Origin of the sequence: endosymbiont of Bathymodiolus septemdierum str. Myojin knoll (assembly GCF_001547755.1) — a bacterium.
Classification (GTDB): Bacteria; Pseudomonadota; Gammaproteobacteria; order PS1; family Pseudothioglobaceae; genus Thiodubiliella.
Map to the genome: position 1 here is coordinate 625,253 of NZ_AP013042.1, position 57,671 is coordinate 682,923.

Annotated in this window: 61 protein-coding genes and 2 tRNA genes (2 of these 63 running past the window's edge); 49 read left to right on the top strand and 14 right to left on the bottom strand. The window is 36.3% G+C overall.

Going from position 1 to position 57,671, the window contains the following annotated elements:
- The 4 genes in view from BSEPE_RS03360 to BSEPE_RS03375 are tightly spaced (at most 28 nt apart) and all read left to right on the top strand, a layout consistent with a single transcriptional unit that may run on beyond the window.
- A protein-coding gene (locus BSEPE_RS03360) for a restriction endonuclease subunit S (RefSeq protein ID WP_066044128.1) crosses the window boundary here: on the top strand, positions 1-1,334 show its 3' portion. The gene continues 88 nt to the left of window position 1, outside the view; only the last 1,334 of its 1,422 coding nucleotides appear in the window; its start codon lies beyond the left edge, outside the window; its stop codon occupies positions 1,332-1,334.
- Positions 1,335-1,360: 26 nt separating this feature from the next.
- On the top strand, positions 1,361-2,899 hold the full coding sequence (locus tag BSEPE_RS03365; RefSeq protein WP_157059381.1) for a hypothetical protein: 1,539 nt from the start codon (positions 1,361-1,363) through the stop codon (positions 2,897-2,899).
- A 28-nt stretch (positions 2,900-2,927) separates the two neighbouring features.
- Positions 2,928-4,358, top strand: a complete 1,431-nt coding sequence (gene gatB, locus BSEPE_RS03370; protein ID WP_066044135.1) for an Asp-tRNA(Asn)/Glu-tRNA(Gln) amidotransferase subunit GatB — start codon at positions 2,928-2,930, stop codon at positions 4,356-4,358.
- The gene (locus BSEPE_RS03375) at positions 4,351-5,736 is read left to right on the top strand and encodes a protein adenylyltransferase SelO (protein WP_066044137.1); all 1,386 of its coding nucleotides are present in this window, start codon (positions 4,351-4,353) and stop codon (positions 5,734-5,736) included. The genes gatB and BSEPE_RS03375 overlap by 8 nt, the downstream gene beginning before the upstream one ends.
- Here BSEPE_RS03375 and BSEPE_RS03380 read toward each other — a convergent pair.
- On the bottom strand, positions 5,733-6,365 hold the full coding sequence (locus BSEPE_RS03380; RefSeq protein ID WP_066046082.1) for a site-2 protease family protein: 633 nt from the start codon (positions 6,363-6,365) through the stop codon (positions 5,733-5,735). The genes BSEPE_RS03375 and BSEPE_RS03380 overlap by 4 nt on opposite strands.
- Before the next feature lie 53 nt (positions 6,366-6,418).
- Between BSEPE_RS03380 and BSEPE_RS03385 the strand changes: the two genes are divergently transcribed.
- Both BSEPE_RS03385 and asd read left to right on the top strand, forming a co-directional pair.
- On the top strand, positions 6,419-8,104 hold the full coding sequence (locus BSEPE_RS03385; RefSeq protein WP_066044139.1) for a proline--tRNA ligase: 1,686 nt from the start codon (positions 6,419-6,421) through the stop codon (positions 8,102-8,104).
- Positions 8,101-8,877: an archaetidylserine decarboxylase gene (asd, locus tag BSEPE_RS03390; RefSeq protein ID WP_231893523.1), complete on the top strand. Its 777-nt coding sequence runs from the start codon at positions 8,101-8,103 to the stop codon at positions 8,875-8,877. Before BSEPE_RS03385 ends, asd begins: the two co-directional genes overlap by 4 nt.
- On the opposite strand, the gene BSEPE_RS03395 is transcribed toward asd, so the two are convergent.
- The 4 genes from BSEPE_RS03395 to dnaK all read right to left on the bottom strand — a co-directional run bounded on the left by BSEPE_RS03395 (position 8,874) and on the right by dnaK (position 14,550).
- A complete protein-coding gene (locus BSEPE_RS03395; RefSeq protein WP_066044141.1) occupies positions 8,874-10,118 on the bottom strand; it encodes an HlyC/CorC family transporter in 1,245 nt (414 codons plus the stop codon). The genes asd and BSEPE_RS03395 overlap by 4 nt on opposite strands.
- A 17-nt stretch (positions 10,119-10,135) precedes the next feature.
- Complete coding sequence (gene eno, locus BSEPE_RS03400; protein ID WP_066044145.1) at positions 10,136-11,416, bottom strand: phosphopyruvate hydratase; 1,281 nt, start codon at positions 11,414-11,416, stop codon at positions 10,136-10,138.
- A gap of 19 nt (positions 11,417-11,435) precedes the next feature.
- Positions 11,436-12,548 carry a molecular chaperone DnaJ gene (gene dnaJ / locus BSEPE_RS03405; protein ID WP_066044147.1) on the bottom strand — a complete coding sequence of 371 codons (1,113 nt, stop codon included), beginning with the start codon at positions 12,546-12,548 and terminating at the stop codon, positions 11,436-11,438.
- A gap of 73 nt (positions 12,549-12,621) precedes the next feature.
- Positions 12,622-14,550, bottom strand: a complete 1,929-nt coding sequence (dnaK, locus tag BSEPE_RS03410) for a molecular chaperone DnaK (protein ID WP_066044149.1) — start codon at positions 14,548-14,550, stop codon at positions 12,622-12,624.
- A 165-nt stretch (positions 14,551-14,715) separates the two neighbouring features.
- On the opposite strand from dnaK, the gene BSEPE_RS03415 reads away from it, so the two are divergent.
- The 7 genes from BSEPE_RS03415 to BSEPE_RS03445 all read left to right on the top strand — a co-directional run bounded on the left by BSEPE_RS03415 (position 14,716) and on the right by BSEPE_RS03445 (position 18,694).
- The gene (locus tag BSEPE_RS03415) at positions 14,716-15,051 is read left to right on the top strand and encodes a MazG nucleotide pyrophosphohydrolase domain-containing protein (protein WP_066046087.1); all 336 of its coding nucleotides are present in this window, start codon (positions 14,716-14,718) and stop codon (positions 15,049-15,051) included.
- Entirely contained in the window at positions 15,051-15,716 is a 666-nt protein-coding gene (cmk, locus tag BSEPE_RS03420; RefSeq protein WP_066044152.1) for a (d)CMP kinase, read from the top strand. The genes BSEPE_RS03415 and cmk overlap by 1 nt, the downstream gene beginning before the upstream one ends.
- Before the next feature lie 46 nt (positions 15,717-15,762).
- Positions 15,763-17,490 carry a 30S ribosomal protein S1 gene (gene rpsA / locus BSEPE_RS03425; RefSeq protein ID WP_269450670.1) on the top strand — a complete coding sequence of 576 codons (1,728 nt, stop codon included), beginning with the start codon at positions 15,763-15,765 and terminating at the stop codon, positions 17,488-17,490.
- Between the two features lie 2 nt (positions 17,491-17,492).
- A complete protein-coding gene (locus tag BSEPE_RS03430; protein ID WP_066044155.1) occupies positions 17,493-17,768 on the top strand; it encodes an HU family DNA-binding protein in 276 nt (91 codons plus the stop codon).
- Positions 17,769-17,810: 42 nt separating this feature from the next.
- Positions 17,811-17,886: transfer RNA gene (locus BSEPE_RS03435), tRNA-Lys, on the top strand.
- Positions 17,887-18,125: 239 nt separating this feature from the next.
- Positions 18,126-18,311 (top strand): type II toxin-antitoxin system HicA family toxin, encoded by a 186-nt coding sequence (locus BSEPE_RS03440; protein WP_066044158.1) that lies wholly within the window; start codon positions 18,126-18,128, stop codon positions 18,309-18,311.
- On the top strand, positions 18,311-18,694 hold the full coding sequence (locus BSEPE_RS03445; protein ID WP_066044160.1) for a type II toxin-antitoxin system HicB family antitoxin: 384 nt from the start codon (positions 18,311-18,313) through the stop codon (positions 18,692-18,694). The genes BSEPE_RS03440 and BSEPE_RS03445 overlap by 1 nt, the downstream gene beginning before the upstream one ends.
- Positions 18,695-18,705: 11 nt before the next feature.
- On the opposite strand, the gene BSEPE_RS03450 is transcribed toward BSEPE_RS03445, so the two are convergent.
- On the bottom strand, positions 18,706-19,470 hold the full coding sequence (locus BSEPE_RS03450; RefSeq protein ID WP_066044162.1) for a glycosyltransferase family 2 protein: 765 nt from the start codon (positions 19,468-19,470) through the stop codon (positions 18,706-18,708).
- Between the two features lie 154 nt (positions 19,471-19,624).
- On the opposite strand from BSEPE_RS03450, the gene BSEPE_RS03455 reads away from it, so the two are divergent.
- From BSEPE_RS03455 to BSEPE_RS03480, 7 genes are all read left to right on the top strand, one after another.
- Positions 19,625-19,927, top strand: a complete 303-nt coding sequence (locus BSEPE_RS03455) for a transposase (protein ID WP_070104556.1) — start codon at positions 19,625-19,627, stop codon at positions 19,925-19,927.
- A 108-nt stretch (positions 19,928-20,035) separates the two neighbouring features.
- The gene (locus tag BSEPE_RS07865) at positions 20,036-20,410 is read left to right on the top strand and encodes an IS3 family transposase (protein ID WP_162262083.1); all 375 of its coding nucleotides are present in this window, start codon (positions 20,036-20,038) and stop codon (positions 20,408-20,410) included.
- A 12-nt stretch (positions 20,411-20,422) separates the two neighbouring features.
- Positions 20,423-20,833 carry an integrase core domain-containing protein gene (locus tag BSEPE_RS07870; RefSeq protein WP_269450663.1) on the top strand — a complete coding sequence of 137 codons (411 nt, stop codon included), beginning with the start codon at positions 20,423-20,425 and terminating at the stop codon, positions 20,831-20,833.
- Between the two features lie 233 nt (positions 20,834-21,066).
- Positions 21,067-21,804 carry a hypothetical protein gene (locus tag BSEPE_RS03465; protein ID WP_066044168.1) on the top strand — a complete coding sequence of 246 codons (738 nt, stop codon included), beginning with the start codon at positions 21,067-21,069 and terminating at the stop codon, positions 21,802-21,804.
- Entirely contained in the window at positions 21,805-22,584 is a 780-nt protein-coding gene (locus BSEPE_RS03470) for a glycosyltransferase family 25 protein (RefSeq protein ID WP_066044170.1), read from the top strand.
- A gap of 7 nt (positions 22,585-22,591) precedes the next feature.
- Positions 22,592-23,362, top strand: coding sequence for a glycosyltransferase family 25 protein (locus BSEPE_RS03475; RefSeq protein WP_269450664.1), 771 nt, complete (start codon positions 22,592-22,594; stop codon positions 23,360-23,362).
- 90 nt (positions 23,363-23,452) lie between these two features.
- Positions 23,453-24,415, top strand: coding sequence for a class I SAM-dependent methyltransferase (locus BSEPE_RS03480; RefSeq protein ID WP_066044175.1), 963 nt, complete (start codon positions 23,453-23,455; stop codon positions 24,413-24,415).
- Here BSEPE_RS03480 and BSEPE_RS03485 read toward each other — a convergent pair.
- Positions 24,410-25,633: an O-antigen ligase family protein gene (locus tag BSEPE_RS03485; RefSeq protein ID WP_066044178.1), complete on the bottom strand. Its 1,224-nt coding sequence runs from the start codon at positions 25,631-25,633 to the stop codon at positions 24,410-24,412. The genes BSEPE_RS03480 and BSEPE_RS03485 overlap by 6 nt on opposite strands.
- A 158-nt stretch (positions 25,634-25,791) precedes the next feature.
- Here BSEPE_RS03485 and BSEPE_RS03490 point away from each other — a divergent pair, with 158 nt between their 5' ends.
- The 24 genes from BSEPE_RS03490 (at position 25,792) to BSEPE_RS03605 (ending at position 48,231) form a co-directional block, all read left to right on the top strand.
- On the top strand, positions 25,792-26,022 hold the full coding sequence (locus tag BSEPE_RS03490; RefSeq protein ID WP_066044180.1) for a hypothetical protein: 231 nt from the start codon (positions 25,792-25,794) through the stop codon (positions 26,020-26,022).
- Between the two features lie 4 nt (positions 26,023-26,026).
- Positions 26,027-27,427, top strand: a complete 1,401-nt coding sequence (locus tag BSEPE_RS03495) for a mannose-1-phosphate guanylyltransferase/mannose-6-phosphate isomerase (protein WP_066044181.1) — start codon at positions 26,027-26,029, stop codon at positions 27,425-27,427.
- A 49-nt stretch (positions 27,428-27,476) separates the two neighbouring features.
- On the top strand, positions 27,477-27,737 hold the full coding sequence (locus BSEPE_RS03500) for a prevent-host-death protein (RefSeq protein ID WP_066044184.1): 261 nt from the start codon (positions 27,477-27,479) through the stop codon (positions 27,735-27,737).
- Positions 27,738-28,050: 313 nt separating this feature from the next.
- A complete protein-coding gene (gene gmd, locus BSEPE_RS03510; RefSeq protein WP_066044189.1) occupies positions 28,051-29,082 on the top strand; it encodes a GDP-mannose 4,6-dehydratase in 1,032 nt (343 codons plus the stop codon).
- Between the two features lie 2 nt (positions 29,083-29,084).
- The gene (fcl, locus tag BSEPE_RS03515) at positions 29,085-30,035 is read left to right on the top strand and encodes a GDP-L-fucose synthase (protein WP_066044191.1); all 951 of its coding nucleotides are present in this window, start codon (positions 29,085-29,087) and stop codon (positions 30,033-30,035) included.
- Between the two features lie 72 nt (positions 30,036-30,107).
- Positions 30,108-30,938: an ABC transporter permease gene (locus BSEPE_RS03520; protein WP_066044193.1), complete on the top strand. Its 831-nt coding sequence runs from the start codon at positions 30,108-30,110 to the stop codon at positions 30,936-30,938.
- A 13-nt stretch (positions 30,939-30,951) separates the two neighbouring features.
- Positions 30,952-32,256: an ABC transporter ATP-binding protein gene (locus tag BSEPE_RS03525; protein ID WP_066044195.1), complete on the top strand. Its 1,305-nt coding sequence runs from the start codon at positions 30,952-30,954 to the stop codon at positions 32,254-32,256.
- A 16-nt stretch (positions 32,257-32,272) separates the two neighbouring features.
- A complete protein-coding gene (locus BSEPE_RS08005) occupies positions 32,273-32,359 on the top strand; it encodes an NAD-dependent epimerase/dehydratase family protein (RefSeq protein WP_157059406.1) in 87 nt (28 codons plus the stop codon).
- A 10-nt stretch (positions 32,360-32,369) separates the two neighbouring features.
- On the top strand, positions 32,370-33,149 hold the full coding sequence (locus BSEPE_RS03530; protein ID WP_162262085.1) for an FkbM family methyltransferase: 780 nt from the start codon (positions 32,370-32,372) through the stop codon (positions 33,147-33,149).
- Positions 33,150-33,162: 13 nt separating this feature from the next.
- Positions 33,163-34,209, top strand: a complete 1,047-nt coding sequence (locus tag BSEPE_RS03535) for a glycosyltransferase family 10 domain-containing protein (RefSeq protein WP_066044199.1) — start codon at positions 33,163-33,165, stop codon at positions 34,207-34,209.
- On the top strand, positions 34,190-35,671 hold the full coding sequence (locus BSEPE_RS03540) for a hypothetical protein (RefSeq protein WP_066044201.1): 1,482 nt from the start codon (positions 34,190-34,192) through the stop codon (positions 35,669-35,671). The genes BSEPE_RS03535 and BSEPE_RS03540 overlap by 20 nt, the downstream gene beginning before the upstream one ends.
- Positions 35,668-36,510 carry a glycosyltransferase family 25 protein gene (locus BSEPE_RS03545; RefSeq protein WP_066044203.1) on the top strand — a complete coding sequence of 281 codons (843 nt, stop codon included), beginning with the start codon at positions 35,668-35,670 and terminating at the stop codon, positions 36,508-36,510. Before BSEPE_RS03540 ends, BSEPE_RS03545 begins: the two co-directional genes overlap by 4 nt.
- 16 nt (positions 36,511-36,526) lie before the next feature.
- Complete coding sequence (locus BSEPE_RS03550; protein WP_066044205.1) at positions 36,527-37,210, top strand: FkbM family methyltransferase; 684 nt, start codon at positions 36,527-36,529, stop codon at positions 37,208-37,210.
- A gap of 38 nt (positions 37,211-37,248) precedes the next feature.
- Positions 37,249-37,986, top strand: coding sequence for a hypothetical protein (locus BSEPE_RS03555; protein ID WP_157059382.1), 738 nt, complete (start codon positions 37,249-37,251; stop codon positions 37,984-37,986).
- Positions 37,987-37,990: 4 nt separating this feature from the next.
- A complete protein-coding gene (locus tag BSEPE_RS03560; protein WP_066044208.1) occupies positions 37,991-39,220 on the top strand; it encodes a glycosyltransferase in 1,230 nt (409 codons plus the stop codon).
- Positions 39,213-40,037 carry a glycosyltransferase family 2 protein gene (locus BSEPE_RS03565; RefSeq protein WP_066044210.1) on the top strand — a complete coding sequence of 275 codons (825 nt, stop codon included), beginning with the start codon at positions 39,213-39,215 and terminating at the stop codon, positions 40,035-40,037. The genes BSEPE_RS03560 and BSEPE_RS03565 overlap by 8 nt, the downstream gene beginning before the upstream one ends.
- Positions 40,034-41,077 (top strand): EpsG family protein, encoded by a 1,044-nt coding sequence (locus BSEPE_RS03570; protein ID WP_066044211.1) that lies wholly within the window; start codon positions 40,034-40,036, stop codon positions 41,075-41,077. Before BSEPE_RS03565 ends, BSEPE_RS03570 begins: the two co-directional genes overlap by 4 nt.
- A gap of 42 nt (positions 41,078-41,119) precedes the next feature.
- Positions 41,120-41,920: a glycosyltransferase family A protein gene (locus tag BSEPE_RS03575; RefSeq protein ID WP_066044212.1), complete on the top strand. Its 801-nt coding sequence runs from the start codon at positions 41,120-41,122 to the stop codon at positions 41,918-41,920.
- A gap of 29 nt (positions 41,921-41,949) precedes the next feature.
- Positions 41,950-42,684: a glycosyltransferase family 2 protein gene (locus BSEPE_RS03580; RefSeq protein ID WP_408065660.1), complete on the top strand. Its 735-nt coding sequence runs from the start codon at positions 41,950-41,952 to the stop codon at positions 42,682-42,684.
- A gap of 39 nt (positions 42,685-42,723) precedes the next feature.
- The gene (locus tag BSEPE_RS03585; RefSeq protein WP_066044215.1) at positions 42,724-43,761 is read left to right on the top strand and encodes an MraY family glycosyltransferase; all 1,038 of its coding nucleotides are present in this window, start codon (positions 42,724-42,726) and stop codon (positions 43,759-43,761) included.
- Positions 43,758-44,780 carry a UDP-glucose 4-epimerase GalE gene (galE, locus tag BSEPE_RS03590; protein WP_066044217.1) on the top strand — a complete coding sequence of 341 codons (1,023 nt, stop codon included), beginning with the start codon at positions 43,758-43,760 and terminating at the stop codon, positions 44,778-44,780. The genes BSEPE_RS03585 and galE overlap by 4 nt, the downstream gene beginning before the upstream one ends.
- Complete coding sequence (locus BSEPE_RS03595; RefSeq protein ID WP_066044219.1) at positions 44,780-45,214, top strand: low molecular weight protein-tyrosine-phosphatase; 435 nt, start codon at positions 44,780-44,782, stop codon at positions 45,212-45,214. The genes galE and BSEPE_RS03595 overlap by 1 nt, the downstream gene beginning before the upstream one ends.
- A gap of 58 nt (positions 45,215-45,272) precedes the next feature.
- Positions 45,273-46,034, top strand: a complete 762-nt coding sequence (locus tag BSEPE_RS03600) for a polysaccharide biosynthesis/export family protein (protein ID WP_066044222.1) — start codon at positions 45,273-45,275, stop codon at positions 46,032-46,034.
- Positions 46,035-46,038: 4 nt separating this feature from the next.
- Positions 46,039-48,231, top strand: a complete 2,193-nt coding sequence (locus BSEPE_RS03605) for a polysaccharide biosynthesis tyrosine autokinase (RefSeq protein WP_066044223.1) — start codon at positions 46,039-46,041, stop codon at positions 48,229-48,231.
- Positions 48,232-48,559: 328 nt separating this feature from the next.
- Here BSEPE_RS03605 and BSEPE_RS08265 read toward each other — a convergent pair whose 3' ends face one another.
- The gene (locus tag BSEPE_RS08265; protein ID WP_408065661.1) at positions 48,560-48,700 is read right to left on the bottom strand and encodes an IS3 family transposase; all 141 of its coding nucleotides are present in this window, start codon (positions 48,698-48,700) and stop codon (positions 48,560-48,562) included.
- A gap of 186 nt (positions 48,701-48,886) precedes the next feature.
- Between BSEPE_RS08265 and BSEPE_RS03610 the strand changes: the two genes are divergently transcribed.
- Entirely contained in the window at positions 48,887-49,210 is a 324-nt protein-coding gene (locus tag BSEPE_RS03610) for a hypothetical protein (protein ID WP_157059383.1), read from the top strand.
- Here BSEPE_RS03610 and BSEPE_RS03615 read toward each other — a convergent pair.
- Complete coding sequence (locus tag BSEPE_RS03615; RefSeq protein ID WP_066044227.1) at positions 49,207-50,382, bottom strand: pyridoxal phosphate-dependent aminotransferase; 1,176 nt, start codon at positions 50,380-50,382, stop codon at positions 49,207-49,209. The two genes, BSEPE_RS03610 and BSEPE_RS03615, sit on opposite strands and share 4 nt — an antisense overlap.
- A gap of 52 nt (positions 50,383-50,434) precedes the next feature.
- Here BSEPE_RS03615 and uvrB point away from each other — a divergent pair, with 52 nt between their 5' ends.
- Both uvrB and queE read left to right on the top strand, forming a co-directional pair.
- On the top strand, positions 50,435-52,432 hold the full coding sequence (uvrB, locus tag BSEPE_RS03620; protein WP_066044229.1) for an excinuclease ABC subunit UvrB: 1,998 nt from the start codon (positions 50,435-50,437) through the stop codon (positions 52,430-52,432).
- Positions 52,429-53,067, top strand: a complete 639-nt coding sequence (gene queE, locus BSEPE_RS03625) for a 7-carboxy-7-deazaguanine synthase QueE (protein ID WP_066044231.1) — start codon at positions 52,429-52,431, stop codon at positions 53,065-53,067. Before uvrB ends, queE begins: the two co-directional genes overlap by 4 nt.
- 17 nt (positions 53,068-53,084) lie before the next feature.
- On the opposite strand, the gene BSEPE_RS03630 is transcribed toward queE, so the two are convergent.
- From BSEPE_RS03630 to BSEPE_RS03650, 5 genes are all read right to left on the bottom strand, one after another.
- Complete coding sequence (locus tag BSEPE_RS03630) at positions 53,085-53,591, bottom strand: Hsp20/alpha crystallin family protein (protein ID WP_066044233.1); 507 nt, start codon at positions 53,589-53,591, stop codon at positions 53,085-53,087.
- Positions 53,592-53,785: 194 nt separating this feature from the next.
- Entirely contained in the window at positions 53,786-55,309 is a 1,524-nt protein-coding gene (locus BSEPE_RS03635) for a SulP family inorganic anion transporter (protein WP_066044235.1), read from the bottom strand.
- Between the two features lie 32 nt (positions 55,310-55,341).
- The gene (gene aroC, locus BSEPE_RS03640; protein ID WP_066044236.1) at positions 55,342-56,439 is read right to left on the bottom strand and encodes a chorismate synthase; all 1,098 of its coding nucleotides are present in this window, start codon (positions 56,437-56,439) and stop codon (positions 55,342-55,344) included.
- Positions 56,440-56,832, bottom strand: coding sequence for a GFA family protein (locus tag BSEPE_RS03645; RefSeq protein ID WP_066044240.1), 393 nt, complete (start codon positions 56,830-56,832; stop codon positions 56,440-56,442).
- Positions 56,833-56,848: 16 nt separating this feature from the next.
- A tRNA-Arg gene (locus BSEPE_RS03650) sits at positions 56,849-56,925 on the bottom strand.
- A gap of 42 nt (positions 56,926-56,967) precedes the next feature.
- Here BSEPE_RS03650 and BSEPE_RS03655 point away from each other — a divergent pair.
- Both BSEPE_RS03655 and pyrF read left to right on the top strand, forming a co-directional pair.
- On the top strand, positions 56,968-57,249 hold the full coding sequence (locus BSEPE_RS03655; RefSeq protein ID WP_066044242.1) for a tetratricopeptide repeat protein: 282 nt from the start codon (positions 56,968-56,970) through the stop codon (positions 57,247-57,249).
- A gap of 17 nt (positions 57,250-57,266) precedes the next feature.
- Positions 57,267-57,671 carry the 5' portion of an orotidine-5'-phosphate decarboxylase gene (gene pyrF / locus BSEPE_RS03660; RefSeq protein ID WP_066044244.1) on the top strand. 303 nt of this gene lie beyond the right edge of the window, so the window shows 405 of its 708 coding nt (coding positions 1-405); the start codon lies at positions 57,267-57,269; its stop codon lies off the right edge, out of view.

Sequence of the window (57,671 nt, forward strand, 5' to 3'; positions counted from 1 at the left end):
AATTTTATACAAATATTTATACAAATAATGAAAAAAAACTTAATAATTCAAAATATGAAATAAGCAGTATTTATGAATCAACAAAATTAGTTAGTGATGGGACACATTTCACTCCAATATATAAGAATAGCGGGGTTAAATTTATTAGCGTTAAAAATGTTAGAACGTCTAAGATAAATTTTTCAAATGTTAAATATATTTCGAAGAAAGAGGCTGATAAATTAGATAGAAGATGTAAACCTATATATGGGGATATTCTTTTAACAAAAGTAGGGAGCATTGGAAGAGCGTCAATGGTTTGTACCAATGAAAGGTTCCAAATTTTTGTGAGTGTTGCATTGTTAAGACCAAACAATAAAGTTTCTTCAAAATACCTAGAAACTGCTTTAAATTTAAATTGTTCTTATTTGCAATATGACAGAGTTGTTAAAGGCTCTGGCGTTCCAGATTTGCATTTAGAAGATATTAGAAAAATAAAAATACCAATCCCACCAAAAAAAATCCAAGCCGAGATTGTGGCAAAAATGGATACTGCTTATAAAAACAAACAAGACAAAGAACAACAAGCACAAGATTTACTAAATAGTATTGACACTTATCTTTTGGGTGAGTTGGGCATTGATTTACCCAAACAAATTGATAACAGTTTAAAAGCAAGAATATTTACCAAAAAAATAAGTGATATTACGGGTGGGCGGTTTGATGCAATAAGCTCACATATGCAAATATATGAAAAATTTTTATTAGAAGGGAAAACAAAAGTCATTAAATTAAAAGCCGTTGTATCAAGTATTAAAACAGGTTCAACACCACATAATAAACTTGAGCCATATGTAGATAAAGGTATTCCATTTTTAAGAAATACAAATATTAGTAATGGTTGTATAAACTTATCTAAAGTTAAATTTATAAAAAATGAATTAAAAAATGAATTAACTTATTCAAGTAAAAATGATGTAATAATTTGTATTGCTGGAACGGTTGGAAATTCTGCCGTAAATACTTATGATAATTTATCAATAAATCAAAATATAACATCTTTGACATTGAATAAAAATAAGATAAATCCATATTTTTTAAATTATTATTTTAATAGTGACTTAAGTATAAAACTTGTAAAAAGACAGTGTTCGATAGCAACAATTTTATATATAAATAATGATAATTTATTAAATTTATACATCCCACTACCACCATTAGTAAAACAAAATCAAATCGCAGAGCGTATTAACAAAATACGAGACCAAGCAAAACAATTACAAATTGAAGCAAAAGACGAATTAGAACAAGCAAAAAAAGAAATTGAAACGATGATTTTAGGCGGTGAACAATGATTTTACGCGGCTTGCTTGATCGTTCATTGGGTAATATGGTTTGTATTCGTGGTTTTGCTAAGTTAGGAGATTTGGCAAATATTTCAATAGCAGATGAAAGTTATCAGCGTGATTTAATTACAGAGCATAAACAAGAAGTTTTAGACTTTTTGCGTGAACAAGAAACGCTATTTTTTCCTGAAATAATTTTAAGTTATAGTGTTGATGAGTTGGTGCTAGATTTGCATCAATTTAAGTATAATGATAAACACTTAAAAATAACAACCAAAACAAATAAGTATAAAAATAAACAAGATGCAAGGGGCAAAGATAGTATGCAAATTGCTACTATCAACATTACAGAGAATATTTATTTTGGGTTTAAAGGTCAAAACAACGTCAAAGGTTTTGGTCAAGCGCCTTTTCGCAGAAAAGATGACAAATCAGTTAATGAAATATTTAAACGCATTGATGGCAATCATCGATTAAGTGCTGCTGATGAGGAGATAAAGGATAACAATATTCAAGATTTAATTACGCCGTTTTGTTTGTTATTATTGCCTAAACAGTTTGAAACAAACGCTAATACATTTGAAGAACTTACCACAGATAAATTGGAAAAGACTATTTTTCACAATATTAACTATAAACACATTCCACTGAAAAAAGAGCATCATTACAAAATGATGATTGGCGATGAAACGGTTTTTACCGATACTAATTTAACGAAAAATTTTGGCGAAGAATATTCTTCTGCAAGATGTTATTTAAACGAATTTAATTATGGTGAATTTGGCAATTTAAAATCAGCATTAGTTGATAATAAATATACTTTTACGCATGATTTACAAAAGTTATTATTAGATAAAGATGGGCAGCAAAGAAAGGGCAGTAAGGATATTAACCAAACATTGAAGTTAATAAACACAATTTATGGCAATCATCCAATATTATCAAAACATAAGCATTATGGTTTGTTAATTGCCTTTGTATATTTTGCAGTGCGCGCCAATAAATCATTATCAGAAAAAGAACTCAATGCTTTTGCCACTTGGGTGGTTGATAATTTTGTGTATAAAATTTCCCAAAAAGATGCAAATAGCATTATTGCAATGTATGAAAATATTATTGAAAAACGCTATAAAGAAATTTTTATTTCAATGGATTTTTCTACAAAATATCAAGCCACTTATCAAGCAATAAAGGGTGTTATCAACGAAATAAACACTGATTTACAAGAAAATATTAAATTATATCCAATGCGTATTGATCAATTTCAAACAGGATATTCTTATAAATTAGATAATGAAATTTTCAAACAAATTGAACAATGCGGTTTGATGATTGCAGATTTATCAAATAATAATGTTAATGTATATCAAGAAGTTGGTTTTGCAATGGGGCTTAATTGTAATTCTGATAATGAAAACATACTATTATTAAAACAAGACAGCAAACAAGATGAATCAGTTGATAGCGAGGTAGGCTTTAATTTACGCTCAACTAAACAATTAAGATTTAAAGATACAGAAGATTTAAGACAATCTTTAGAATCAGAGCTTTTAAAATATTATGAATTGAAATAATACATAGATCATTAATTAGGAATTAAATATGGAATGGGAAACAGTTATTGGGCTTGAAATTCACGCGCAATTAAATACAAAATCTAAGATATTTTCATCAGCTTCTACGCAATTTGGTGCGCAGCCGAATTCACAGGCTTGTGCGGTTGACCTTGGCTTGCCGGGTGTGTTGCCAGTATTGAATAAAGAAGCGGTGAATAAAGGTATTAAATTTGGTTTATCGGTGGGTGCGCATATTAATCAACGCAATGTTTTTGATAGAAAAAATTACTTTTATCCTGACCTGCCAAAAGGCTATCAAACCTCGCAACTAGATTGGCCGATTGTGGGTGAAGGGCAGATTGATATTACCATCGGCAATACCGTTAAAACGGTTGGTATCACTCGTGCACACTTGGAAGAGGATGCGGGCAAATCAGTCCATGATATGTTTGATGATTACACTGCGGTGGACCTAAATCGTGCGGGCACACCGCTGCTGGAAATCGTTTCTGAGCCGGATATGCGTAGCGCTAAAGAAGCCGTCGCTTATGCGAAGAAAATTCACGCTTTGGTACAATATATTGATATTTGTGATGGCAATATGCAAGAGGGGTCTTTTCGCTGTGATGCCAATGTTTCTATCCGTCCGATGGGGCAGGAAAAACTCGGCACCCGTGCAGAACTTAAAAATATTAATTCGTTTAAATTCTTAGAAAAAGCCATCAATCTTGAAGTGCAAAGACAGCAAGATATTTTAGAGGACGGTGGTGAAGTAGCGCAAGAAACACGCCTGTATGACTCGATAAAGAACGAAACCCGTTCAATGCGTTCAAAAGAAGAGGCGAATGATTATCGCTATTTCCCCGACCCAGATTTATTACCGATTGAGATTCCAGATGAATTATTGGTTGAAATTAAGTCCCAACTGCCAGAGTTGCCGCCTGAAAAGAAAGCTCGTTTCGTTAAAGATTTTGGTTTGAGCGATTATGATGCCGATGTATTAACGACGCAAAAACCCTTGGCAGATTATTTCGAGGCAATGTTAAAAGGCAACGAGCCTAACGCCAAACTTTGTGCAAATTGGGTAATGGGAGAACTTAGTGCTGCGCTCAACAAAGAGCAAATAGATATCCAAGCATCGCCTGTTTCGGCGCAAGATTTATCACAGCTCATTACTCGCATCGGTGATGATACTATTTCTGGTAAGATTGCTAAAGATGTTTTTAAAGCAATGTGGGATGGCGAAGGCAATGTTGATGAAATCATTAATGCAAAAGGTTTAAAACAAATGAGTGATACCGGTGAAATTGAATCTATTGTTGATGAAATTATTGCCAACAATGCCCCGCAAGTTGAGCAATTCAAATCTGGTAATGAAAAAATATTAGGTTTCTTCGTTGGACAGGCGATGAAAGCAACGGGTGGCAAAGCTAATCCTAAAATGCTCAATGAAATGCTCAGGTTAAAACTTGGCTAAAACGACTTTGGATTTTGCATCTTTGGGCGAGGATTTTTTTAAACCCGTTGAAACGCAACCGTTAAAAAATAGCTTTATAATCCATAAAAATCAAACGCTTTACAATAAGATTGGTTTGGATTTAGACGATGCCACTTTACTCAAAGTTGCCGCAGGTGAGCAAACCTTTCAAGATACGCAGCCTGTTGCCAGTATTTATGCAGGACATCAGTTTGGACATTTTGTGGCGCAATTGGGCGATGGTCGTAGTTGCCTAATTGGGCAAACAAACGGATATGAATTATCACTCAAAGGTGCGGGGAAAACGCCGTATTCTCGTGGCGGGGATGGTCGCGCTGTCTTGCGTTCTTCTATTCGTGAATACCTCTGCTCTGCTGCCATGCAAGGATTGGGTATTGCCACCACTGAAGCTTTGACTTTAGTCAGTAGCGAGACCGAAGTCTATCGAGAAAATATTGAACCAGGTGCAATTGTGATGCGCACCGCGCCCAGTCATATTCGCTTTGGTCATTTTGAATTATTCGCTTCCCGTGGGCAAAAAACAGAAGTTAAAAGACTTGCTGATTTTGTCATTGAACGCCATTATCCCGAATGCCAAGGTGATAATAAGTATGTAGATTTTTTTGCAGAAGTGGTTAAACGCACCGCAAAAATGATTGCCGGTTGGCAAGCACAGGGTTTTGAGCATGGTGTTATGAATACCGATAATATGTCTATTCTTGGATTGACCATTGACTACGGTCCGTTCGGATTTTTAGAAATTTATGACCCACATTTTATTTGCAATCACTCTGATCACGAAGGACGCTATGCATTTGACCAACAGCCGGGTATTGGACTATGGAATGTATCGCGCTTGGCTGATGCATTACACAGTCTCATTGACGATAAACAGGTCAAAGCTGTATTAGCAACTTATCAACAACATTTAGTGCGTTATTATTCATCATTGATGCGTCAAAAATTCGGTTTGTTTGAAAAGGATGATAATGATAATCAACTGATTGGTAATTTTCTCTCTATCCTTTATCAACACAAAAAAGATTATACCAATAGCCTTCGCAACCTGTCCAGTTTGGAAAGTTTATCTAATGATAAACATTATGAAGCCTGGTTAACAATCTACCAATCTCGCATTGAACAGGACAAAAATATGAAGCGTATTGCGTTAATGAACGCAGTAAATCCTAAATTCATTTTGCGTAATTATCTGGCGGAAGTTGCTATTCGCAGTGCCCAAGATGACAAAACATACAAAGAAATAGACACCTTATTTAATCTGCTTTCTAACCCTTTTGATAATCATTTAGGTTTCGAATCTTATACCAACGAAGCCCCTGCTTGGGCGCAAAATTTAGAAATCAGTTGCTCTTCTTAAAGTAAGCCGCTTGCTTCAAGCATAAAGGTCTGTAATATTTGGACAATGGGCAAGATGACTTTTTCGAAAATACCCAAGAATAATAAACCCAATAGAATGTATAAACCATAAGCCTCTAACTTGTTATATTCATACGCTAATTTATTGGGCAACAAAGAGGCAACTACGCGAGAGCCGTCGAGTGGCGGTAAAGGTAGCAGGTTGAACACACCTAAAACAAGGTTGATACTAATACCAAAACCTGCCATTTTAAGTAAAAATTCGCTGTGCATATCTAATGTAGCCATAACAAGTAAGAGCCATAATAGTGCCATAATGAAATTAGACATAGGTCCAGCAAGCGCAACTAAAATCATATCTTGCTTAGGGGATTTAAGTGCGTTGAAGTTAATTGGTACAGGCTTTGCCCAGCCAAATAGAAATGGAGAGCCGGTAAAATATAAAATTGCAGGCACTAAAATTGTACCAATTGGATCGATGTGTTTAGCAGGATTAAGGGTTAGTCTGCCGAGCATTTTGGCAGTTGAATCACCGCATTTATTAGCGACCCAGCCATGTGCAACTTCGTGGACGGTGATTGCAAAAAGTACGGGAATAACAGCAATTAAAATCATTTGAAAATCAGTCATAGTAAAATCAGTCATAGGTAAAATTAAGGTTTTTTAGATATGACCTATTATAAATGAAAAGCAGTCAAATTCTTATTCCAATGACCAAAGAAGTGCCAAATGATGCACAGATTATTTCGCATCAACTTATGATTCGTGCGGGTTTAATTTCTAAACTGGCATCGGGTTTGTATTCTTACTTGCCGATGGGACTTAAAGTCCTAAAAAAGGTCGAACAAATCATTCGTGAAGAAATGAACATCTCAAATGCACAAGAAGTGCTGATGCCAGTGGCACAGCCTGCAGAGTTGTGGCAGGAGTCAGGGCGTTGGGAGCAATATGGAGCAGAGTTATTGCGCTTTAATGACCGTCACGGTAGAGCGTTTTGTTTGGGTCCAACGCATGAAGAGGTGATTACCAATTTAGCAGGGCAGTATCTTAATAGTTATAAACAATTGCCAGTGAATTTTTATCAAATTCAAACCAAATTCCGTGACGAGATTCGTCCGCGTTTTGGGGTGATGCGTTCGCGTGAATTTATTATGAAAGATGCCTATTCTTTCCATTTGAATGCGGAAAGTATGCAAGCAGAATTTGAAAAAATGCACGCTACTTACTGCCGTATTTTTGAACGCCTTGGTCTGGATTATCGTCCTGTGTTGGCGGATAGTGGCAGTATTGGCGGTGAAAATTCTATTGAGTTTCATGTCTTGGCAGAGTCGGGCGAAGATGAGATTTGTTTTTCTAATGAGTCTGAATATGCGGCGAATATCGAAAAAGTGGCGTTTTCTGAGCAGACTGCAACTTGTTTGCCAAGTGCAACGGAAGAAGAGGTACTAACTAAGAAAAAAACCAGCATTGAAGCCGTGGCTGAATTTTTAAATGTCAAAAAATCGGATTGCGTTAAAACTTTAATCATTAAAACCAAAGAGGGTTTTAAGGCTTTAGCCTTGCGTGGCGACCACGAATTAAATGAAATTAAAGTACAGAATTTGTACGGTGAATTTGAATTGGCAAGCGATGAAGAGATTAAATCTTTGAATTTAAAAAAAGGCTTTATCGGCGTGAAAGGTTTAAACATTGATTTGATTGTGGATTATTCAGCGGCAGTGATGTGTGATTTTGTATGTGGTGCCAATGAATGGGATAAGCATTTAACGGGTGCCAATTGGACAGACATTAAATTTAAAACAGCCGATTTACGCAACGCTGTTGCTGGTGACGATTCTCCAGATGGTAAAGGACAATTAGTCATTAAACGCGGTATTGAAGTTGGGCACATTTTTCAACTCGGCGATAAGTATGCCAAAGCCATGAACGCCAATGTCGTCGGCGAATCGGGAAAATCAGAAACAATGCTGATGGGTTGTTATGGTATTGGTGTTACTCGTGTGATTGCCGCTGCTATTGAGCAAAACTACGATGACAGGGGTATTATTTTCCCAGCCAGTATTGCGCCATTTCAAGTGGTGATTGTGCCCATTAATTACACCAAATCTACCCGCGTTAAGAAACTGACTGATGACTTGTATCAGCAGTGTTTAGATGCCGGTATTGAAGTGTTGCTGAATGACAAGAAAGAACGCGCAGGCATTATGTTTGCCGAAAGTGAATTATTAGGCATTCCGCATCGGTTGGTGTTGAGTGACACGCATGCTGATAACGGCAACATCGAATACAAAGCCCGAAACAATCCCAATAAAGTAGAAGTGCCATTTTCAGAAGTATTGTCCTACATTCAAGCTCAGTTAAGCGAATGATTTTCCTACAATATCTTATCCCGCAACATGCTCTTTCGGGATTGATGTTTCGTTTTGCTCGCATTGAGAATCGATGGATTAAAAACAAATTCACCCATTGGTTTGTTAAATCTTATCAAGTAGATTTATCTCAAGCCAATCGTGAAAAAGTAGAAGATTATAAAACTTTCAACGACTTTTTTACGCGTTCTTTAAAGCCCGATATGCGCCCAATTGGCAAAGGTTTGATTAGTCCTGTGGATGGCGTGGTATCGCAAGCAGGCAGTATTACTAATGGCGATTTGGTGCAAGCGAAAGATAAAAAATTTACCTTAAAGGCTTTATTGGGTAACAAGCAATCCTTTAAAGATTTCACCACTATTTACCTATCTCCAAGTGATTATCACCGCATCCATGCACCGCTTGATGGAAAGTTATTAAAAATGGATTATATTGGCGGAGATTTATTTTCTGTCAATAATCAAACCACCAATTCTGTCAATAATATTTTCGCTAGAAATGAACGAGTGGTGTGTTATTTTGATACTTATACCATTGTCTTAGTTGGTGCAATTTTTGTCGGCAGCATGGACACTGTTTGGCATGGGCAAATAATAACACCGCCTTATGGTAAACAATTCAGTGTAGATTATAGTGACAAGGATATTAGCCTTAAAAAGGGTGAAGAATTAGGGCGTTTTAATATGGGCTCAACGGTCATTTTGTTAAGCAACACCCACCAGTTTGATTTAAAAGTTGGGCAAGCGGTTAAGATGGGTCAATCTTTGGATTAGGGCTTTGTTAGTTTAACCAATTTAATGGTTCTGTCGGAGATTTGCACAATGTCTAGTAAAACATTATCAATCTTAATGCTAACATCTCGTTTTGGAATGCTCTGTAATTCTTCCAAAATAAGCCCATTCAAGGTTTTGGCTTTATCAGCACTAAGATTGATACTTAATAAAGCATTTAGTTCGCGGATACTGACTCTTGGGTCAACCAAGTAACTGCCATCTTTTTGTTTGATGATTTCTTCAATGCTTTCATTTTGATTAGAGGTAAATTGACCAACAATTTCTTCTAAAATATCCTCTAAAACAATCAAACCACGCACCTCACCATACTCATCCACGACTAAGCCTAAGCGTCTTTTTTGTGCTTGAAAATGGGCTAATTGATGCGCCAACGAGGTGCCTTCTGGCACAAAATATGGCTCTTGCACTAATGCCAAAACATTCTCAATACTAAACGCATTCTTGGCATACAAGTTGACCACATTACGCATATGCAATACGCCAGTAATATTGTCACTTGATGTATCATAAGTCAATATACGAGTGTGTTGTGTGCGTTGTAATTGTTTGATGATTTCACTGGGTTTGTTAATATCAATACTAATCAATTCGTGCTTTGGAATCATAATATCTTCAACTTTAACTTTCTCTAGGTCAATGATATTCAGTAACATTTTTTGATAGTTTGAGGCAATAATCGGTTTGGCATTGTCCACCACCATTTTTAATTCTTCTGAACTAATTTCATCTCTTGTGTCTTTGTCTTTAACGCCAAAGGTTATAAGAATTAATTTACTAAATTGTGCAATTAACCAAACAAAAGGTTTGAAAATTTTAATGAAGATTTCAATAATAATGGAGGCGGGTAGGGCAACTTTTTCAGGGTATTTGGCAGCAAATGTTTTCGGCGTGGTCTCTGCAAAGACCAAAATCACAAAGGTCAGTGCTAACGATGCTAATACAATTGAATCTTCCCCCCAAAGTTTAATTGCCAAAATCGTTGCAACGCTGGAAGCAAAAATATTAACCAGATTATTACCCAATAAAATTGTACCAATTAGATAATCTAAATTACCCAGTAAGTGCTGAGTGCGTTTGGCTTTTTTGTTGGTTTTGGCAAGGGCTTTTAAACGATAGCGATTAATTGCCATCATTGAAGTTTCAGCAGATGAAAAGAAAGCAGAGGCTAAGATTAGCCCTATTAAAGTGACGAATAACCAAGAAGTTGAAAGTGATTCCAAGCGATCAGCTACCTACCTTAATTCAGGTGGTTAAAAGTTGAAAGACCTGGGTAAACCGCATTCTCACCCAATTCCTCTTCAATACGAAGTAGGCGATTGTATTTTGCCAAGCGGTCAGAACGAGATAGCGACCCTGTTTTAATCTGACCACAACCCGTTGCCACCGCTAAATCGGCAATCGTGGTGTCTTCGGTCTCACCAGAGCGATGTGACATCACGCAAGTGTAACCCGCTTTTTTCGCCATCTCCATGGCGGCAAAAGTTTCAGTTAAAGTGCCGATTTGATTGACTTTAATCAAAATTGAATTGGCAATATTTTTGTCAATACCTTGTTTTAAAATTTTACTATTAGTAACGAACAAATCATCACCGACTAACTGTACTTTATTGCCAATTTTCTTAGTCAATAAATCCCAGCCATTCCAATCATTTTCATCCATGCCATCTTCGATAGAAATCACTGGATATTTATCAACCCAGTCCGCCAAATAATCCACAAATTCTTCAGAAGTTAATGAACGATTTTCAGAGGCAAGATTGTAAGTGCCATTTTCATAAAACTCAGAACTCGCCGCATCAATGCCGATAAAAATATCTTTACCTGCGATAAAACCCGCCCCTTCAATTGCTTCCAAAATCACTTTGATTGCCTCTTCATTAGATGCCAAATCTGGTGCAAAACCACCCTCATCGCCAACCGCAGTATTCAGCCCTTTAGCTTCCAGAACGGCTTTCAATTTATGAAACACTTCCGCACCATAACGCAACGCTTCTCTGAACGACGGTGCACCTGCGGGGATAATCATAAACTCTTGAATGTCCACACTATTATTCGCATGCTCACCGCCATTGATGATATTCATCATCGGTACTGGCAATTGATAATCGCCCTTTACATTTAATGCATCATATAAAGGTTTATTTAAAGCATTCGCATTTGCATGTGCTGCCGCTAGGGACACTGCTAAAATTGCATTTGCACCCAAACGAGATTTGGTTTCGGTGCCATCGAGGTCGATCATTGCTTGGTCAATCTTGCCAAGGTCAGCAACATCAAAGCCTACCAACAAATCAGCAATTTCCGTATTAATAAAAGCAACTGCCTTTAAAACGCCCTTGCCCAAATAACGAGATTTATCGCCATCACGCAATTCCAACGCCTCTCGCTCACCTGTTGAAGCGCCTGATGGCACCATTGCACTACCCATTGTGCCATTATCAAGAATAATGTCAGCTTCAATGGTCGGGTTGCCTCTGGAATCTAAAATTTCGCGTGCTTTAATTTTTGTAATTTTCACTATATATCCTTGCGTGTTGTTATTTTAAGAATGATTTCATTTTACCAAAGAAAGAGTCTGACTCGGGGTGTTGTTTCTTGCCGCACGAACCTGAAAATTGCACCAGCAAATCTTTTTGATTTTTGTTAAGGTTAACGGGCGTTTCAACCTGCACTTGGCAAATCAAATCACCCGTACCATGACCTTGTAAGACCTTAACGCCTTTGTTTTTTAAGCGAAATTGACGACCTGTTTGTGTACCCTCAGGGATTTTTAATTTCAATTTACCTGTCAAAGTCGGCACCTCAACCGAACCGCCAAGTGCTGCCGTGGAGAAATCAATTGGTACGCTACAGTACAAATCATTACCATGTCGTTCAAAGATATTATGTGGCGTGACATGAATTTCTACATATAGATCACCACTCGGAGCACCACGCATTCCTGCTTCACCTTCGCCAGTGACGCGGATACGATTGCCATTATCAACGCCAGCAGGGATTTTCACCGACAAGTTTTTTTGTCTGCGAACTACACCTTTTCCATGACAATCGCCACAAGGTGAACTAATGACTTGACCAGCGCCCTTACACTGTGGACAAGGTTGTTGCACTTGGAAGGGACCTTGGCGCATATGCACTTGACCCTGACCATGGCAAGTGCCACAAGTTTTTGCACTGGTGCCTGGTTTAGCGCCAGTGCCATCACAAGTGTCACATTTTTCGTTCTTAGGAATACGAATTTGAACGGTTTTACTTTCGGCAGCCTCTTTTAAACTTACTTCTAAATCGTAGCGTAAATCCGAACCGCGGTTACTCTGTTGCTGCTGACGACCACCACCAAAAATATCACCAAAAATATCACCAAAGCCACCACCGCTAAAGCCGCCACCACCGCCACCAAAGGGATTACCACCAGCACTACCGTCAACCCCTGCGTGACCAAACTGGTCATAAGCTTGTCGTTTTTGCTCGTCAGATAAAATACTATAAGCCTTTTGAATTTCTTTAAATTTCGTTTCTGCCGCTGCCTTGTTATCTTTGTTACGGTCAGGGTGATGCTTCATTGCCAGGCGTTTGTAAGCCTTTTTGATTGCCTTGGCATCCGTGCCTTTTGTAACGCCTAGCACTTCATAGTAATCTCTTTCTGCCATTATATTTCCTTCAATATAAGTAAAAAACCCTCTGAAAACAGAAGGTTAATTACCGATGATTTTAAAAATTTATTTATTTTTTGTCGTCACTAACTTCTTCAAAGTCGGCATCAACAACACCATCATCTTTGGTTGCACCCGCATTTGCAGCGTCAGTAAAACCGTCAGATTCTCCCGCACCTGCTTTCGCTTGTGCTTTTTCAGCTAAGGGTTGTGCCACTTCGGTCAAAGATTGAACTTTGGTGTCAATCTCCTCTTTATCTTCGCCTTTGATTGCAGTTTCCACTGCATCAATTGCCGCATCAATTGCAGTTTTTTCATCGTCCGAAACTTCTTCTTTCAACTCGTCCATCATCTGCTTAGTTGAATGCACTAACGAATCTGCCATATTGCGAGAAGTGACTAATTCTTGGAATTTCTTGTCTTCTTCTGCATTTTCTTCTGCATCTTTAATCATCTTTTCGACTTCTTCATCACTCAAGCCACTCGATGCTTTAATAGTGATGCTTTGTTCTTTACCCGTATTTTTATCCTTTGCAGAAACATTTAAAATACCGTCAGAGTCAATGTCCAAAGTTACTTCAATTTGTGGTTGACCCTTTGGCGCATTAGGGATGTCTTCAAGGTTAAACTGACCAAGCGATTTATTTGCACTGGCAATTTCTCGTTCACCCTGTAACACATGAATTGTCACTGCCGACTGATTGTCCGCTGCCGTTGAGAAGGTCTGATTTGCATTGGTTGGAATTGTGGTATTTTTCTCAATTAACTTGGTCATCACGCCCCCCATTGTCTCAATACCTAACGATAAAGGCGTAACATCTAACAATAAGACATCGTTAACATCGCCACTTAAAACACCTGCTTGAATTGCCGCACCCATTGCTACCGCTTCGTCAGGATTTACATCTTTTTTAGGCTCTTTGCCAAAGAATTTCTGTACTTCTTGCTGCACTTTCGGCATACGCGTAGAGCCACCGACAAGAATCACCTCATCAATATCACTGGCCGATAAATTCGCATCCTTCAAAGCAATTTTACAAGGGTCAATTGAGCGTTTAATTAAATCTTCAACCAGCGATTCTAACTTAGCGCGCGTTAATTTAATATTAAGGTGCTTAGGACCCGATGCATCTGCCGTTACATAGGGGAGATTAACATCCGTCTGTTCAGAAGAAGACAATTCAATTTTTGCCTTTTCTGCCGCTTCCTTCAAACGCTGTAAAGCCATCGGGTCATTTTTCAAATCAACGCCTTGCTCTTTTTTAAATTCTGTAACTAAATAATCCATAATACGCTGGTCAAAATCTTCACCACCCAAGAAAGTATCGCCATTCGTTGACAACACTTCAAAGTGCTTTTCACCATCAATATCTTCCATCTCAATGATAGAGACATCAAAAGTACCACCGCCTAAATCATACACAACAACGGTTTTATCACCCGTAGATTTGTCCACGCCATAAGCCAACGCTGCGGCAGTTGGTTCATTAATAATGCGTTTAACATCCAAACCTGCAATCTTGCCTGCATCTTTAGTTGCTTGGCGTTGTGAGTCGTTAAAGTAAGCAGGAACGGTAATTACCGCCTCAGTTACTTTTTCACCGAGATAATCTTCTGCTGTTTTCTTCATTTTGCCAATCACTTTTGCAGAAATCTCAGGGGCAGCCATTTTCTTGCCGTTTACCTCAACCCATGCATCGCCATTGTCTGCCTTTACAATTTTATAAGGCACAAGGTCAATATCTTTTTGCACCGCTTTTTCATCAAATCGACGGCCAATTAATCGTTTAATCGCATATAAAGTGTTTTCAGGATTGGTAACTGCTTGTCGTTTTGCAGACTGACCAACCAACACTTCGTCAGAATCTTTTGGAAACGCAATAATAGATGGGGTGGTGCGATCACCCTCAGAATTTTCAATAATTTTGACATTACCACCTTCCATAATGGCAACACATGAATTTGTAGTTCCTAAATCAATACCGATAATTTTTGACATTTTTTTCTCCTTTTTAATTAGTTATGACCCATATATAAGGACAGTAAAAATATTTTCAAGGAAAAAAAATAAAAAATATAATTTATGATTTTCACACTTAAAAAAAATAGCATTTATAATAAGTCCTTTGCATTTCGCAATCAAATAATTAAAGGCAAACAACCAATGAATCAAGATTCTTACAAAGAAATGTTGGCAGGCATACAGGCTTTCCATGATAAGCATGACTTTAAAAATAATGGCGGTGAAGATTTAGTCTATCGCATAGCACTAATGACGGAAGAGTTAGGTGAGATATCCAGTTGCGTGACAAAAGGCAAATCCAAGGAAGACTTAGCGGAAGAATCTGCGGATTTATTAATTTTATTAATGGGCACAGCGATTAGTGCAGACTTTGATTTAAAGGATGCTTTTTGGAAAAAATTAGATAAGATTATGCAGCGTGAATCTAGGATGGTTAATGGCAAAATTCGTGTGTCGGAATTTAAAGGGGTTAAATAATGAATAACATTTTAGCAATCGACGGACCAAGTGGCGTTGGCAAAGGCACCATCGCTCGTATAATGGCACAGAAACTTGGGTGGCATTTATTAGATTCAGGGGCAATTTATCGTGCGTTTGCGTTGGCAGTAGATGCCAGAAGGGTAGATATTACAGATGAAGTGGCACTGGAAGCGGTGGCAATTAATTTAGATTTAACCTTTAAAACCGAAGCGGAAAGTGAGTTAGTAAGCGTGTTTTTAGATGGTAAGGATGTCTCTAAAGTATTACGCACAGAACAAACGGGTGAAATGGCATCTAAAATTGCCTCTATTGGTGTGGTTAGAGCTGCGCTGTTAAAGCGACAAAAAGATTTTGCGCAGGCGCCAGGATTGGTGGCAGATGGACGAGATATGGGGACAGTAGTTTTTGCCAATGCACCTTTTAAAGTGTTTTTGACAGCAAGCGCACAAGAGCGTGCAAAAAGGCGTCTAAAACAATTGCAAGCACAGGGCACAATGGGTATAATGTCGCACATCTTGGCAGAGGTAGTGGCAAGGGATGAGCGAGATTCTTCTCGCAAAAACGCACCACTAAAACCTGCTGATGATGCATTAATCATTGATACCACCGAGTTATCGATTGATGAAGTGCTCAATCAAGTAAGCGAATTAGTAACAAAATAAACCAAAGTCTAAGCGGTTAGACTTTTAAAATAAATTAACCCGATAAATACCAACTTATACCGTTGTTGGATTTTTTACCGGTCAACATCAAGAGAACAATATGTCAGAATCATTTGCAGAACTATTTGAAAATAGTGTAGAACAACAAAATACCAAAATAGGTGCCTTATTAATGGGTACAGTCGTCGATATTAATCGTGAAAAAGCGATTATTAATGTTGGTTTGAAATCAGAGGGCTTTGTTTCTCTGGACCAATTTAAAGACGCGAAGGGTGAACTAGAAATTGCCGAAGGCGATATCGTAGAAGTTGCCTTGGAGTCTATTGACGACGGTTTGGGTCATACTTTATTATCACGCGAAAAAGCGAAACGCATTAAGTTATGGCAGACGCTTGAAATTGCAATGAATCAAAAAGAAGTGGTTACTGGTATTGTTACCGGTGCCGTTAAAGGCGGACTTACTGTTGATATTGGTGTTGTTAAAGCATTTTTACCAGGTTCATTGGTAGACACTCACCCAGTTAAAGATTTTTCATACCTTACCGGTCAAGAAATTGAAGCAATTGTTATTAAGATGGACGAAGTTAGAAACAACATCGTTATTTCTAGAAAAGCGGTTATGCAAGAAGCCAATTCTGCTGACAGAGAAGCGTTACTTGAAGGTCTTGAACAAGGTCAAGAAATTGAAGGTATCGTTAAAAACCTTGCTGACTACGGTGCATTCGTTGACCTTGGCGGTGTTGATGGTTTATTGCATATTACTGACATCTCATGGCAGCGCGTTAACCATCCGTCTGAGAAGTTGACGATTGGCGATAAAATTATCGTTAAAATCCTTAATTACGATAAAGAGAAAATGCGTGTTTCATTAGGACTTAAGCAATTGACTGCAAGTCCTTGGGATAACATCTCCGACCGTCTACCGTTAGGTAAGAAAGTCTTGGGTACGGTTTCTAATTTGACAGATTACGGAGCGTTTGTTCGCATTGAAGAGGGTGTTGAAGGTTTGGTGCATGTATCAGAAATGGACTGGACTAACGCCAATGCTCGCCCTTCTAAGATTGTTAAACTTGGTCAAGAGGTTGATGTGGTTGTTTTGGATGTTCAAGAATCTAAGCACCGTATTTCATTGTCAATGAAACAAGCGCAAGAAAACCCTTGGGAAGCCTTCGAAGCGAGCCATAATAAGGGTGACAAGATTGGTGTAACTGTTAAATCAATCACAGACTTCGGTTTGTTCGTTGGTCTTCCAGGTGGTATTGATGGTCTAATTCACTTAGCCGATCTTGCTTGGGAAAAATTACCAGCAGACGAGTTAGTTTCTAATTATTCTAAAGGTCAAGAGCTTGAAGTGGTTATCTTAAATATCGATGCAGAAAAAGAACGAATTTCATTAGGTATCAAGCAATTACAAGAGGACGATTTCTCATCTTATGCAACCTCTAACAAGAAGGGTTCAGTGGTTAAAGTAACAATTACTGAGGTTACACCTCGTGGTGCAGTTGTTGCCTTGGCAGACGATGTTACAGGTTACTTGAAAGCTGGTGAAATCTCAGAAGAGCGTGTTGAAGATGCGTCAACCATGTTGAAAGTGGGTGATGAAATCGAAGTAGCGATTATTAATATTGACAGAAAGACGCGCAATGTTTCAGTCAGTATTAAGGCGAAAAATTCAGTAGAAGAAAAAGCGGCAATGGCAGACTACAATAAGCAATCTTCTAGTGAAATAGAAGGGGCAACGCTAGGTGATTTGTTAAAGAAAGCTAAGAAGTAACCGTGAAAAAAACAGAGTTAATTCTCAACCTGTCTGAGGAATCTACACTAACTAAAGCGGAAGTGAAGAGTTGTGTGGATGCTATTATAGGGGCATTAACGGACGCTATTGTTTCTGGGGAAGGTGTTGAAGTGAGAGGCTTTGGTAGCTTTTATAGGAAGCACAAAAAAGCACGATTAGGCATCAATCCAAAGACTGGAGAAAAGACTCAGGTAAGTGCAAAATACTTGCCTTTCTTTAAGCCGGGAAAATCACTTAAAGAAGTTGTAAATAATTAAAAAAATGGGATTTACATTACTGTATAATTTCACTTTTTTATGGGGGCGTTAGCTCAGTTGGTAGAGCATCGGACTTTTAATCCGCTGGTCGAGCGTTCAAATCGCTCACGCCCCACCATATTTTAAAAAAGGCTTACAGAAATGTAAGCCTTTTTTTCGCCCTTAAAAAATAAGGTTCTAGCGACTTTTTAATGGAAGCCACAACCGTTTAAAAAAAGATGATATGTTATGGTAACTGCCACTCTAATTTAAGGTGAAAGTTTAACGGGAATAACTCGATGAAACTGGACAACTAAATAATTTAAAAAATACTTGATTTTTGATACTATTATAATTTAGTGTGTATAATTACACATTATGACAAGCAAAGAAATTATTAAAAAACTTAGGAAAGATGGGTGGATTAAAGTTGGCGGCAGGGGTGACCATGAAAAATTTAAACATCCGACTAAGTTAGGTCATGTAATTGTGCCGCACCCACGCAAAGATTTACGCCCTGGTACATTAAATAGTATTTTTAAACAAGCAGGATGGAGGAAGTGATGAGATATTTAGGTTATGTCGAAGCAGGGAGTGATGCATATGCAACTAGTGTTGTATTACCTGATTTCCCTGGGTGTTTTAGTGCAGTAGATAATGAGCAAGATTTAAATGCTGCTGTGCAAGAGGCAGTTGAGCTACATTTTGAGGGTGAAGATTTTGACTTGCCAACACCGATGACACTGAGTGAGGCACAAAATTCATCAAATTTTGATTATCAGGGTGTTTGGATGTGGTTTGAAATTGATACAGATAAAATTTCAACTAAGTTGCAACGAGTGAATATCACTATACCAACAAACATTTTAACCAAGTTAGATGCATTGGCTGGAAGTCAGCATACTTCACGCTCTGGTATGGTTCGTCAATTGGTTGAAAAATTCTAATAACCATATTTTTATTTAATACTTCTTATTTTTGTTTTTACCTTTTCCTCTATCAGTTTTGGTAATAATGACGCAAGATAATAAAGGTTAAATTTGATGTGCAAGCCAGGATAGCTGTTAATCACTTGAAAATTTTGCTTTCTCGCCCCACCAGGGGTATTGGATACACCGCCGTGTAGGAATATGGCAATAATTGTATCAGAATATTCAAATATTGCGTTATGATAAAAGTAGGCACTATAGAAAAAATCAAAATCAGCTGCAATTGAAAATTGCAAGTTAAATTTATGCTGTTTGAAGTATTGAGTGCTTATAAACGCACTTTGAGAGCAAAAGGCTACTTTTTTCCACAAGATATCAAGATTATGCGCTTTTTTAGTCTGCAAAACCCCTTCACGGTCAAGTTGCATATCGCCATATATAATGTCTGAATTATGAAGCTGTCCATCAAATATCTCACTAATAGTCTTATTAGAATAAAACTTATCCCCCGCGTTCATAATATTAATCCAATCAGCTGAAGCCAAATCAATGCCTTTATTCATCGCATCATACAATCCTTCATCAGGTTCACTTATCCATTGTGCAACCAGGCTTTCGTATTTTTTGATAACATCTAATGTGCCATCCGTTGAGCCACCATCAATAATAATATATTCAATATTTTCATAAGTTTGATTGGCGATATTTTGAATGGTTTCTTCTAAAAAATCAACCCCATTAAGGACAACAGTGAGAACTGTGATTAGTGGTTTATCTGAGGTATTGTTTTTCATATTTAGTTATTTTACAAGTTTCAGGCATTATTTGAATTAATTTAATTTTATAACAAGTAAAGACTTTTATAACACCCCAACAAATTAAGACAACAATTTAAGGTTTCTTATTTCGAACGAGTTAAACTTAACCCAACAATTCGGAGTAAAAAATATGAGTAAAAAACGCACAACCTACAGCTCAGCATTTAAAACAAAACTAGTGCTCGAGCTACTACAAAATGAAAGCACTCTGGCAGAAATTGCCAGCAAGCATAACATTCTTCCACAGAATCTAGTGAACTGGAAGAAGACCTTCCTTGCTAACGCAGAGATTGCTATGGAGCCATCTAAAGCAGTTAAAGAGTACAAGGAAGAGCTTATTAAATCACAAGAACAGAACGAGCGCTTAACGGCGCTGGTAGGTAAAGTAACCGTAGAGAAGGAGTGGTTAGCACTCTGTTCAGTACCACCTTGAGGGGTGAAAAAGCTAAAAAGCTTGGGCTCATCTAAACTAAAACAATTAGTTGATCTCAAGCCGTCACCAGCTTCTACATCATCTCTATCTATTAATCACCAGTGTCAATTGCTAGGTATTAACCGAAGTGGCTTGTACTACAAGCCACGAGTTAATCATGCCAAACAAACAATCAAGAGTCATATCACCAAGGTGTTTGAGCAGATACCCATTTACGGCGAAAAGAAGGTGCATCAACAACTACTTGAGGATGGTGTCAAGGTCAGCTTAAATACGGTAGCTCGTTATCGCCAAGAGCTAGACTTAAAAGCTGTATTGACTGTTAAACAAGTCAACACCACTATACCAATCAAAGAACATAAGAAGTACACCTATAAGCTCAGAGGGCTTAATATTAGCCATGCTAACCATGTCTGGAGTACCGATATCACCTACATCAAGATTGCTGGTGGTATGGTTTACATGGCAGTCGTCATTGATTGACATAGCAAAGCCGTGCTATCAAACAGAATATCTAATACCATGGATGTTCAGCTGGTGATGAGTGTACTCAATGATGCACTAGCTAAGTATCCACATCCAGAGATCTTTAACACCGATCAAGGTAGTCAGTACACCAGTGAGATGCACACTCAGAGACTTAAAAATCTTGGTATGACTATATCCATGGATGGCAGAGGCAGGGCCACAGATAACATCTGCATTGAGCGCTTCTGGCGAAGTGCCAAAGTTGAGAGAATCTATTTAAATGAATATCAAAATATCAGTGAGTTAACCACTGATGTGGATGACTATATTGATTTTTATAACCATCGTAGATTCCATCAAACGCTAGACTATAAAAAACCAATGGATATGTATCAAGAAAGTATAAAATTGAACCAGAATAAGAAGAAGGCTTCTTAAGATGTTCTATATAAGAAATTTTAAAAAGTTGTCAGAGGTTTTGGGGTGATAAATTTATAATTTCTACTATATAAATAAGGATAATAAATATGAAGTTGCATTTAGGCTGTGGAAAAAAACGGAACATGCAGACAGAGATGATTTTTCACAAGCTTACCTTCCTCATATGGATAAAGATAATGGACTGCTAATGAGTTTAAACTTAGAAGCGATTAAATAAGGGTTAAATATCAATGAAAAGGGATAAAGGCATATTTCTAAAATGGTTCTCATTATCACGCCACCAGAGGCGTGTTGGTGCAAGGCAATTGTCTGAACAAATCAATACCGATTTTGAATCTCAAAAAGATAATATTTTATCGGGCGATAAAATTATTTACACCCACGGCAGTGCAAATGACACAAAAACGCATTTCAACGCTTTAAAACAAGAGTTTGCTGGACAAAGTGAATTGCTACTTACTCACGCTAAAATAATTGTCTTAATCAGACGAGAGTTTGAAGTTAAAAACCACTTCAAACTTTTTGAGAAACTTTGGCAACAAGAAAAAGACTTTCTTTTAAGAAATCTTAATACCCGCTGGCTAATAGCTGCCACCGATACCTTTGCTGATTATTCAGATGATGACGCGGTAAAGGGCTTATCTATCGCCTGTGTTTGTTTACTAAATACGGTAAAAATGCAGGAATCAGAGCGATTTATCACCAATGCGAAAAACAACCAAGACGATAAAGACAAACAAATTCGTCTTGATAACGAGGAACGATTCTCTTTATTTGATGGCACTTCGGTTTTCAAATTTGGCACGGATGACACGCTAAGGAACATGCGTTGGAGACTTGATAAAGTGGCAAAGATGAATATTGCAGGTGAGATACTATTGGAAATTTTTAAGCGTTTGCAAAAATTTGATACAATATATAATCGTGCTAAGAATAGGCATACTCGTGATAAAACAGGGTGGTGGTAAATGAATATTTTTATCATTAATTTGCCTGATGCCACTGAACGCAGAGAGTTTCAACAAAAACAACTGACTGAATTAGGTTTGAATTTTGAGATAATCAACGCCACTTCTATTAATGATATTAGCGAAGACACCTACAAAAAACATTATTACGACTGGCAACGCCCTTTGCAAAAAACTGAAGTGGCTTGTTATTTTTCACATCAAAAACTATGGACAAAAATTGCCGAAGGCAATCAACCTGCATTGATTTTAGAAGACGATGTGGCGCTATCAAAATATACTCCCAACATACTAAAAGAATTAGAAAAACGCACCAATTTAGAAATGGTGAATTTAGAAGTGTTTGAGAAAAAGAAAACTATCGCAAAAATCAGTCAAACAATTGGTAACCACCAGTTATTCTGCTTATATCAAGATAAAGCAGGGGCTGCCGCTTATGTGCTATACCCAAAGGGTGCAAAGAAATTATTGCAACATCAGCAAAAACACGGTATTGCCTTAGCAGATGCACATTTACACAATTGCCCATCGTTACAATCTTACCAAATAGAACCAGCCTGTGCAGTGCAATCAATGTTTTGTCAAAAATACGGCATTGAGCAATATGATATAGTCAATACCTCCTGTATCGAGTATAAAAAAAGTAAAGAAAAACGCTCATTTATTTTTAGAGTCAAGCGAATTGTTGGACAGGTAAAACTGGGGTTTCGTCAGTTAAGTTTTGTTGCAAAATCAGATAAGCGCTATATTGAAGTGAGAATTGATGACTTTAAGAGATGAGGGGAATATGAAAAAAATTAAAATATTCATAATGAATCCTGAAAAATTTCAAGATAGAAGAAAGTCTTTAAAAAACAGGCTTGATAAAACTAAATTTGAGTATGAATTTATGTCTATCAATGATGAAGTAGACTTGACACCTGACGCTATTGTGAAAAATCATAATTCTAAAAAAACAATAGATTCTTTTGGCAGAGATTTTACTCGTGGAGAGTTGGCAAGCACATTGAACCATTTGCTTGCCTACGAGAAATTTATACAGTCAGGAAATGAAATTGCAGTTATTTTAGAAGATGATGTTGCATTTGACAGCAAAGAGTTTGAGGTTATTGTTAATTCAATAATAAAAATAATTAACACATCAAAACCACAAATATGCCAACTAACACCTGTTACCTCGTATCTAAAGAATAATGCTATTGAAATAGGCGATAAACATAAAATTGCAAGCGTAATACAATCTTGGGGTTCCCAAGCATATATTATTAACCGACCTGCAGCAATTAACATTATAAAGGTAAACAAAAAATCTTGGATTATTGCTGATGATTGGGAGAGATATAATAGATATGCGGGCATAAGTTTGTTTGGCGTGATACCTCCAATCGCTATAGCAAGCGGAGTCTTTGACTCTAACTTAGAAAAGGATAGGAGTCAATCTCTCAGGAATCATAAAACTTTGAAATATGTGTTATCAAGATGGAAGCATAAAATAAATGCCGATATGAAAAAATATTTTTACTACATTCCTTTTCGTGGCTATATTAGAAACCGATAAGTAGCAAAGAAGTTGAACGCATCAATTGTATAATTTAATAGTTCGGCGTTAATGAAAAAATTATTAAATAAATAAGAGTAGGGAGTTGCAATGAGCAATAGAATATTAAAACATTATCGATTTGGCAAAATATTTGCATGGATTAATAGGCACCTTAGGTCTCGCAGAAAAGCCATTGAGAAAATTAGGAATTTATATAAAAAACTTGGTTTAGTGTCTAATGGCTGTAGTTTGTGTGGGGGGGTAGACTTTACATTAATTGCTGAGGGTGATCGCTATGGATTTGACCTTAACAAACAATTTTGCAATCAATGCGGGTTGGTGCAAACTTATCCAGCGCTTTCTGCTGAGTTTCATCAAGCCTTTTATAGTTATCATTATCGTCCTTTATATTTAAAAAGTAAAAAAGTTAACTATCAATCTGTTATCAAAGAGCAAACTGATAAAGGCAAAAAATATCTAAACTACTTTAGAGAAAATGGTTTAAAAGATGAAGTTCTTAATAAGATTTCAATTGTTGAAATTGGCTGTAGTTCTGGTGGTACGCTCAACACTTTAAAACCTTTTGTTAAATCAGTTTATGGGTGTGATTTAGATATTGAGGCGATTAAGTTCGCCAAACAAGAATTCAATCTTAATGTTGAAGTTAGTATGTATCCAACAGATTTACCAAAAGGTAAAAAACTTTTTATTATGTCTCATGTTTTAGAGCATGTTTTTAGCCCGCTAGAAACATTGACAAAAGTGAGAAAATTATTAAAAAAGGGTGATTATTTATTTGTGGCAGTACCTGGAATAAATCAAGTTGCAAAAGGCGATTATAAAAATGATTTAAGAAGGTATTTTCATATTGCGCATGTGACAGATTTCACAGGAAGTACTTTAGCTAATGTTGCCCATTATTCAGGTTTTAAAATATTAAATATAGATGAAGAAATCAATGGATTATTTGTAGCTGATAGGGTAACAGATTGGAAAAAAAATGAATATGATGCAGTTGATAATATTCAACGCGTTGAAGAGACTTATTCTGGTTTAGCGCCTCACTTATAACGAATGTTTTGTATAATTAGCACGAGTAGTATGTAAAATTCTAGGCAACAAAAACCCTATAAACAACACATAAAAAGCATTAATATGTTCCTCACCAAAAGCAATATGGGTAAAACCAAAGGTTACATACCCAACACATAACAAAACCCCCATTGAAGCATAATGATAAACATCTTTATTTTTTAGTTGCTTGTAAAAAATAATCATTGGTGTAAATAACAAGATTAATAGTGACAATAATCCAACAATGCCAGCAGAGACTAAGTTGGTAAGGTATTCATTGTGCAAATGGGTTTTATTGCTGATGACCCTTTTATTTTTTGGCGCATATTCTGACGCTACCTTGTTTGCATTTCTGTAGCCGTAGCCAATCCAGGGTGATTGTGCCGCCGCTTGTAGTCCTGCTTGATACATTTGCATTCTCAACCCAATGGAGTTATTTGTATTGTACCCAGAATTCCAGTTTTGAATTTCACTAACTGCTAACTTAACCCTACTTTCTACTTTGTCATTGGCACCCACAAATCCAAGTAAACCCATAAATAACACCACTAAAAACAACTTCGCTTTATTATTACTTTGAAAAAATGGCTTGTAAGTCAATCCAATAAAAACCATAGATAAAATAAGGAACGACACCCAGGAACCGCGAGTACCTGTTAAAAATATTGCATAACTTCCCGCCAATACTGCAATAAAAGTGATGATTCGTTCTTTTGGTGTTTCGCTAAATATTTGAACCATTGATAAAAATATCATTGCAACTGCAATATCACTAAATATATTAGCGTTAATTATATTACCCAATAAAGGCCCGTTAATAACCGTGAGGCAGATAGCAATCAAGCCTATTTTAATACTAAGTAATAGTTTTTTAAGCGGTAAATCTACCTGCAAGAGCGTGAGTGCAATAAAAGGCGCTAATAAGAAATGTAGTTTCCTGCCAAGGTGATGAAACTCAGCATTCAATCCATCTGCAACGAGCATGGATAACAACATAATGCCAAAATAACTCACAGTCAGAAAAGAAAAGAGTTTTAATTCGGGTATTTGAAAAGGATTTCTCTTTTCAGAAATTGCAATGTAGATACCCAATATAACAAAAATTAACACAATCAAATTACCAAATACTTTGATTGTGTTAATCAACACAGGAAAAGCCAGCAACAGAGCAATCACAAAACTAGCGTATTTTTTTTCTGAAAGTGTGCTGCCCATAAAGTCGTATAACGATATAATAAAAACTTGATTTTATAGTAGGGGTGAAAATAATGGCACAAAATGTCAATAAAAAGACTATTTACCAGATGAGGCAAAGCAAAAATCATTAATATATCCTCAAGACAAGACAAAACTTTGCATAAAGGAATAATGTAATGGCATACCAGGCAATACAACTCAGTATTAAGCAATTAGATTTAATCATCAACAATGACCATGATTTAAATTTAAGAGAGAGCGAGGATTATTATGCGTTATCTTTTACCTTGATTTATCCAAGACCAGGTAAGGCAAGTATTAACACGATTAAAACTCTGCCTTTGCAAAGTAATACTACTTTTGAAACTTGTGGCGAGTCAATGATTTTTAAAGTGGAGGCGTTGTAAGCTAATGCAATCTAGAATAATCCCTGTAATTCTCGCAGGTGGATCAGGCACACGCCTTTGGCCGTTGTCGCGTAAACAGTATCCTAAGCAGTATCTGCCACTTGCGGGCGAGTATACAATGTTGCAAGAAACCATTTTGCGATTGAATGGACTGAATAACCTTGCAGAGCCTATCATTATTTGCAATGCTGAGCATCGCTTCCTTGTGGCAGAGCAATGCCAACAAATTGACATCGATAGTCCGATGATATTGTTAGAACCAGTGGGTAGAAATACAGCACCAGCAATTGCGGCAGCGGCGTTGCAGTCAATAGAAGGGGCGAACGATGTATTATTGGTATTATCAGCTGACCATGTGATACAGAATGTTGAGGTCTTTCATCAGGCGATTGACCTAGCGTTGACGCAGGCGAATGAAGGTAAATTGGTGACTTTTGGTATTGTGCCGACGGAGGTGAACACGGGGTATGGGTATATCAAATCAACGATTGATAGACGCGTTGAGGCATTTGTTGAAAAACCAGATTTGGCAACGGCACAGTTGTATTTAGAGCAGGGTAATTATTTGTGGAATTCTGGAATGTTCATGTTTCAAGCAGGGGTATTGATTGATGAATTAACAACGCATTCACCTGAAATTATAAGTGCGGTGAGTTGTGCTGTAGAGAGTGCTACAAAAGACTTGGATTTTATCCGCTTAGAACGACGCGCTTTTGAATCTTCGCCTTCTGATTCTATTGATTATGCGTTAATGGAGAAATCTGATAATGTGGTAGTGATACCATTAGATGCAGGGTGGAATGACATTGGCTCTTGGTCCGCACTATATGATATTGGTGTCAAAGACGAGAATGGCAATGTTATTAAAGGTGATGTTAGCACCATAGACACGACCAATACTTACATCAATGCCCATCATCACATCGTGGCAACAATTGGTGTGGATAATTTGATTATCGTTGATACGCCAGATGCTACACTGATTGCCTCAAAAGATAAAGCGCAAAAGGTTAAGGAAATTGTTGAATCCTTGCATCAAAAAGGACGAGAGGAAGGTGGCGAGCATCGTAAAGTACATCGCCCTTGGGGTTGGTATGATTGCATCGAATCAGGCGAACATTTTCAAGTTAAGCGATTGCATGTTAAATCCGGTGCAAAATTATCCTTGCAAAGACACCAAAAACGCGCAGAGCATTGGGTGGTGGTTAGTGGCGTTGCAACGGTCATAAATGGCGACAAAATACTGACCTTGCAAAAGGGAGAGTCTACCTATATTCCAATTGGTATAATTCACGCCTTAGAAAATAAAACAAATGAGCCGTTGGAAATTATTGAGGTGCAAAGTGGCATTTATTTGGGTGAAGATGATATTGAGCGATTGGAAGATATATATGGTAGAGAATAAATTTTAATTTTATGATATAATACTATTAATATCATTATTAATAGTACTTATGAATATAACTGCAAATGAAGTGAAAACAAAAGGCGTGTCGGTTTTTGATACGATGTTTGAAAAATTTAACGAAGTCCTTATTAATGTTAGAGGTAAAAATAAATACTGTGTAATACCTTTTGAGGAGTATGAAGAGTATAGGGCATACCAACTGGATAAAGCACACAAAGAAGTGATGCAAGATTTAAAAGAAGGAAAATACCACACCAGTGTAGGGCAACATATTGATAGTATAAAACTGGCTATTAAAAATGATTGAGATAAAATTTTCTGATAACTATGAAAAGAAAGCGATTAAATTTTTAAAGAAACATAAAGAGATAGTTCTACAATACATGAAGATAATAGATCTTTTAGAAAATAACCCTTATCACCCGTCTTTAAAACTGCATAAACTTCAAGGAAAATTGTCAAAATTTTCATCTGTTTCTATCAATATGAAATACAGAATAGTGATAGATTTTATTATATTTGATGATGAAATTATCTTGGTTGATATTGGAAGTCATGACAATGCCTATAAGTGACTTACATCACGCGCATAAAATTAACACAAAACAAGGAAGAGAGAGATGAAAAAAGCATTTATAACAGGCATCACAGGGCAAGACGGCTCATATCTTGCAGAATTATTATTAGACAAAGGTTATGAGGTGCATGCAATTATTCGCCGTGCTTCAGTTTTTACCACGCAACGAATTGAACACATATTCAATCATGAAAATATGCACACTTATCACGGTGATTTAACCGATTCAAGTAACTTACATAGATTACTAATGAAGATTAAACCTGACGAAGTCTATAATTTAGGTGCGCAATCCCATGTTGCCGTGAGTTTTGAAGTGCCTGAATACACTGCTGATGTGGTAGGCTTGGGTGCGATTAGATTATTAGACGCAGTGCGTGATTTGGGCGATGGTTGCAAATATTATCAAGCATCAACTTCTGAGTTATTTGGCGGTATTCCTGGCACAGAGCCACAAAGTGAAACCACCCCTTTTTATCCAAAATCTCCCTATGGTGCCGCCAAACTCTACGCCTATTGGGTAACGGTTAATTATCGAGAGTCTTATGATTTATTTGCTTGTAATGGCATTTTGTTCAATCATGAAAGCCCAAGACGGGGCGAGACTTTTGTGACCAAAAAAATCACCCAAGCCGTTGCCAAAATCCATCAAGGTAAGCAAGATGTTTTAAAACTTGGCAATTTGGACGCCAAACGTGACTGGGGGCATGCCAAAGATTTTGTTTATGCACAATGGCTGATGTTGCAACAAGATAAACCACAGGATTATGTTATAGCCACAGGTGAAACTCATACTGTTAGAGAGTTCGTTGAAGTCGCTTTTAAAGAAATTGGCGTTAATATCCAATGGCAAGGCACTGGTGTTGGCGAGCATGGTATTGATAGTAATACAGGCAAAATATTAGTGGAAGTCGATGAAAAATATTTCCGCCCTGCTGAGGTTGAACTATTACTAGGCGACCCATCAAAAGCCGAAAAAGAACTCGGTTGGGAAAGGCAGGTATCTTTTCAAGAGTTGGTCTCAGGTATGGTGAAGTATGACTTGGAAAATGATAATTTTGGCGGCAAAGAGTAATTGTGGATAAAGACTCAAGAATTTATATCGCAGGCCATAGAGGATTGGTTGGCTCAGCGATTGTTCGTGCGTTAAAAAAACAAGGGTTTACTAATCTAATCACTCGTACTCACAAAGAACTAGATTTAGTCAATCAGCAAGCTGTCGGTGATTTTTTCAAACAGGAAAAACCTGATTTTGTGATACTTGCTGCTGCTAAAGTCGGTGGTATTTATGCAAATAATGTCTATCCAGCTGATTTCATTTATCAAAATATAATGATAGAAGCTAATGTTATTCACTCATCATACAAGCATAAGGTCAAACGCCTATTATTCTTGGGCAGCACCTGCATCTACCCTAAGGCAGTCAAGCAGCCAATGCGTGAAGATGCACTGCTCACCGATGTATTAGAACCAACCAATGAACCTTATGCACTAGCAAAAATAGCAGGCATTAAACTTTGTGAGTCTTACAATAGACAATATGGCACAGATTTTCGCTCAGTGATGCCAACGAATTTATACGGCATTAATGATAACTTTCACCCAGAAAATTCCCATGTGATACCAGCCCTAATGCGTCGTTTTCACGAGGCAAGAATCAACAACGATGCCGAAGTAGTGGTATGGGGTAGCGGCAAGGCGATGCGTGAGTTTTTGTATGTTGATGATATGGCACAAGCCTCGCTATTTGTCCTCACCCTCGATGAGAAAACCTACCAAGCCAACACTAAACCCATGCTCTCGCACATTAATGTCGGCACAGGCGTGGATATAACCATCCGTGAAATGGCACAGACAATGAAACAAGTGGTTGGCTTTAAAGGCAAACTTGTTTTTGACACCACAAAGCCTGATGGGGCGCCAAGAAAACTGATTGATGTTGCTCGTTTGTCTAAAATGGGCTGGCAATATAGTGTGGCTTTAGAAGAGGGTCTTGCGCAAACTTATCAATGGTATTTAGAACAATGAAATATATTTTTAAAGCAGTTTAATGGATAATACCCGTAATTTTTTACATGAGCGAAATAGGCACAAAGAATAATGAGTAACAAAGATTTTGACATAATCATAGAATCAGGAAAAACTGAACGCCATTATTGGGCAAATTTATGGCATTATCGAGAATTGTTTTATATTCTTGCTTGGCGAGATATTGCCGTGCAATACAAACAAACGGTTATTGGCATTTTGTGGGCGGTGTTACGACCAGTTCTTACCATGGTTATTTTTACCGTTGTTTTTAGTAAAATAGCCAATTTACCGAGTGAAGGCGTGCCTTATCCAGTGTTTGTTTTTGCGGCAATGCTACCTTGGACATTTTTTTCGACTGCTTTTTCAAGTTCTAGTAACAGCTTGGTCAGCAATGCTAATTTGATTGGCAAAATTTATTTTCCAAGGTTAATTATTCCAGCAGCCTCTATTATCGTTGCTGTAGTAGATTTTCTCATTTCATTTGTGATTTTAATTGCACTTATGTTTTGGTATGACTTTTTTCCAACTTGGCATATGTTGACATTGCCCTTCTTTTTGTTGCTTGGCTTTTTTGCTGCTTTTGGAGCAGGTCTTTTTATTACCTCACTTAATGTTAAATATAGAGATTTTAGAATTGTCATTCCTTTTATTGTGCAATTGGGTTTATATATCTCACCAGTGGCATTTAGCACAACTTTAATTCCAGAAAAATATCAAATATTTTATTATTTAAACCCCATGGTTGCGGTAATTGATGGTTTTCGTTGGGCGGTTAGTGGGGGTAAGACAGTATTAAATATGACAGAGATTTATGTGAGTATTTCTGTGGTTATTATTTTATGTATTCTGGGTGTTGTCTATTTTAGAAAAACTGAAAAAGTTTTTGCAGATGTTATTTAAAGTGGAAAAATAAATGAGCAATATAGCCATGAAAACCGAAAATCTCGGTAAAAAATATGCCATCAGGCATGAAAGTCAGGAAAGCTATAACACCTTTCAAGGTGTTTTGGTTCGGGGTACTCAAAAAATTATCACCACACTTAATCCATTTCAAAAATCACCGCCAAGCAACCATACGACCGAAGATTTTTGGGCATTAAAGGACATTAATTTTGAAATTAATCAAGGTGATAGGGTCGGTATTATCGGGCCCAATGGTGCAGGTAAATCAACCTTATTAAAAGTCTTGTCTCGTATTACTGAACCCACTGTAGGAAAAATAAGCATTAAAGGCAAAATCGCCAGTTTATTGGAAGTTGGTACAGGCTTTCATCCTGAATTAACAGGACGGGAAAACATATTCTTAAACGGTGCAATCTTAGGCATGAGCCGACAAGAAATTAAATTAAAATTTGATGAGATTGTAGATTTTTCAGGGGTTGAGAAATTTTTAGATACCCCAGTCAAAAGATATTCTAGCGGTATGTATGTCCGCCTTGCTTTTGCAGTGGCTGCCCATTTAGAGCCGGAAATACTGATTATTGATGAAGTGCTGGCTGTTGGTGATGTAGAGTTTCAAGAGAAGTGCTTGGGTAAAATGAAAGATGTTAGCAAAGAGGGGCGAACCATCCTTTTTGTGAGTCACAATATGAATGCAATAGAAGAATTATGCAATCATGCGATTTTAATAGACAAAGGCAAACTGGTTGAAAAAAATAAAAATGTTCGCCAAATTATTAATGAATATCTTTCAGGTGGCGAATATGATATGCAAAGCGAATGGATTAATCAACATGACGAATATAAAAACGACTATTTTCAAACTGTTCGTTTTGCTATAGAAGATCAACAAGGCAAAGTTTTAACCCAAGCAATGAGAAACGATGAAGATGTTAATATTGTTATTGAAGGTCAGGTTCAGCGGTTGCATACAGCCTTGTGCGTGGGGTATGCTTTGTTTAATGAAAATAATATACCTTTGTACCGGAGTTCGTTCACTGACAAACCCCCAGGCGAATGGTTAAAAATCCATAAAGGCAAAAATATATTAACCTCAAAAATTCCCAAAAGATTGCTAAACGAAGGCAGATATAGAATGGAACTTTTTATTTCATTGTATTGTATAAGTTGGATTAATAAACCACAAGAAAATACCCCAGCACTATTTTTTGAGATTCAAGGAAGGTTGAGCGATTCTCCGTATTTGACGAGTAAACGCGACGGTGAGGTTTTGTCTCCTATTTTGGACTGGAAAATTAAAGGGCACCCTAAAGCATAATACAACTTTGTGACAGATGAATAAATCTAAAAAAATATTAGTAATAGGCGGCGCAGGCTTTGTCGGAAGACATCTTTGCCAACGATTAGCACAAGACAAATAAAATGATTTTTATGTTAAAAAAAATAGCGAAAAAAATAACGCCAAAACTTTATGCTAGATTAGCAGAAATTAAAAGTGAAAGAAAATTGGAATCGTTTAAAAAGAAGTACCCCGAGGTAAAGATATTTCAAAACGAAGGTAAAGGCAATAGAAAACTACATTCCCAATCAAACCAAGATTATATAGTGTATGAAAACTTTTTTAAAAATAATAGAGAGGGCTTTTTTTGCGATATTGGTGGCAACCATCCTTTAAAAATAAACAATACACTGTATTTTGAAAATCTTGGCTGGAGAGGGGTGGCATTTGAACCGTTGCCCTATATGGGCGAGTTATGGGCTAAGCACAGAAAGGCTAAATTATTTCCTTTTGCACTCTCCGACAGAGAAGGCGAGGTTGAATTTACGGTGGTTAAAGATGCAACAGGATGGGAAGACATGCTTTCTTTTGTGACAGAAACAAGGAATGCAGAGTTTGACTATGAAACAGAAAAAATAACTATCCAAGCAAAAATTTTTAAAGTGATTATGGCGAAAGAAGGCATTAGCCATATAGATTATTTATCTTTAGATATTGAAGGTCACGAAATGAATGTTTTAAAAGGTATCGATTTTAGTAAAGTCAGGATTAATGTATTAACCATAGAAAATAATTCAATAGATACACTATGGGGAGATGAAAATATAAGGGAAATAATGTTTGAAAATAATTTTATATTATGGGGTAGAATAATGGGGCTGGATGATATTTATGTACATAAAGATTTTATTAAAAATTTAAAAAACAATTAAATTAGCTATTTAAATGAACTCAAAGAAAAACATAAAATATATTTCATTGGTAGTAGATAAAGTCTATCAAAACAATAAAATTTTTAGCTCACACGAGGCTACAAGAATAAAATATTGCACTTTAAAAGAGGAGTTTTTAAAATTGGGTTATGAAATAAATACTCATGATCTTAATGAAAATAGAGATGTAGAAATTGCTATTTATTTAGATATTCCCAATAATTTTTTAAATGTTTTTAACGCCAATATTAGAAATTACGCATTACTTATAGAAAGCCCTTTATCAAATAATAGTAATTTCAATCATACCTTGTATCAATATTTTGATAAGATTTTTACTTGGAGTAATGATTTAATTAAAATCTATCAAGAACAAAAAAAGTTCGTTAAAATAAATTACAGTTTTGATTTTGGAGTTTATCAACCTGTAAATATTAAACAAAAAGAAAAGTTATGTGCATTAATTAACGGTAACCGCGCATCAAATGCTAAAGATGAATTATATTCAAAGCGAGTGGAAATAATAAGATGGTTTGAGGAATATCACCCAAATGATTTTGATCTTTATGGTAGAAGTTGGAACGACACTAATTCTAGATACGGATGGCTTAATAAATTAACTTCGTATAGAATGGTTGCAAAAATTTATTTAAAAATGAGGGGTAGACATTTCCATCCTGCGTATTGCGGGACTGTTAAAAATAAAATATCTGTACTATCTAAATATAAATTTTCAGTCGCCTTTGAAAATGTTCAAAATGCTTCGGGATATATAACTGAAAAAATATTCGATGTTTTTTTCTCCAATTGTGTTCCTATCTATTTAGGTGCAAATGATATTTGTGAGGTTATTCCTAAAAATTGTTTTATAGATATGCGTGATTTTAATGATTATGAGAGTCTGTATTTTTATATAAAAAATATGACGGATGATGATTATATTCAATATTTAAACCATATTCAAAATTTTCTTTTTAGTGCTGCAAGTGATAAATTCAAAATAGAAACTTTCGTAGATACTGTCATTAATGGAGTGCTAGATGATAAAAAATATAAGTGAAATAAAAAAAAGAATTGAGCTGCATTTTCACGATAATTTGCATAATGAAGAATATAAGATAAAAAACATACCAGCAATAAGATTGCTAACTTGGAATAGGTTCGACTTGGCTTTCAAGTTGTTATATTTAGAGATGTTGGATTGTGATTTGGTGTTTTCAAGAAAGATATACGCTGAGCACATAAGAGCACTCAGTCTAGGAAAATTTACAGAACCTGGTAATGACAGTAAAAATAGTATAGGAAAATTTATAGATGAATTTGACGCTATTTTTAAATCTATTAAAAACAGTGGTTTCGATGCAGGCAAAACTGTAATACCACTTTCGCACAATAACACAATCGCAAATGGTGCACACAGGGTCGCCAGTGTTATTTTTTTAAATAAATCTATCGATTGTGTGCAAATAAATACAAATAATCACAGATACGATTATCGTTTTTTTTACGATAGAAATATGTCTAATGAGGTGTTGGATATAGGCGCTACTAAATTTATAGAGTATGCTGATAATGTGTTTATCGCTTTTATTTGGCCTACAGCACAAAAGCATGACCAAGAAATAGAAAGTGTTATTCCTAATATAGTGTATAGGAAAGAGATAAAGTTAAACCCAAATGGTGCACATAATTTATTATCTCAAATATATTATGGTGAAGAGTGGGTTGGAAATGTGGAGAATGATTTCAAAGGCGTCAAAGCAAAACTTTTAGAGTGCTTCAAGACTTTTGAGCCAATAAGGGTGGTGGCTTTTCAGGCTGAAGATTTAAATGAAGTTGTCAAGATAAAAGATAAAGTCCGTGATATTTTTAATGTAGGCAAACATTCAATTCACATAACAGATACAAAGGAAGAGGCTATCAGAGTTGCAAGACTAGTCTTCAATGACAATAGTATTCATTTTCTAAACCATGCCAAACCAAATAAATATCTTTCCACATATGAGAAAATAAATCAATTTAAAAAATTTCTTAAAAACAACAGTTTAGACGCATCAAATGTTCTATTAGACTCAAGCTTTATCCTTTCTTTGTATGGGTTGAGAGAGGCCAATGATATAGATTTTTTTGTAGAAGGCGAAGTGCAATATAATGATAACGAAATAAATACCCACGACGAAGAATTAAAACACCATAGAGAATCTAAAATAGAAATGATACGCAATCCAAAATTTTATTTTTATTTTGATGATTTAAAGTTCATTTCATTCTCTCAACTTTATACGATGAAAAAAAATAGAGCTGAAGAAAAAGATATCAATGATTGCAATATGATGAAAGCGTTGATAGAAGGAAATAAACTCAAAGAAAATTTGATTAGATTTAAGCAAAAGCTATATTATAAAAAAATTCAGATTCGAAACATTCGAAACATTTGTAGCAGTGGAATTATGACTTCTTTAAAGTTTGTTGGGTTGTTTAATGTTGTTCGAAAGTTTTATCGTTTAATAGTGAAAAAATGAATAACTCAATACCCCCTGTCTTTATTGTCAATCTTAAAAAAGATATAGAAAAACACACACATATGCAGGCACTCTGCCAACGGTTTAATTTACAAGCCGAGTTTGTTGATGCCGTGGATGGAAGGCAACTTAAAGAATCCGAGATTAACAGTGTTTTCTCTCAAGAAAATGCGATACAAAATATTAATAGAGAGCTTACAAAAGGTGAAATTGGTTGCGCCTTGAGCCATAAAAATATTTATCAAAAAATGATAGATAACAATATAGAAAATGCTTTAATTTTAGAAGATGATGTTGATTTTGACGATACATTATTGGATTTACTGTCAAGAATTGATGATTTCCCTAAGGATTGGGAATTGATGCTTTTGGGGCATTTCGGATGCATTCGTATAGATAAAGCAACAGAATATAGTTTTTGGTATAAGAAAAAATTACATAAAAAATATATTATTAGAAGACCATCTGAAGAGGGGCATGGAACTCATGGGTATTTGTTAAACAACAAGGGAGCAAAAAAATTCATTAACATTTTAAGTGAAATAGCCTTACCCATAGATCATTATACGGGTGATGATAAATGTACTAATTTATATATTATTCAACAACCCGTTATCACTCTGAATAAAAAATTAGCTAGCAATAGTAATCTACAAGCGGATAGAGAGAAAATGGAAACAAGGCATAAGTCAAACTCGCAAGGAAGATTTAAGGGAAAGTTATTGAATCTCGTTAAAAGGTATTTGATTTTGTTAAAACTTAAAAATAAAGTAGATGCACTTCGATTAGATACTAAAATTTTTCTTGCTAAAATAAAGTTTTTGAGATGGTATTTTTAAAGAAAAAAAAGTTTTTATGCAATTCAACAGAATTAAAAAAATAGCGCATATTGTCAGAATGTTTTTTACCAAAAAGCAAGGTATTCTAGTATATGTCGGTGCACATTCTGGAAACAACCTCTCGTCTATTTTTCGAAAATATGAAAAATGTTACGCTTTTGAAGCAAATCCAGAGCTATACACTTTATTGAAAATAAAATTTAATAAATACCCTAGGGTTTGTATTTTTAATTTTGCCGTGGCTGATTATGATGGAGAGATAGATTTTAATATCAGTAATAATGGTGGCGCAAGTTCATCTATTGGCAATTTTTCTAAAGACTATAATGCCAGTATAAAAATGGTTAAAACCATCAAAGTGAAGTGTATAATTTTATGTAGCTTTTTGCAAAAACACAAGGTAGACTTTATAGAGGATTATATTAGCGATATTCAAGGCTATGATTTAGAGGTATTAAAAACATTAAAGCCTTATATTAATGAAAAGAAAATAAAAAATATTACATGTGAAGTTGGCAAGAGTAAAGACAGGCAAGTATATAGCGACCTCCCAGAAAACAATAAAAATGCTTTTGATCTTTTTTTAAATGATAATTATGAATTTGTTGCACAAGGGTGGGGAATTCTTACTGATGGAAAATTTCATCAGGTTCCAGAAACATGGTGGGATATGGATTGCAAGTGGAAGATAAAAGGATAGTGTCACTTATAAAATCCAGTTTTTAAGGTAAATTTAATTTGAAAAATATTATTTCTTATTCGCTGTATGGCGATGATTCTATGTACATATACGGAGCCATCCAAAACTCTTTATCGGTAAAATATTTTTACCCTGAGTGGGTTGGTAGGTTTTATGTAAGTTCAAATGTTGCTAAAGATGTGGTTGAAGAGTTGATTAAAAATGGCTCTGAAGTAGTTATAGTGAATGAGTGTGAAAATAATTTATCAATGTTGTGGCGTTTTCGTGTTTTTTCAGATGAAGATGTTGAGTGTGCAATGATTAGAGATGCGGACTCAAGGTTGTCTAAAAGAGAAGTAGGCGCGGTAAATGAATGGCTTGATAGTGGAAAAGACTTCCATATCATGAGAGATCACCCCAATCATCAGGCTCGTATTATGGGTGGTATGTGGGGAGCTAAAGTTAATGCCCTTAGAAATATAGATGAATTATTGATTTTGGCCAAAGATTATTTAAAGGATGAATATGGCGGGGATCAATATTTTCTAGCAAAATATGTATATCCGTTAACTATCGATAACGCCTGCATTCATGTTAGTTCTAATAAATTTGAAAGAAAAGGAAAACACTTTCCAACAACAAGAAAAGATAATTTATTTGTTGGCTTAGTATTTGATGAGTTTAACAACCCTAAAAAGGAACAAATAGAGATGTTAATCAAATATGAACAGGATCATTTTTTTAGAATGGTATTTAATTTGAAGCTTTTTATTAAAATAAAGTTAAAAATGATATAAACATATGAATGTATTAATGGTGACGAACACATATTGTGAATCGACGGCTGCTTATAGATTGCATAAGGAGTTACATAATCAAGGTGTTAATGTTAAACTGTTAACTCTAAAGAAGTCAAACGATGACTGGACAGTTATATCTCCTTCTTCTAGAATAGAAAAGTTTATTAACATTCTAAGGTCTTACGCAGATCAAATACCCGTTAAATTGTATAAGTACAAAAGCCAAACTTTATTTAGCCCGTCTTGGTTTGGTTTTAGCAATATAGTTCACAAAATCAATAAGATAAATCCTGATATTGTCCATCTTCATTGGATAAATGGTGGAATGATGCGTATTGAAGATATTGCCAAAATAAAAGCCCCAATTGTTTGGAGTTTGCATGATAATTGGGCTTTTACAGGTGGATGCCACATTATGTGGGAGTGCGAACGGTATAAGAATAATTGCGGATCTTGCCCAAGATTGGGCAGCAATAAAGACAATGATTTAAGCAGAAAAGTGTTTAACCGTAAACAAAAAGTATTCAGTCAAAAAAAAGACATTACCATTGTTGGTTTAAGCCATTGGCTGAATGAATGCTCGAAAAATAGTGCGCTTTTAAAAGATAAACCTCACATAAATCTACCCAATCCTATAGATATCAATGTATTTAAGCCTTTTGATACAAATACATCTAGGGAACTTTGGAATTTACCCAAAGATAAAAAGTTGGTGTTATTCGGTGCTAATAGTGCTACAAGCGATATCAATAAAGGCTTTAAAGAATTAAGCGAAGCATTACGCCAATTGCAAGGTAAAAATATAGAATTTGTGGTATTTGGCAGTAGCGAGCCAAAAAACCCTCAGGATTTTGGCTTTAAAACCCATTATTTAGGGTATTTACACGACAGTGTAAGTTTAACAACGCTTTATAGTGCCGCAGATGTGATGGTGGTACCCAGTTTGCAAGAAGCGTTTGGACAAACGGCATTTGAGGCAATGGCTTGTGGAACACCTGTTGTGTGTTTTAACGCAACAGGACTTAAAGATATTGTTGACCATAAAAAAAACGGCTATTTAGCAAAAACATTTGATACAACAGATTTAAAAAATGGCATAGAATGGGTTTTAAATCATGATAATTACGATGAACTTTGCAAAAATGCAAGAGAAAAAATAGTAAAGAAATTTGATAGCAAAATAGTGGCAGAAAAGTATATTGAGCTTTATAAAGAACTTTTAAATGACTAGTCAATCAAAAATTTCAATAATTACTGTTGTTTTTAATGATGCTGATGGCTTGTTAAAAACAATTAAAAGTGTAGTTAATCAAACTTATAGTAATATTGAATATATCATTATTGATGGGGGGTCAACGGATGGCACAGTGGACATCATTAAGAAATATGAAGATAAAATTACCCATTGGGTGAGTGAGCCTGATGCGGGTATTTATGATGCGATGAACAAGGGTATTGATTTGGTGAGCGGGCAGTGGATTAATTTTATAAATGCAGGAGACAATTTTTTTGATACAAGTATCGTAGGAAAGGTGGTGCCTTTACTGGATAATGATATGTGGGTAGTATATGGAGATACTGTTCTTGATTATGGGGCTTACACATCTTTAAGGATAAATTTGGATTTATCCAATATGTATTATGGGCAGGTATTGGGGCATCAAAGTTCTTTTACTAATGCCATTTATCAGAAAAAAAATCCATTTAGTTTGGAATATAAAATTGCAGGTGACTATGATTTTTTCTTAAAGGCTTATATTGAGAATAAGAATAAATTTAAGCGTATTTCGCTAATTATTAGTATTTTTTCAATGAATGGGGTGTCTAGTAATAATGAAGTAAGTTCGACATTGGAAAGAATAAAAATTCTAAAAAAAATTAAACAATTTAAAATGAAGGTTCGACTTTCTTATTACCTGACTCTGCTAAAAATTATAATAAAGAAAAATTTACCGTTAAAAATAGTAAAAAGACTCAACACCAGGAGTAAGAGTAAAGAATCTATCAAAAATTTTAATACGGTAAAAAATAAATCAGGAATTGAATGATGGTACCCTATATATTTTTTTATTTATTTATTCTATCTATTGGATTGTGGAACACTAAAAAAACAAATTTTAAATATAGTATATTGTTTTTTTCTGTATTTATTTTTTCTGCTTTTAGGTTTGATGTTGGTTATGATTATGAAAATTATTACAGAATAATATTGGATTTAACGTCTGTAAGTTATACACAATTTGAGTCTATACCCAGGTATGCCGCAGAATTTTCCAACTATAGTGGCTTTACTCAGTTATTCTTTATTTTTACTTCATATGTTATTGTTTATAGTGTTCACTATATCTTAAAAAACTATAGTAAAGATTATTTTTTATCACTACTGATTTTTATCTCCATTCCTTATTTTTATTTAATGTCTTTTAGTGTTATAAGGCAATATTGTGCAGTAGCAATAGTTTTTTATGGAATCAAGTATATTTTTCAAAGAAATTTTTTCCTCTATGTTGTTACAGTGATATTGGCATCAATGTTTCATTACAGTGCAATTATTACTATCGTAATTTATTTTTTAAATAGAATCAACTTAAGTAGATTTACCTCCATTGTTTTAGTCGTCACCTCATTTTTTGTCACCCCTATTTTATTTTATGTTATGACACAGATACCTAGGTATGCCGTGTATGCTAGTTACAACAGTGGGGCAGGAGTTGGTATGCAATTATTTTTATTATTAATGTCTGTTGTTTTTATATTTTTCTGTAATTCTTTTAAAACTATAGAGTCAAGGTTTTACTACAATGTATTTATTGTAGGTGTTTGTACATATAATGCATTTATTTTTGTAGGAGATGTGGCTGCAAGAATATCTTATTATTTTATTATTTATTTAATTTTATTAATTCCAGAATTGCAATATAGATTTAAAAAGAAACAATTTTACTTTGTGGTAATCTTATTTTCAATTTTTATGTATTCTATTAGCTTCTACCTCTCATTTAAAGAGCCCACTAAGAATTTTCTTGTACCATACCAGTTATTTTTATTCAAAGATGCTGGTGATTTGAAACAAGTTACGATACTATAGATTTTAACTTTATCACAATAAAATATACCAGATATTAAAATTATGAACAAAAAAATCGCAATTATTATCCCTACTCATAAACCACAAACATACCTGAAGAGGTGTTTGGACTCCCTTGAAATGCAGACTTTGCCTAAGGAAAAATTTTGTGTTTACATTGCTTTGAATGGAGACAGATACCCCTATGAAAATGAAATATTGCCCTCGCTAAAGCTATATAGTTTTAATTCTAAATACATCTATATCAAAGAGTCGGGCGTATCTAATGCTAGAAATAAATTAATTAATTACTCTAAAGAAGAATTTATTACTTTTATTGATGATGATGACTTGGTATCGCCTAATTATCTGAGTAACTTATTAGAGGTTTCCACGCAAGAATATGTAGGAATCGCTAAGGTTTATAATTTTAGGAAAAGTATTAATATCTTAACAAGTCATTCTATAGGGCGATTGTATGAAAAACTTTCTCCATCAGAAACATCCAAGCTTAACACTCGTAAATATTATTCTCCTATATGTGCAAAATTAATTCACAGGAACATAATAGGTGACACTCGATTTGATACGCATTTAAAAAATGGTGAAGACAGTTTATTTATGGCTACTATTTCTAAAAATATAAAAAAACTTTGTAAGCCTTGTAACGAAGCTTGTTACTATGTTTATGAACGCCCTAACTCGGCAAGTAGAAGAAAAACCTTATTTAGCTACCGGCTTAAAAATTCTGCGTATGTAATTAGAGAATGTTTTAAATTATTAATGTTACCAGGTTATAATAAATTATTTATTTTAACCAGAATCCTTGCCACACTTAAAAAACTCATGATGGGGCTGAATTAAATATGTGCAATAAAAACATTGAGAATTTGGTGTCAATCATCACTCCATCATATAACTCGGAAGATTTTATTTCCTTTACAATAAAATCAGTTTTAGATCAAACTTATCAAAACTGGGAAATGATTATTATTGATGATTGTTCTGCTGATAATTCGACTGAGATTATTCAGGGCTACATTCAAAAAGATAGTCGAATTAAATTGATTTATACAAAGAAAAATAGCGGTCCTTCGGCTGCTAGAAATCTAGCCATTGAAATATCTAAGGGCAGGTATATTGCCTTCCTTGATGCGGATGATATATGGTTGCCCCATAAGTTAAAAACTCAAATTCAATTTATGAATGATAACAATCTATCTTTTACTTATAGTTCTTATTATTTAATTGACGAAAAAGGCAAGGATTTAGGGGTTTTTAATACCAAGAGTAATATTAGTTATACAGGCATGCTTAGAACTTGCAGTGTAGGCTGTTTGACCGCTATTTATGATACGCAAAAAATAGGTAAACTTTATATGGAGGGTGTTTTTGGTCATGAGGATTATACCTTGTGGCTGAAAATATTAAAAAAAGTTGATTATGCTTATGGAATACAAGAGCCATTGGCGAAATATAGAATATTGAATAACTCTCTTTCTAGGGATAAAATACAGGCAGCTAAATACCAGTGGCAAGTCTATAGAAAAATAGAGAAGTTAAGTTTAGCAAAAAGTTTGTATTATTTTGTGCAATATGCTTATCATGGAGTTAAAAAATACAACTAACAAGGGTAAAATTTAATTTTTTTTCATCACTCTAAAATCTTGCAAGAACCTTTAATTACTTTGTTGTTTTCTTTGTCTTTATCGGCTTTGATAGTTGTTTTGGCGTATAAGAAAAATTGGTTTTTAAATCATCATGATTTAGAAGGCGTGCAGAAATTTCATCATCATCCAACGCCACATGTGGGTGGTCTGGCAGTTTTCTTTGGAATTTTCTTGGGGTCTTTTTTGTTGGACTCTGATACCCGGGAAGTTTTTCAGCCTATATTATTGGCATCGTTGCCGCTATTTATTACTGGCGTAATTGAGGATTTTAGTGCAAAAATATCGCCTTTATGGCGTTTGATGGCTATCTTTATTTCTATTGCTGTCAGTTTCTTTTATCTAAATATCGGGGTTTATTCTTTGGGTTTTGCATGGATGGATAGTCTGTTGTCTTATCCATTTATTAGTTTGCTGTTTACACTGTTAGTGGTGGGAGGGGCAGTGAATGCTTTTAATGTGATTGATGGTTATAATGGGTTGATGTCAGGCTATGTGCTACTTGCATTAGCGGCAATGGCGTTTGTTGCTTATATTGTAGGCGATGTGTTGATATTGCAATTGTGTTTGCTTTTGGGTGCGTCTATTCTAGGATTTTTCTTGTTGAATTTTCCACTGGGTAAAATATTTATGGGGGACGGCGGGGCGTATTTTATTGGATTTATATTTTCAATGGTTGGGCTGTTGTTTGCTAGTCGTCATGCAGAAATATCGAATTGGTTCGTGCTTTCGTTGTTGATGTATCCGATGTATGAATTACTGTTTAGTATTTACCGTAGAAAATTTATTCAAGGCACTCTTGCTAGTCAGCCTGATGCTTATCATTTACATACACTTATCTATAACATCATTGTAGTCCGCAATCCCGACGGTGATAAAGTCTTGAATAATAGCAAAACCTCGCCATATTTATGGTTATTATCTTTGACAAGTATCATTCCAGCAATGTTTTGGTACGACAACAAGATTGCACTAATTGCATTGGTGTGTGGATTTATGTTGGTTTATACGCTTATATATCGCTTTATTAAATTATGAAAAAAATATTAGTAACAGGTGGCGCAGGCTATATTGGCACACATACTTGCATTGAGTTGATTGAGGCGGGGTATGAAGTTGTGGTGGTGGATAATTTGTGCAATGCCTCAAAGGAAGGGTTGAAGCGTGTTGAAGAGATTGTAAATGTGGAGATTCCCTTTTATCGAGTGGATGTGCGGGATAAAACTGGGTTGATAGAGGTTTTTAAACAACATAAATTTGATGCTGTGATTCATTTTGCTGGGCTAAAAGCCGTCGGTGAATCGGTGGAAAAACCGATTGAATATTACGATACCAATGTAGGTGGTTCGTTTATCTTGGCTGAAGTGATGCGGGATTTTAACTGCAAGACTTTTGTGTTTAGCTCTTCGGCGACAGTGTATGGAAATCCAAAGACAGTGCCTATTAAAGAAGATTCCCCATTATCGGTAACCAATCCTTATGGTAGGTCAAAACTGATGATTGAGGAATTTTTACAAGATGTATTTGTCGCAGATGAAACTTGGCATATTGCACTACTTAGATACTTTAACCCAATAGGTGCACACAAAAGTGGATTGATAGGCGAAGACCCAAACGGCACACCTAACAATTTAATTCCCTATATTTCACAAGTAGCCATTGGGAAATTAGACAAACTCAGTATATTTGGTGGTGATTACAACACACCTGATGGGACGGGGGTGCGTGATTATATTCATGTTATGGATTTAGCCAAAGGGCATGTTCGGGCATTGCAAGCATTAGAAAATAAACCACAGGTATTGATTGTGAATCTAGGCACGGGCAATGGTTATTCCGTATTGGATATGGTAAAAGCTTTTGAAAAAGCATCAGAAAAAACGGTGGCTTACAAGATTACCAAGAGAAGGGCGGGTGATATTGCCGCTTGTTACGCCGACCCGACTTATGCTATTGAAATTTTAGACTGGAAAGCCGAGCGTGAATTGGATAAGATGTGCCAAGACACTTGGCGTTGGCAAAGTGCTAATCCGAACGGCTACCCAAGGCACAAGTAATGTTTAATAATATTTTAATGGTATGCGTAGGTAATATTTGTCGTAGTCCGATGGCTGAGGCATTGTTGCGGAATAAATTAATTCAACGAAAAAGTTTAAAAATAGCTTCTGCAGGAGTTGGGGCTTTGGTTGGGCACAGTGCCGATACCATTGCACAAGCCTTAATGCTGGAAAAAAATATTGACATTTCCACGCATAAAGCACGCCAATTGGACGGCGAATTATTAAGTGAATATGATTTAGTATTAGTAATGGAAAAAGGGCATATTGACGCGGTTCATCATATTGCCCCATTATCAAGAGGTAGGGTGCATTTACTAGGAAAATGGAGTGATTTTGAGATTTCTGATCCTTATAAACAACCAAGACATGAGTTTGAAGTAGCACTTGAATTGATTGAACGCGGTGTGGATGAATGGGTAAATAAAATTTAAAGTAGTCTTGACATATTCGGTAAAATAACACCTTTTTAAAAGATAGAAAAACGAGATAATGCATTATTTAAAACTTACAATATTGTTCGCTGCCACCTTAATATTAACTGCCTGTTCTCCAGGTATGAAAATGGATAAAAATATCTATGATGGCGATATGTCTGATACTATTTTAATCACGCCAGATTTGGTTAAAAAATTAAATGTTAATCATAAAAACAACCCTATTTATAAAGTTGGCAGGCAGGATGTATTGTCGGTCAAAGTTTGGGGCGATGAAGGTCTAAGCGCTGTTAATGATAATAAAAATGCCAATCAAAAAGTTGATGACTTAATTGTGCAAAATAGCGGGGAAATTTTCTACCCCTATATCGGCAATATTAAAGTTATCGGTAAATCCATTGAGCAAATCCGTATCCTACTTACCCAAAAACTTAGTAAATACATTACTAATCCTCAAATTAGTGTGAGTGTTAGTCAATACCATTCAAAGCGTGTGCATATTATGGGTGAGGTGCGAAGACCCAAAACTTATGTAATTACTAATGTACCAATGAGCCTTCTAGATGCAACGCTGTTGGGTGGTATTGATAATGCTACAGCCGATACCCAGCAAATATATGTAATTCGTCGCTTTAAGAAGGATAAGCCAAAAATTTATCAATTTAATGGCGAATTCGCTGATACCATGCTCTTGGCAGGGCAATTTTATCTAAAACCTAACGATGTGGTATTTATTGCCCCTGCTGGCGTCGCATCATGGAATCGTGTTATTAGTAATATTCTTCCGTCAGCCAATTTAAAGGCAGCAACTAACTAATCATATGGATACTCCAACACATACAAACCAAAATCTATCACTTGAGGGCGAAAATGAGATTGATTTACAGGAATTATTTGGCACACTGGTAGAAGAAAAATGGCTCATTGCTATTGTTACTGCTGTTGCTTTTGCTGTTAGTTTATTTTATGTCTTGGTCGCTACTCCAATTTATCGGTCTGACACAATTTTACAGATTGAAGGTAAACCTAACAATACATTGGGTTTAGGTGGTTTGAATGGCTTTTCTGCCAGTTCACCTACTTTGGCAGAAATTGAAATCATAAAATCGCGCAATATTATTGGCAAAACAATTGACGAACTTAATTTAGACATTCTGGTTAAGCCTGATTATTTTCCCATTATCGGTGCAGCAATTGCGCGTAGAAATAATGACAAGAATATTACCCAAGATAGTAGTTACACTGGTTACGCTTGGGGTGGTGAACGCATTAAGATTGAGCAACTTACTCTGTCTCGACTTTTACAAGAAGATGGTGTTACTTTAGTTGCACAAAAGAATCAAACATACGACATTCTTAATACACAGGGAGAAGTTTTATTAACAGGAACAGTAGGAGAATTAGCACAAAATCAAGACATTGCTGTGTTCATTTCAGAGTTGATTGCTCGAATAGGGACTGAGTTTAGTCTATCAAAAGGTAATCGGATTCAAATTGTTAATAACTTGAAAAACATCATTAATGTAATTGAGTTGGGTAAAAAAACAGGTATTTTAAGTATCAGTTTAGAAGGGGAAGATTCGGCATTAATTAGTCGTATTATTGACAGTATTGCAAATTTTTATTTAAGGCAAAATGTTGAACGCACCTCGGTAGAAGCCGAACGCAGTTTGATTTTTTTGCAAAAGCAAATTCCTTTGATTAAAGATGAAATGGAAGCGGCTGAAGTTGAACTTAATAATTATCGCGGTAACAAAAGATCGGTCAACTTAACTTTAGAAACACAATCTTTGCTTAATCGAATTATTACTATTGAAACGCAGATTGCTGAGTTAGAAGTAAAGCGTTCGGATTTGTCCAAAAAATACACCGATATCCATCCGATTATGGTAACACTAACAAACCAAGAGGTCAAACTTAAAGAGCAATTAGAGCAAATTAATGCCAAAGCACATAGTTTGCCAAAAACACAGCAAGAAATATTACGCCTGTCTCGTGATGTAGAAGTGGCAACAACAATTTATACGCAATTATTGAATAAAACTCAAGAGTTAAAGGTTGTCAAAGCAGGCACGGTGGGCAATGTGCGTATTATTGATAGTGCATTCACTGCTGAGCATCCTATCAAGCCTAAAAAATTACTGATTGTATTTATTAGTACGCTATTGAGTTTGCTTGTAGTTATCGTATGGGTACTTGTGCGTCGTTTTATGAATAAAGGTGTGGAAGATTCTGATTTAATTGAACAAAATATCGGTATTCCTGTGTATGCCAATGTGCCACTCAGCCCATCACAAACATTGCTCAGTAAAGATAGAAATACAGGCAAAGTCAAGCATGCTATTTTATGCGAACAAGACCCTAAAGATATTTCCCTTGAAGGTTTGAGAAGCTTACGCACTAATTTACATTTTGCCTTGCTTGAAGCCAAGAATAACATTGTGATGATAACGGGTCCAGCCCCAAGTATTGGTAAAAGTTTTGTTACAATCAATTTCGCCCATGTAGTCGCCCAATCTAACCAAAAAGTGCTAATTATTGACGCAGATATGCGTAAAGGACATATTCATGAAGAATACAATATATCGCGTAGCCCTGGTTTAAGCGAGTTAATTGCTCAAAAAGTTGATACAAAAAAAGCTATTCGCAACAGTGGTTTCAAAAATGTTGATATTATTACTACGGGTAATCTGCCGCCAAACCCTTCTGAATTATTGATGCACGAAAACTTTGCGAAAACTTTGGAGCGCCTATCTAAAGAATATGATTTAATTTTAATTGATACGCCCCCATTACTTGCCGTGACTGATGCTGCTATTATTGGTAATCTATGTGGAACAACCTTTGTTTTGTTGCGTTATAGCGCACATTCAATGTCAGAAATTCAAGCCACTATTAAACGACTTCGGCAAAATAATATTGAGCCACGGGGCTTTATCTTTAATGCCTTGCAGCCACGCGTAGGTTATGGAAAATACGCACATTATCATTATGAATACAAATCTAAGGATTAAATAAAAGCAATATTTTGCCTGATAATTGTTAAGTAGCAATATATAGAAATGTTAAGTATTTTTTTTGAAAAAATAAAAAAGTGCTTGTCTTTAAAGGCCTTACTCGATTATAATGTTATGTAATAAATATAATAATGTTAAGTAATGTAAACTAAAATTACAATACTAGAGCCTCAGTGGGCAGGCTCATTGACCAGCCTAATTTTGGAATTAGAAAAAATTAGAACCAAGCAGTTGCTTTCAACTGTGCCGCCCAGTATCTTTATTCAATTAAATACATCACCCCAAAACCTCAAACAACTTTCTAAATTTTCTCATATAGCAAACCCTAAGAAGCCCTCTTCTTTTTCTGATTCAATTTTATACTTTCTTGATACACATCCATTGGTTTTTTATATTTCAATGTTTCATGGAATCTTCGGTGGTTATAAAACTCAATATAATCATCTACATCCGTGGTTAAGTGTATTTGGTTCGTTTTTTACTCATTTTTTTACTCCGATTTTTTTTATTTAGTTTAACGGGTTTGAAATAAGAAAGTTTAGGTTGTTGTTTGAAATTGTTGGGGTGATAAATCTTAAATTGGGTTGAATATTTTTTAAGCGGGTTAAAGAATGAAATTGAAAAAATTGACATCTTGTTAAATGTAGATTATGTGAGAGATAAGTTGTTACTGCCAGCATTAAAGTTTGCATTAGATAGGCAGATAATTAATGAATTAGAAAATGATATTTTGCAATACTTAGTACGACAAAATGATATGAGTATTCGTGCTACGGAACTTGATAGGTTTGGCATTAGTCGTTCGATCCAAAAGTCTAGAATGATTAAAAAACTTAAAAAAGAAAAGTTAATAACGGCCACTAAAGAAGGGGGAAGAATCTATACAATTAACTTTTATAAAAGTCCAATTCTTAGAGGGGTTGTTAAAGCGTTGAGCAATAATGGCTTTGTTGCTGATTTTTTGAATAACAACTAAATCTTACTGAGTTTCTCTATAGCCAGTTTGATATTATCCATACTGGTGGCAAAGGATAAGCGCACATAACCTGCAGCACCAAAAGCAGAGCCTGGAACCAGGGCGATATTAAGTTTTTCCAGGCAATAAGTGGATAATTCCACATCATCTTTTAAGCCTAAGCGCTCAATTAGACCTTCTACGCGTGGGAACGAATAAAATGCACCTTGTGATTTAGGGCACTCAACACCATCAATTGCATTGAGTGCATCAACAATAAAATCATGGCGCTGTTTGAATGCCGCCACCATAGTATTAATAATTTCTTGTTCACCCGTTAAGGCTTCTAATGCCGCTGCTTGAGCGATAGAACAAGGATTTGAAGTGGATTGACCTTGGATTTTTTTCATGGCTTTAATGATGGTTTCTGGACCTGCACCATAGCCGATGCGCCAGCCAGTCATGGCATAACTTTTAGAAACGCCATTTAGGATAATTGTACGGTCTTTTAAATCATTGTCTGCCATGACGATATTAACAAAATCGTCGTCACCCCAGCGAATATGCTCATAGATATCGTCAGTGATAATAAGCACTTGCGGGTGTTTTTGCAACACGGTTGCTAAGGCTTGTAATTCCGCTTTGTTATAGACTGCACCTGTTGGATTAGAAGGGCTGTTAAGGACAAATAATTTGGTTTTGTCGGTGATACTAGAGGCTAATTGTTCAGGGGTAATTTTAAAGTCTTGCTCTAAGCCTGTTTCTACAATGACGGGTGTAGCATCTGCCAAAATTACCATGTCAGGGTAACTAACCCAGTACGGTGATGGGATGATGACTTCGTCATCTTTATCAAGCACCGCTTGGCAGAGGTTGTAAAACACTTGTTTGCCACCTGATGAGACTATAACTTCGTTCATATTGTAGTCTAAACCGTTGTCGCGTTTGAATTTGGCAATGATGGCTTTTTTTAAATCTGGGGTGCCGTCAACGGCTGTATAGCGAGTTTGACCGTTTTTGATGGCAGCAATGCCTGCGTCCTGGATGTTTTGTGGGGTGTCAAAATCGGGTTCGCCCGAACCCATGGGGACGATTTGAACACCTTGCGCTTTGAGTTCGTTGGCTTTGGCAGTAACGGCTAATGTGGCAGAAGGTTTAACTTTAGCAACTCTGCCGGAAAGGATGTTGTTCATATGCTTTAAATTGTTTAAAATTGATGGGTTATGATAATCAAAAAATCGTTGAATGGGTAAGAAATTTCAATTAGAATCGCAATTTTCTCCAATGGGAGACCAGCCAAAGGCTATTAAGGCGTTGGTAGAAGGGATTAATGCGGGTGAAAAATTTCAAACATTGCTTGGCGTTACAGGGTCTGGTAAGACTTTTACCTTGGCAAATGTTATTCAACAGACTAAGCGTGCAAGTTTAATTATAGCGCCAAATAAAACGCTGGCGGCACAGTTATACAGTGAAATGAAAGCATTTTTCCCCAATAATGCGGTGGAATATTTTGTTTCTTATTATGATTATTACCAGCCAGAAGCGTATGTGCCAGCCAGTGATACTTATATTGAAAAAGATTCGTCGATTAACGAGCAGATTGAGCAGATGCGTTTGAGTGCAACCAAAGCATTATTGGAGCGAGATGATGTGATTATTATTGCCAGTGTGTCGGCAATTTATGGCTTGGGAGACCCTGATAGCTATATGCAAATGTTATTGCATTTGAGTGTTGGTGAAATTATTAATCAACGAGAAATCTTATCTCGTTTGTCGCAGATGCAATACAGCCGCAATGATGTAAGTTTAATGCGTGGTAGTTTTCGCGTAAAAGGTGAGGTGATTGATATTTTCCCCGCAGATTCGGAAGAGCAGGCATTACGCATTGAATTGTTTGATGAAGAGGTTGAGGCAATTTATTGGTTTGACCCGTTAACAGGCGAGAAATATAAACGCTTACAGCGTGTTAGTATTTACCCAAAAACGCATTATGTTACGCCAAAATCCAAGATTTTGAATATGTTAGAAGACATTAAGGCCGAGTTAAAAATTAGACAAAAAGAACTGCTATCGGCAAACAAATTGGTGGAGGAGCAACGCTTAACACAAAGGGTACGGATGGATATTGAGATGATGAGCGAATTAGGATATTGCAATGGCATTGAAAATTATTCGCGTTATTTATCCAATAGAAAAGCCGGGCAACCGCCACCGACATTGTTGGATTATTTACCTGAGGATGCCCTGGTGATTTTGGACGAGTCGCATGTGACAGCGAGTCAGATTGGCGCAATGTATAAGGGTGATAGGGCGCGTAAAACCACCTTGGTAGAGTTTGGTTTTCGCCTACCATCGGCACTTGATAATCGCCCATTGAGGTTTGAAGAATTTGAGGGAAAAATTCATCAATGTCTATTGGTATCTGCTACGCCAGCACAGTATGAATTGGATATTTCCAGTAGGATTGTTGAGCAAGTGGTACGCCCGACGGGTTTGTTAGACCCTGAAATTGAAGTGCGCCCCGTGGAAACGCAAGTCGATGATTTATTGAGTGAAATACACAAACGAGTTGAGATGGGGGATAGGGTGTTGGTTACTACTTTAACCAAGCGAATGAGCGAACAATTAAGTGATTATTTAAGTGAGCATAATGTTAAAGTTCGTTATTTACACTCTGATATTGATACGGTTGAGCGAGTAGAGATTATTCGCGATTTGCGTTTGGGTATTTTTGATGTTTTAGTGGGTATTAATTTACTTAGAGAGGGCTTAGACATTCCAGAAGTCTCGCTTGTTGCTATTTTAGATGCTGATAAAGAAGGTTTTTTGCGATCCGAACGCGCTTTAATTCAAACCATGGGTAGGGCGGCTAGAAATATCAATGGGCATGTGATTTTATACGCCGATAAAATTACCAAATCCATGCAAAAAGCAATGGATGTTACTACTGATCGCCGTGAAAAACAGCGAGCGCACAATAAAGCTAACGGCATCACCCCAAAAAGTGTATCCCGCCCAATCGTCAATATTTTAGACACCGATGATGCTATGGTTGCCGATCCAGAGGGTGAATACGATACCCAGGTCATACAGCAACTATCCCCTGTGCAACTTGCTAAAGCGTTAAAGGCATTAGAAAAAGAGATGATTGGTTTTGCAGAGGAGTTAAAATTTGAACAGGCAGCTGACATTCGTAATAAAATTAAAAAATTAAAAGAGACGCAATTCAAATCAGGACTATGAAAACAGAACTTAACATCAATGAAATATTTTACTCCCTGCAAGGGGAGGCTCGCGAAGTGGGGTTACCGACGGTATTCGTGAGGTTGACAGGCTGCCCGTTGCGTTGCAGTTATTGTGATACCGAGTATGCGTTTAAGGGCAGTAATTTGTTGAGTATTGATGATATTGTTACGGAAATACAGCGTTATAAAACTAAGTTAGTTTGTGTGACTGGAGGCGAGCCGTTGGCACAGATTAATTGCCATATTTTGTTAGATAGACTTGTCAAAGAGGGTTGTCAAATTTCATTAGAAACCAGTGGAAGTATTGATATTCAGGGTGTCAATCCGGCTGTGTCGATTGTGATGGATGTAAAAACGCCGAGTTCTGGGGAAGTTGGCAAAAATTTATACAGTAATATTAAAAAACTAGAAATTAAAGATCAGTTGAAGTTTGTTATTGGTTCAAAATCTGATTTTGATTGGAGTGTTAATATTCTTAGTCGATATCCAACACAGGCAGGCGTGTTGTTTTCGCCAGTATTTGAAGCGCTTAAACCTGTCGATTTGGCAGATTGGATTTTAGAGAAGCAACTCAATGTGCGTTTACAAGTGCAAATGCATAAGCTTTTGTGGGGCGATCAAAAAGGCAAATAAATTTGGTTTCTTGTTGATTATTGAATCGTAATCTTTTTAATTTGTGAGATGGTTTTTTTAAGTTTTGGAATTGATATTTTTAATATACCATCTTTAAACTTAGCGGAAATATTCGCTATATCGCCATCTGCAGGAATGGAAACCATTTGAAAAAAACTGCTTGATGATTTTTTATTATCATCACTTGCGTTTTGTTTGGCTTTGATAATCAGCCTATTTTCATCGCTTGAAATCTCAAAGTTTTTTTTATCAATGCCCGAAGTCTTAATCTCCATTATATAACTGTTTTTGTCTTTATCAAAATACTGCTTTGAAGAGGTGTCCAGAGTAGGCATATTGCGCTGTAGCCTGTTAATTTGGTAGTCAAACTGTTGAAATTGACGGTCAAAATCACGCCAAAAATTATCGTTAAACAAAGAATAATTAGATAGATTTGGATGATAATATTCATCTCCATGTTTGTAGCCATGTGCATTAAGCAAGGTTGAAGTTAATAATGCGATAGTTAGTATCATTTTTTTCATATTTCTCTCCATATTTTAAGTTTATATTAAAGGTTATAAGGGTGTTTAAGAAAAAATCAAGCCCTAAATTGTGATGGATTAATTCTTTAAGAGACCTTTGCATAAATAGGGGTGATTGGCAAAATTCACAATTGTCCAATTGGTGGTTTTCTTAAACCCAGTCCTAGCAGGGCTAAGGCAGGGTTTAAGTCTCTTTAAGCTAATTTATCATCTGCCACATGATAGGTAGGGTCTTCTAAAACATTAACTTCCACCAAATTTTTAGCTGTTTTTAATAGCAGGCGACATTCGGCGCTCAAATGTTGGATATGTAGCGTTTTACCGATGCGTTTGTAGCGTTCTGCGAGTTTATCAATAGCTTGAATAGCAGAGTGGTCTAAGGCTCTGGCATTCGCAAAGTCAATATAGACATTATCCGTGTCTTCTTTGGGATTAAATAATTCTTGAAAGTGTTCTTTTGAAGCAAAAAATAGCGTGCCATAGATTTTGTAAACATTATCAGCATTTTCATTTTGCTCTTTTTCATAGTGAATCTTACTGGCAGACTCCCAGGCAAATGAAAGAGCCGATAAAATAACGCCAATGATAACAGCCAAAGCCAAATTATCAGTTAAGATGGTGATAGCAGCAACTGAAATACCAGTGATAATATCCAAAGTTGGGACTTTGCCAAACAAACGGATAGTACACCATTCAAAAGTACCAATGACGACCATCATCATTACGCCAATGAGGACGGCAATGGGAATCATTTCAATATATTCGGATAGATAGAGAATGAATAACAATAGGGCGACTGAAGCGACGATGCCGGATAAGCGACCGCGACCGCCAGATTTAACATTGATAATACTTTGACCGACCATTGCACAACCACCCATGCCACCAAATAAACCAGTAACTAAGTTTGCAGCGCCTTGACCGATGCTTTCACGGTTGGGCTGACCAGTAGTTTCTGTTAAATCATCTATCAAATTTAAGGTTAATAGACTTTCAATTAAGCCGACTAATGCCATGGTTAACGCGTAAGGAAAAATGATTTTTAGGGTGTCTAAATTGAAGGCAACATCAGGGATGTGAAAAGCAGGAAAACCACCTTTGATAGAAGCGATATCACCGACAGTACGAGTGTCGAGACCCAGCCAAATCACAGCCAAACTGCCAACAATCACGGCGACTAGAATCTCAGGAATGGCTTTAGTAAATCTCGGTAAAAACTGGATAATTGCCATTGTAGCAACAATAATTGCCAACATAATCATCAATGGTTCACCTGTAATCCATGTGCCATCTACTTTAAATTGTTTCACTTGACCGATGAAAATCACCATGGCAATGCCGTTGACAAAGCCCAAGAAAACTGGGTGAGGCACAAGACGAATAAATTTACCGAGTTTTAGCACACCGAAAATAATCTGAAAAACACCGGTTAACACAACAGCGGCAAATAAATATTCCACACCATGCACTGCCACGAGTGTACCAATGACCACGGCAATCGCACCAGTCGCACCCGAAATCATACCTGGACGACCGCCGATAATAGAGGTTACCAAACCGATGGTGAAAGCGGCATATAAACCGACTAAGGGTGATACGCCAGCGAGTAGGGCAAAGGCAACGGCTTCCGGCACTAGAGCTAATGCGACGGTTAAACCCGATAAAATGTCGTTTTTTGGATTGATTGAGATGTACTTATTGATAAGCGAGAAAAGCATGGTTTCCTTGGGTTAGTGTAATGAATTAAAGGTTATTTTTTAGCTGGAACAATCGGTGTCGGTGATTTAACATTTGCATTTTGTCCACGATGACGCAATACATGGTCCATCAGCGTAATTGCCAGCATCGCTTCTGCGATTGGGGTGGCACGAATACCCACGCACGGGTCGTGGCGACCAGTGGTGATGACTTCCGCGGTCTTGCCGTCTTTATTGATACTGTCAATTGGCAGACGCAGGCTTGAAGTTGGTTTGAGTGCGATAGAAATGAGCAAATCTTGTCCAGAGCTGATGCCACCAAGCGTACCACCTGCATTATTCGATTCAAAACCGTCTGCACTGATTTTGTCACGATGTTCACTGCCTTTTTGCGTGATAGAATCAAAGCCTGCACCGATTTCCACACCTTTAACAGCATTAATGCTCATCATTGAATGTGCAATATCGGCTTCTAGGCGGTCAAAAATTGGCTCGCCAAGTCCTACAGGCATATTGGTGGCAACAATGTTTATGCGTGCACCAATAGAATTGCCCGCTTTTCTAAGGTTGTCCATATAGTTTTCTAATTCAGTGATTTTACTGGCGTCTGGGCAAAAGAATGGGTTATTGTGTACTTCATTCCAGTCTAAAGTTTCTACTTTAATCGGACCTAGTTGTGCAAGATAACCCTTGATTTCAATGTCAAATTCTTGCTTTAAATACTTTTTAGCAATACCACCACAGGCGACGCGCATTGCCGTTTCACGCGCCGAAGAGCGACCCCCACCACGATAATCACGCACACCGTATTTCTGCTGATAAGTGTAATCGGCATGACCTGGGCGGAATGTGTTGGCAATATCGCTATAATCTTTTGAGCGTTGGTCGGTATTTTGGATGATGAGTGCAATTGGTGTGCCCATCGTTTGACCTTCAAAGGTACCTGATAAAATTTTCACCAAATCGGCTTCACGGCGTTGCGTGGTGTGGCGTGAAGTGCCAGGCTTTCTTAAGTCTAAATCCCCTTGCAAATCTGCCTCACAAAGTTCTAATCCAGCAGGACAGCCATCAATAATACCCACTAATGCCTCACCATGCGACTCGCCAGCTGTGGTTACTGTGAACAATTTTCCGATGCTATTACCACTCATTTACCACTCCTTATGTTGCGTGATATTATCGCAAATAGTATCCCAGTTTGCCTTTGATGCAGTAAAAATGTGTTTTTCAATCATTTCATCAATATCGGTTGTAATTGTTCCTAATCTAACCCTTGTGTAATCGGGGTTATTTTTAAGTTTTGCCATAATTGGTGCACCACAAGAGCAACAAAAGAAACGACTTTTATTGTTATTTTCCTTAAATTCGGTTAGATTATTTTCGCCACTTAAAAACTTAAAGTTTTTGCTTTCTACATTGCCATTAGTAGCAAAAGCCGAGCCTTGTACGCGTCTACATTCGCTACAATGACACATTATAATGTCTGTAATTTTTTGCGTGATTTGAAACTTAACCTTACCACATAGGCATTCACCTTGATGCATTTTAACCCCTTTGAATTGGTGTCCTTGAGTGGATTCGAACCACTGACCTGCCGCTTAGGAGGCGGCTGCTCTATCCAGCTGAGCCACAAAGACAAATTATGTAAAATCATGTATTTTACAATATAATATAGGGTAATGAAAAATTGTCAACAAATAATACAACTCGCCAAGCAAGGTGATGCCCAAAGTCAATACGAATTAGGGTTAATGTATGAACTGGGCGCGGGTGTGGATAAAGATTTATCACAAGCCTTTGAATGGTATCAAAAATCTGCACAGCAGGAGCAGGCAAAAGCACAGTATAATTTAGGCATTTTTTTTGCACTGGGTAAAGGTACAAAAAAGGACATAATAAAATCAAAACAGTGGATACGACGCGCGAACGAGAACGGCTATTCGGGTGCGAGTATTTTTTAACTAAAAAGGAAGACGAGATGAAAACAAAGGACATTGACTTAAAAGACAGGCTGATTTTTGCATTGGATGTTCCAGAAGTGGCGCAAGCAAAAGATTTGGTAATACAATTAGATGACAGCGTGAGTTTTTACAAAATCGGCATGGAGATGCTGATGACAGGTCAATTCTTCCCATTAATGGACTGGTTGATTGCACAGGATAAGAAGGTTTTTGTGGACTTAAAGTTTTTTGATGTGCCTGAGACCGTTGGTAGAACGATTAATCGTTTGAGTCAGTACGGTGCAACTTTTGCTACTATTCACGGCAATCAGGCATTAATGGAAAAAGCTGCTGAAAACAAAGGCAACCTTAAAATATTAGCAGTGACCGCATTAACCAGTCTTGATAGGGGGGATTTGGATGATTTAGGTTTTAAATGCAAT

Excerpts from the sequence above, each read along its gene's own strand:
- BSEPE_RS03385 (WP_066044139.1), top strand. The coding sequence starts at position 6,419 with ATGAAAAGCAGTCAAATTCTTATTCCAATGACCAAAGAAGTGCCAAAT.
- BSEPE_RS03500 (WP_066044184.1), top strand. The coding sequence starts at position 27,477 with ATGAATATAACTGCAAATGAAGTGAAAACAAAAGGCGTGTCGGTTTTT.
- BSEPE_RS03495 (WP_066044181.1), top strand. The coding sequence starts at position 26,027 with ATGCAATCTAGAATAATCCCTGTAATTCTCGCAGGTGGATCAGGCACA.
- BSEPE_RS03605 (WP_066044223.1), top strand. The coding sequence starts at position 46,039 with ATGGATACTCCAACACATACAAACCAAAATCTATCACTTGAGGGCGAA.
- dnaK (WP_066044149.1), bottom strand. The coding sequence starts at position 14,550 with ATGTCAAAAATTATCGGTATTGATTTAGGAACTACAAATTCATGTGTT.
- BSEPE_RS03545 (WP_066044203.1), top strand. The coding sequence starts at position 35,668 with ATGAATAACTCAATACCCCCTGTCTTTATTGTCAATCTTAAAAAAGAT.
- galE (WP_066044217.1), top strand. The coding sequence starts at position 43,758 with ATGAAAAAAATATTAGTAACAGGTGGCGCAGGCTATATTGGCACACAT.
- BSEPE_RS03655 (WP_066044242.1), top strand. The coding sequence starts at position 56,968 with ATGAAAAATTGTCAACAAATAATACAACTCGCCAAGCAAGGTGATGCC.
- BSEPE_RS03490 (WP_066044180.1), top strand. The coding sequence starts at position 25,792 with ATGGCATACCAGGCAATACAACTCAGTATTAAGCAATTAGATTTAATC.
- BSEPE_RS03645 (WP_066044240.1), bottom strand. The coding sequence starts at position 56,832 with ATGCATCAAGGTGAATGCCTATGTGGTAAGGTTAAGTTTCAAATCACG.
- BSEPE_RS03450 (WP_066044162.1), bottom strand. The coding sequence starts at position 19,470 with ATGAAAAACAATACCTCAGATAAACCACTAATCACAGTTCTCACTGTT.
- dnaJ (WP_066044147.1), bottom strand. The coding sequence starts at position 12,548 with ATGGCAGAAAGAGATTACTATGAAGTGCTAGGCGTTACAAAAGGCACG.
- BSEPE_RS08005 (WP_157059406.1), top strand. The coding sequence starts at position 32,273 with ATGAATAAATCTAAAAAAATATTAGTAATAGGCGGCGCAGGCTTTGTC.
- cmk (WP_066044152.1), top strand. The coding sequence starts at position 15,051 with ATGAATAACATTTTAGCAATCGACGGACCAAGTGGCGTTGGCAAAGGC.
- BSEPE_RS03600 (WP_066044222.1), top strand. The coding sequence starts at position 45,273 with ATGCATTATTTAAAACTTACAATATTGTTCGCTGCCACCTTAATATTA.
- BSEPE_RS03535 (WP_066044199.1), top strand. The coding sequence starts at position 33,163 with ATGAACTCAAAGAAAAACATAAAATATATTTCATTGGTAGTAGATAAA.
- BSEPE_RS03520 (WP_066044193.1), top strand. The coding sequence starts at position 30,108 with ATGAGTAACAAAGATTTTGACATAATCATAGAATCAGGAAAAACTGAA.
- BSEPE_RS03550 (WP_066044205.1), top strand. The coding sequence starts at position 36,527 with ATGCAATTCAACAGAATTAAAAAAATAGCGCATATTGTCAGAATGTTT.
- BSEPE_RS03595 (WP_066044219.1), top strand. The coding sequence starts at position 44,780 with ATGTTTAATAATATTTTAATGGTATGCGTAGGTAATATTTGTCGTAGT.
- BSEPE_RS03565 (WP_066044210.1), top strand. The coding sequence starts at position 39,213 with ATGACTAGTCAATCAAAAATTTCAATAATTACTGTTGTTTTTAATGAT.
- BSEPE_RS03380 (WP_066046082.1), bottom strand. The coding sequence starts at position 6,365 with ATGACTGATTTTCAAATGATTTTAATTGCTGTTATTCCCGTACTTTTT.
- BSEPE_RS03465 (WP_066044168.1), top strand. The coding sequence starts at position 21,067 with ATGAAAAGGGATAAAGGCATATTTCTAAAATGGTTCTCATTATCACGC.
- BSEPE_RS03525 (WP_066044195.1), top strand. The coding sequence starts at position 30,952 with ATGAGCAATATAGCCATGAAAACCGAAAATCTCGGTAAAAAATATGCC.
- BSEPE_RS03615 (WP_066044227.1), bottom strand. The coding sequence starts at position 50,382 with ATGAACAACATCCTTTCCGGCAGAGTTGCTAAAGTTAAACCTTCTGCC.
- BSEPE_RS03440 (WP_066044158.1), top strand. The coding sequence starts at position 18,126 with ATGACAAGCAAAGAAATTATTAAAAAACTTAGGAAAGATGGGTGGATT.
- BSEPE_RS03455 (WP_070104556.1), top strand. The coding sequence starts at position 19,625 with ATGAGTAAAAAACGCACAACCTACAGCTCAGCATTTAAAACAAAACTA.
- aroC (WP_066044236.1), bottom strand. The coding sequence starts at position 56,439 with ATGAGTGGTAATAGCATCGGAAAATTGTTCACAGTAACCACAGCTGGC.
- BSEPE_RS03530 (WP_162262085.1), top strand. The coding sequence starts at position 32,370 with ATGTTAAAAAAAATAGCGAAAAAAATAACGCCAAAACTTTATGCTAGA.
- BSEPE_RS03635 (WP_066044235.1), bottom strand. The coding sequence starts at position 55,309 with ATGCTTTTCTCGCTTATCAATAAGTACATCTCAATCAATCCAAAAAAC.
- BSEPE_RS03560 (WP_066044208.1), top strand. The coding sequence starts at position 37,991 with ATGAATGTATTAATGGTGACGAACACATATTGTGAATCGACGGCTGCT.
- BSEPE_RS03470 (WP_066044170.1), top strand. The coding sequence starts at position 21,805 with ATGAATATTTTTATCATTAATTTGCCTGATGCCACTGAACGCAGAGAG.
- gmd (WP_066044189.1), top strand. The coding sequence starts at position 28,051 with ATGAAAAAAGCATTTATAACAGGCATCACAGGGCAAGACGGCTCATAT.
- BSEPE_RS03540 (WP_066044201.1), top strand. The coding sequence starts at position 34,190 with ATGATAAAAAATATAAGTGAAATAAAAAAAAGAATTGAGCTGCATTTT.
- BSEPE_RS03480 (WP_066044175.1), top strand. The coding sequence starts at position 23,453 with ATGAGCAATAGAATATTAAAACATTATCGATTTGGCAAAATATTTGCA.
- asd (WP_231893523.1), top strand. The coding sequence starts at position 8,101 with ATGATTTTCCTACAATATCTTATCCCGCAACATGCTCTTTCGGGATTG.
- BSEPE_RS03445 (WP_066044160.1), top strand. The coding sequence starts at position 18,311 with ATGAGATATTTAGGTTATGTCGAAGCAGGGAGTGATGCATATGCAACT.
- BSEPE_RS03415 (WP_066046087.1), top strand. The coding sequence starts at position 14,716 with ATGAATCAAGATTCTTACAAAGAAATGTTGGCAGGCATACAGGCTTTC.
- uvrB (WP_066044229.1), top strand. The coding sequence starts at position 50,435 with ATGGGTAAGAAATTTCAATTAGAATCGCAATTTTCTCCAATGGGAGAC.
- BSEPE_RS03570 (WP_066044211.1), top strand. The coding sequence starts at position 40,034 with ATGATGGTACCCTATATATTTTTTTATTTATTTATTCTATCTATTGGA.
- queE (WP_066044231.1), top strand. The coding sequence starts at position 52,429 with ATGAAAACAGAACTTAACATCAATGAAATATTTTACTCCCTGCAAGGG.
- gatB (WP_066044135.1), top strand. The coding sequence starts at position 2,928 with ATGGAATGGGAAACAGTTATTGGGCTTGAAATTCACGCGCAATTAAAT.
- BSEPE_RS03475 (WP_269450664.1), top strand. The coding sequence starts at position 22,592 with ATGAAAAAAATTAAAATATTCATAATGAATCCTGAAAAATTTCAAGAT.
- BSEPE_RS03630 (WP_066044233.1), bottom strand. The coding sequence starts at position 53,591 with ATGAAAAAAATGATACTAACTATCGCATTATTAACTTCAACCTTGCTT.
- BSEPE_RS03485 (WP_066044178.1), bottom strand. The coding sequence starts at position 25,633 with ATGGGCAGCACACTTTCAGAAAAAAAATACGCTAGTTTTGTGATTGCT.
- BSEPE_RS03575 (WP_066044212.1), top strand. The coding sequence starts at position 41,120 with ATGAACAAAAAAATCGCAATTATTATCCCTACTCATAAACCACAAACA.